The 55,461-nt window shown below is 47.4% G+C and carries 38 protein-coding genes and 1 pseudogene; 16 read left to right on the top strand and 23 right to left on the bottom strand.

Annotation, left to right across the window (positions count from 1 at the left end):
* Positions 1-529: 529 nt before the first annotated feature.
* Genes OXH00_15010 through OXH00_15000 form a run of 3 tightly spaced genes read right to left on the bottom strand, consistent with a single transcriptional unit; the run spans position 530 to position 4,641 of the window.
* Complete coding sequence (locus tag OXH00_15010) at positions 530-1,519, bottom strand: endonuclease NucS (protein MCY3742322.1); 990 nt, start codon at positions 1,517-1,519, stop codon at positions 530-532.
* 10 nt (positions 1,520-1,529) lie between these two features.
* Positions 1,530-3,221 carry a glycerol-3-phosphate dehydrogenase/oxidase gene (locus OXH00_15005; protein ID MCY3742321.1) on the bottom strand — a complete coding sequence of 564 codons (1,692 nt, stop codon included), beginning with the start codon at positions 3,219-3,221 and terminating at the stop codon, positions 1,530-1,532.
* A gap of 10 nt (positions 3,222-3,231) precedes the next feature.
* Positions 3,232-4,641 carry a DegT/DnrJ/EryC1/StrS family aminotransferase gene (locus OXH00_15000; GenBank protein ID MCY3742320.1) on the bottom strand — a complete coding sequence of 470 codons (1,410 nt, stop codon included), beginning with the start codon at positions 4,639-4,641 and terminating at the stop codon, positions 3,232-3,234.
* A gap of 150 nt (positions 4,642-4,791) precedes the next feature.
* Between OXH00_15000 and OXH00_14995 the strand changes: the two genes are divergently transcribed.
* Both OXH00_14995 and OXH00_14990 read left to right on the top strand, forming a co-directional pair.
* Positions 4,792-5,883: an ABC transporter permease gene (locus tag OXH00_14995; GenBank protein MCY3742319.1), complete on the top strand. Its 1,092-nt coding sequence runs from the start codon at positions 4,792-4,794 to the stop codon at positions 5,881-5,883.
* Positions 5,873-6,715 (top strand): ABC transporter permease, encoded by an 843-nt coding sequence (locus OXH00_14990; protein ID MCY3742318.1) that lies wholly within the window; start codon positions 5,873-5,875, stop codon positions 6,713-6,715. Before OXH00_14995 ends, OXH00_14990 begins: the two co-directional genes overlap by 11 nt.
* A gap of 385 nt (positions 6,716-7,100) precedes the next feature.
* Here OXH00_14990 and OXH00_14985 read toward each other — a convergent pair whose 3' ends face one another.
* On the bottom strand, positions 7,101-7,991 hold the full coding sequence (locus OXH00_14985; GenBank protein MCY3742317.1) for a GNAT family N-acetyltransferase: 891 nt from the start codon (positions 7,989-7,991) through the stop codon (positions 7,101-7,103).
* Positions 7,992-8,257: 266 nt separating this feature from the next.
* Here OXH00_14985 and OXH00_14980 point away from each other — a divergent pair, with 266 nt between their 5' ends.
* On the top strand, positions 8,258-8,431 hold the full coding sequence (locus OXH00_14980) for a hypothetical protein (protein ID MCY3742316.1): 174 nt from the start codon (positions 8,258-8,260) through the stop codon (positions 8,429-8,431).
* Positions 8,432-8,714: 283 nt separating this feature from the next.
* On the opposite strand, the gene OXH00_14975 is transcribed toward OXH00_14980, so the two are convergent.
* From OXH00_14975 to OXH00_14965, 3 genes are all read right to left on the bottom strand, one after another.
* On the bottom strand, positions 8,715-11,096 hold the full coding sequence (locus OXH00_14975; GenBank protein ID MCY3742315.1) for an AAA family ATPase: 2,382 nt from the start codon (positions 11,094-11,096) through the stop codon (positions 8,715-8,717).
* A gap of 63 nt (positions 11,097-11,159) precedes the next feature.
* Positions 11,160-12,404 (bottom strand): polysaccharide biosynthesis/export family protein, encoded by a 1,245-nt coding sequence (locus OXH00_14970; protein ID MCY3742314.1) that lies wholly within the window; start codon positions 12,402-12,404, stop codon positions 11,160-11,162.
* 202 nt (positions 12,405-12,606) lie between these two features.
* A complete protein-coding gene (locus tag OXH00_14965) occupies positions 12,607-13,434 on the bottom strand; it encodes a hypothetical protein (GenBank protein ID MCY3742313.1) in 828 nt (275 codons plus the stop codon).
* A 274-nt stretch (positions 13,435-13,708) separates the two neighbouring features.
* On the opposite strand from OXH00_14965, the gene OXH00_14960 reads away from it, so the two are divergent.
* From OXH00_14960 to OXH00_14935, 6 genes are all read left to right on the top strand, one after another.
* The gene (locus tag OXH00_14960; GenBank protein MCY3742312.1) at positions 13,709-14,719 is read left to right on the top strand and encodes a PfkB family carbohydrate kinase; all 1,011 of its coding nucleotides are present in this window, start codon (positions 13,709-13,711) and stop codon (positions 14,717-14,719) included.
* On the top strand, positions 14,716-15,297 hold the full coding sequence (gene gmhB, locus OXH00_14955; GenBank protein ID MCY3742311.1) for a D-glycero-beta-D-manno-heptose 1,7-bisphosphate 7-phosphatase: 582 nt from the start codon (positions 14,716-14,718) through the stop codon (positions 15,295-15,297). Before OXH00_14960 ends, gmhB begins: the two co-directional genes overlap by 4 nt.
* Complete coding sequence (locus OXH00_14950; protein MCY3742310.1) at positions 15,287-16,612, top strand: nucleotide sugar dehydrogenase; 1,326 nt, start codon at positions 15,287-15,289, stop codon at positions 16,610-16,612. The genes gmhB and OXH00_14950 overlap by 11 nt, the downstream gene beginning before the upstream one ends.
* A 28-nt stretch (positions 16,613-16,640) precedes the next feature.
* Positions 16,641-18,269 carry an NYN domain-containing protein gene (locus OXH00_14945; protein MCY3742309.1) on the top strand — a complete coding sequence of 543 codons (1,629 nt, stop codon included), beginning with the start codon at positions 16,641-16,643 and terminating at the stop codon, positions 18,267-18,269.
* Positions 18,270-18,300: 31 nt separating this feature from the next.
* On the top strand, positions 18,301-19,827 hold the full coding sequence (locus tag OXH00_14940) for a hypothetical protein (GenBank protein MCY3742308.1): 1,527 nt from the start codon (positions 18,301-18,303) through the stop codon (positions 19,825-19,827).
* Positions 19,828-19,926: 99 nt separating this feature from the next.
* Complete coding sequence (locus tag OXH00_14935) at positions 19,927-21,888, top strand: alkaline phosphatase family protein (GenBank protein MCY3742307.1); 1,962 nt, start codon at positions 19,927-19,929, stop codon at positions 21,886-21,888.
* A gap of 99 nt (positions 21,889-21,987) precedes the next feature.
* Here the strand turns inward: OXH00_14935 and OXH00_14930 are convergent.
* From OXH00_14930 to OXH00_14875, 12 genes and pseudogenes are all read right to left on the bottom strand, one after another.
* Positions 21,988-22,647, bottom strand: a pseudogene (locus tag OXH00_14930) (glycosyltransferase family 2 protein).
* A 4-nt stretch (positions 22,648-22,651) separates the two neighbouring features.
* On the bottom strand, positions 22,652-24,334 hold the full coding sequence (locus OXH00_14925) for a hypothetical protein (GenBank protein ID MCY3742306.1): 1,683 nt from the start codon (positions 24,332-24,334) through the stop codon (positions 22,652-22,654).
* Complete coding sequence (locus OXH00_14920) at positions 24,331-24,711, bottom strand: hypothetical protein (protein ID MCY3742305.1); 381 nt, start codon at positions 24,709-24,711, stop codon at positions 24,331-24,333. Before OXH00_14920 ends, OXH00_14925 begins: the two co-directional genes overlap by 4 nt.
* Positions 24,712-24,722: 11 nt before the next feature.
* Positions 24,723-25,511, bottom strand: a complete 789-nt coding sequence (locus OXH00_14915; GenBank protein MCY3742304.1) for a hypothetical protein — start codon at positions 25,509-25,511, stop codon at positions 24,723-24,725.
* 1,512 nt (positions 25,512-27,023) lie between these two features.
* Positions 27,024-27,242 (bottom strand): hypothetical protein, encoded by a 219-nt coding sequence (locus OXH00_14910; protein MCY3742303.1) that lies wholly within the window; start codon positions 27,240-27,242, stop codon positions 27,024-27,026.
* 56 nt (positions 27,243-27,298) lie between these two features.
* Entirely contained in the window at positions 27,299-27,898 is a 600-nt protein-coding gene (locus OXH00_14905) for a sigma-54 factor interaction domain-containing protein (protein MCY3742302.1), read from the bottom strand.
* Between the two features lie 928 nt (positions 27,899-28,826).
* Positions 28,827-30,680, bottom strand: coding sequence for a PHP domain-containing protein (locus OXH00_14900; protein MCY3742301.1), 1,854 nt, complete (start codon positions 30,678-30,680; stop codon positions 28,827-28,829).
* 49 nt (positions 30,681-30,729) lie between these two features.
* Positions 30,730-31,590 carry a permease-like cell division protein FtsX gene (locus tag OXH00_14895; protein ID MCY3742300.1) on the bottom strand — a complete coding sequence of 287 codons (861 nt, stop codon included), beginning with the start codon at positions 31,588-31,590 and terminating at the stop codon, positions 30,730-30,732.
* Between the two features lie 168 nt (positions 31,591-31,758).
* On the bottom strand, positions 31,759-32,406 hold the full coding sequence (locus OXH00_14890; GenBank protein ID MCY3742299.1) for an ATP-binding cassette domain-containing protein: 648 nt from the start codon (positions 32,404-32,406) through the stop codon (positions 31,759-31,761).
* Positions 32,403-34,691 carry a type I DNA topoisomerase gene (topA, locus tag OXH00_14885; GenBank protein MCY3742298.1) on the bottom strand — a complete coding sequence of 763 codons (2,289 nt, stop codon included), beginning with the start codon at positions 34,689-34,691 and terminating at the stop codon, positions 32,403-32,405. Before topA ends, OXH00_14890 begins: the two co-directional genes overlap by 4 nt.
* 268 nt (positions 34,692-34,959) lie before the next feature.
* Positions 34,960-35,733 (bottom strand): acetyl-CoA carboxylase carboxyltransferase subunit beta, encoded by a 774-nt coding sequence (locus OXH00_14880; protein MCY3742297.1) that lies wholly within the window; start codon positions 35,731-35,733, stop codon positions 34,960-34,962.
* A 367-nt stretch (positions 35,734-36,100) separates the two neighbouring features.
* Positions 36,101-37,921 carry an ATP-binding protein gene (locus tag OXH00_14875; GenBank protein MCY3742296.1) on the bottom strand — a complete coding sequence of 607 codons (1,821 nt, stop codon included), beginning with the start codon at positions 37,919-37,921 and terminating at the stop codon, positions 36,101-36,103.
* Positions 37,922-38,217: 296 nt separating this feature from the next.
* Between OXH00_14875 and OXH00_14870 the strand changes: the two genes are divergently transcribed.
* Both OXH00_14870 and OXH00_14865 read left to right on the top strand, forming a co-directional pair.
* Entirely contained in the window at positions 38,218-39,591 is a 1,374-nt protein-coding gene (locus tag OXH00_14870; GenBank protein MCY3742295.1) for an MATE family efflux transporter, read from the top strand.
* Between the two features lie 132 nt (positions 39,592-39,723).
* The gene (locus OXH00_14865; GenBank protein MCY3742294.1) at positions 39,724-40,425 is read left to right on the top strand and encodes a rhodanese-like domain-containing protein; all 702 of its coding nucleotides are present in this window, start codon (positions 39,724-39,726) and stop codon (positions 40,423-40,425) included.
* 149 nt (positions 40,426-40,574) lie between these two features.
* Here the strand turns inward: OXH00_14865 and OXH00_14860 are convergent, their stop codons facing one another.
* The 4 genes from OXH00_14860 to OXH00_14845 form a co-directional block, all read right to left on the bottom strand.
* The gene (locus OXH00_14860) at positions 40,575-41,414 is read right to left on the bottom strand and encodes an alpha/beta hydrolase (GenBank protein MCY3742293.1); all 840 of its coding nucleotides are present in this window, start codon (positions 41,412-41,414) and stop codon (positions 40,575-40,577) included.
* A complete protein-coding gene (locus tag OXH00_14855; GenBank protein ID MCY3742292.1) occupies positions 41,377-42,222 on the bottom strand; it encodes an amidohydrolase family protein in 846 nt (281 codons plus the stop codon). The genes OXH00_14860 and OXH00_14855 overlap by 38 nt, the downstream gene beginning before the upstream one ends.
* Before the next feature lie 22 nt (positions 42,223-42,244).
* Positions 42,245-43,447: a molybdopterin molybdotransferase MoeA gene (locus OXH00_14850; protein MCY3742291.1), complete on the bottom strand. Its 1,203-nt coding sequence runs from the start codon at positions 43,445-43,447 to the stop codon at positions 42,245-42,247.
* Positions 43,448-43,905: 458 nt separating this feature from the next.
* Positions 43,906-46,107: a cadherin domain-containing protein gene (locus OXH00_14845; protein MCY3742290.1), complete on the bottom strand. Its 2,202-nt coding sequence runs from the start codon at positions 46,105-46,107 to the stop codon at positions 43,906-43,908.
* A gap of 855 nt (positions 46,108-46,962) precedes the next feature.
* Between OXH00_14845 and OXH00_14840 the strand changes: the two genes are divergently transcribed.
* The 5 genes from OXH00_14840 (at position 46,963) to OXH00_14820 (ending at position 55,334) form a co-directional block, all read left to right on the top strand.
* Complete coding sequence (locus OXH00_14840; protein ID MCY3742289.1) at positions 46,963-49,914, top strand: hypothetical protein; 2,952 nt, start codon at positions 46,963-46,965, stop codon at positions 49,912-49,914.
* Between the two features lie 1,035 nt (positions 49,915-50,949).
* A complete protein-coding gene (locus OXH00_14835) occupies positions 50,950-51,603 on the top strand; it encodes a hypothetical protein (GenBank protein MCY3742288.1) in 654 nt (217 codons plus the stop codon).
* A 10-nt stretch (positions 51,604-51,613) separates the two neighbouring features.
* Positions 51,614-53,881: a TonB-dependent receptor gene (locus OXH00_14830; GenBank protein ID MCY3742287.1), complete on the top strand. Its 2,268-nt coding sequence runs from the start codon at positions 51,614-51,616 to the stop codon at positions 53,879-53,881.
* Positions 53,882-53,950: 69 nt separating this feature from the next.
* Complete coding sequence (locus OXH00_14825; protein ID MCY3742286.1) at positions 53,951-54,373, top strand: MerC domain-containing protein; 423 nt, start codon at positions 53,951-53,953, stop codon at positions 54,371-54,373.
* Positions 54,374-54,392: 19 nt separating this feature from the next.
* Positions 54,393-55,334 carry a zinc ABC transporter substrate-binding protein gene (locus OXH00_14820; GenBank protein MCY3742285.1) on the top strand — a complete coding sequence of 314 codons (942 nt, stop codon included), beginning with the start codon at positions 54,393-54,395 and terminating at the stop codon, positions 55,332-55,334.
* The last annotated feature ends 127 nt before the right edge of the window (positions 55,335-55,461 follow it).

Here is a 55,461-nt window from a genome sequence, read left to right as displayed (position 1 = left end):
CCATAGAAGATGGAGATATTCGGGATTGCCAAAACGGAGCCAGTCCATATTTTTAATTTTTAGGTTTTCGTTTTTTAATTATTCGGTTTTCGCGCCGTTTTTTCCGAGGTCAAAAACGGGTTTCCGACGAAAATAACGCTGTTAGATATTATAATGGTTTATAGTAGAATCCGAAAATATGTTTACACTTCGCCGTAGTACCCTACATTACACCTTCGTAGGGACTGGGAATGTAATACAAGGAATGGAAATGTAATACAAGGAACGGATTTAGTCTAACCCCAGACTAAATCCAGTCTATTCCCAGACTAAATTCCCCAGTCCCTACGATCCCGCCCGCGTGTGCAAATAATTATGGGATTTACTATAATTGTGTGTTCTTGTTCGTCAACTTTTTGGTAAAGTCGAGACAAATTCATAAGGAAGGCTGCTACAAGACCTGAGTTTGATAGAACGTTTCACTTGTAGGGTAAACTGTTAGTTTGCACCGTATGTGCCACTTGTGCTACAACTCAGGGGTCAATGCCCATTAGAAAAGGATAGCGTTACGAACACGTTCAAAAATCTCAATCGCATAGTCCAGATGTGCTTTGGTTGAGATGTTGAAAGAGATACCGAAATTCTTGACTGTCACGTTCGGCAAGTTGGCTCTGCACTCAACGATGTGCAGCGGCGTAAAGTCGCCGTGGACATCTACTCTGAAATGGGTGGCTCTTCTTGAAGGGTACGTATCAAGCCACCAACATCCACCGATGGTCATCCGGAGTTTCGCGATACGCGGTCGCAGTGTTGCCCCGCATGTGTCAACATACGCTAAAAATTCGTTGGCGATTTGTAGGAGTTCCTCGTTCACCTGTAGCGTCTCAATAAACGACGCGAGCGTCATAAATTGCTGTGTGGTGCTGCCATAACTCCGTTCTTCTTCCTTGACGACTGTTCCACCTAAGACTGTCTCGGTAGCGACCAAAATTTCATCAGGCGCGTGATAAGAAAAATAGGATATATAAGTGAGATCGAGTCCCAATGCCCGCAGATATTCAGCAACCTCTAAAACACGCGTGTCCACGCCCTCCGAAATAAGCACTAATCGCTGCCGTTGGTTGAACGCCGATTTGCGGATATCACCGGGTTCATATCCAAAAAATTCGCTGTGCAGTGCAGTGAGTGTAGAGAACTCTTTTCCGTGCTGTAGGCACCATCGGTAAGCGAGCTGTTCTAATTCTATGAAAGAAAGTTGTGAAACCCCAGCAGCATACTCCAAAATTTGCGTGATCGCTGTCCTCGAAGGTTTTCCACGCTTAAGTTCAATAATCACGGAATTGCCCTGCCGGTCAAGTGCGAGTAGGTCAATTTTTTGCTTTGATGTACTCAGGGGGGGTTGCCTACTGATAACACAGAGAGGTTCACCAAGGATGAGTGTCGCATCCTTTTCAAGGAGGTCCTCAAAGTCGCGCTCTGCGCCAAAGCGCAGCGGTTCAAGTTTGCCAAATTTCCGGTCTTCCCAGCGGTAAACTTCCATAGTTTATACCTTAAAGATAAAAGTTCAGCCATCGGATGTGTTCACGATACACCTCAACCTCTGCCGTGATTCTCGCTTGATCCCAATTGTTTTTTTTACTTAAGAATTGTGCGATTTGGGGCGCAAGGTCAAGCCCTTGGCCCGGTGTCCAACCGATACGCGTACGTCGCCAGAGAAGGTCGGTCAGCGTGATCGCCATCTCGCCCCAATAGGCGTAAAGCAGTTCAGCTTTCGTGAAGGACAGAGACGGGGTTATCGGCTCAGCAAGTGTTGCATCGTCATTGATAAACTTAAGAATTGTCTGATATCCGTCTCCATAGCGTTTAATGAGGCGTTCCGTATCAATATTCGACTGCGAAGCATGATTCGCGTTTCCATTCGGTGTCTCCGCTGACACATTGGACAACGGAACGGTATCCGTTTTACAGCGGCGCGGGACATTCAGAAAAGTTGCCAGGTGGTCCACTGTCTCCTCTGCCATCTGGCGGTGTGTGGTAAGTTTGCCACCATAAAGATACATTACACCGCTCGGACTCTCTGTGATTAAGTGATCCCTTGACACAAAACCCGTCTTTGTGAATTCGCTTGAGGACCAGTTCGCCGCTATGAGTGGTCGGGTCCCGGCATAGGCAGCAATGATAGTATCATTATTGAGCGTCTTTTCTGGAAAGATTTGCTGCGTTTCTGAAAGTAGATACGCCGCTTCATCAGCTGATGGCCGCACCGATGATAAATCTTCCGCTGGAGTTGTTTCAGTGGTCCCCACGATAGAGGTATTGTGAGGACCGGGTAAAATAAAAATGCCGCGGGATTTGCCACCCTGTTGTCTTTCTGACTGTGTAGAGATTACTAAACCGTACGCTTCCGATGCATGTTCTCTTCCACACCGTGGTAAAACGATATGAGTGCCTTGCGCATTTTTCATTATCAGGCGCGGCATTCCGTCGTAACTTGGGTCCTTGCACCACACAGAGTCGCTCCAAGGCCCCGTCGCTGATACAATTTTTCGCGCGGAGATTTCAAAACGTTGTCGAGAGATAATATCTTCAGCAGTTATTCTGTATATCCGGTTTCCACTATCAGTCGTATCTGGTTGATTGACAAAATCGAGAAATCGGACATAGTTGGTTACAACAGCACCATGTCGATGGGCATCTTTGAGTGTTGCGAGGGTTAATCTCGCGTCGTCAGTAGTGCTGTCCCATATAACAACACAACCTTTTAGGGTATCCGTGGCAATGGGGCCGAGTAAGTGTTGAATCTTTTGAGGATCGCGAATCGTTTTCGATTTCTCTGTCTTGTCTATTTTAGAAAGGTAATTGTAGTAGTACGCAGCGGCTTGTATGCCTGCTAATGGGTACGGATCGCCTTTGTAGAAGAGAATAGCTAAAGGAAGCGGTTTGACAAGATTCGGGGCAATGCGCTGAAGGATCTCGCGTTCTTTACGCGACATTTTAACGAGTGCTCTATCGTGTTTAAGGTAGCGAAATCCACCGTGAACAAGCTGCGAGGTAGCACTGCTCGTTCCACTTGCAAAATCGCCCTGTTCAATTAATCCTGCTTTGATACCTCCATTAAGGGCAAGATCGCGGATTAAACCCGCGCCGACAATACCACCGCCAATAACCAAGACATCCAAAGGTTCAGTCTTGAGTATTTTAATATTATTTCCCCGAGTTCGGGCTGAAAATTCTGTTGACATTTTTGTTTACTTATCCAGCAGCTATCAAACGACTCTGTAAAGCGGCTTTACGAATAGCAGCCAAGATTCCCGAGGCAGCACCTGCTACCGGCTTCGTTAATAGCGGCAAAAATATAAGCTGCGAACAAGCTTTCTCAGTCACGGGAAAATCTGATGGGGTATATCCTTTAAACGTTCCACCCGCATCAACCGGGCAGAGAGAACCACGACCGTTCATGTAGATATCAAGTCCTTGCATAAAGAGCGGCAAAGTATGTAGGAGCGGATACGGATTGCTATTAGTGGGTAGACTCCCTGAAAAAAGCGGCACACCATCCCCAACAAGGAGTGGATAAGGATTATTATTTGCCAGAACACCCTCTTTTCGGAGTGCTTCCGCAAACAGTGGTGCAGGCAGTCCATTCATATCTTCTTTATAATAGTGAATAGGAAAACCGTAAAACCCTGCTGACTCAGTCCCTTCATGAGTCTCAATAGGAGAAACGCCCGGAATATCCTGTAATCCATCAGAGATTTCTTGTATATAAGCGCGACGGTTTGCATTGAGTTCATCAAGTTTTTTCAGTTGTACCGAAGCGATACCAATCGAGAGTGGATGGGCACGAAATTTAACGCCGAGTCCCATCGGTGGAAGATGGGTGTATTGGAGTGATTCGGCTGCTTCGCCTTTGACGTTAGGAGAACGATTAACTTGACCGAGCAGACATGCCCGCTCAAAAACTGATACATCGTTGGTCGCAAGCATACCGCCTTCGCCGCCGCTAATCGGTTTGTTGCCTTGCAAACTCCAAGCCCCTACCTGTCCGATGCTTCCGCACGGCAGACCTTTATAAGAGGCACCGTGTGCGTGCGAGCAATCCTCTATGACGGGTATACCTGTTTCATCACTAAGAGCCATGAGCGCATCCATATCGCAGACATTACCCCACAGATGCACTGCCACGATTGCCTTGGTTTGCGGCGTAATACGCTGCCGAACATCCTCTACGTCAATAAGTAATGTCCTCGGATCCACCTCGCAGAAAACGGGTGTTGCCATCAAGGTGAGTGCTGGCGTGATTGACCCCATCCATGTATAAGTCGGACAGATAACCTCATCACCAGGACCAACACCGAGTCCAAACATTGCGCTATGTAAAGCTGCCGTACCGTTGGTCAGACTCAAAGCAAATTCGGTTTGATGGCGTTCACACCAGATACTCTCAAATTCTTGAACAGTCGTAGAAGTACCGGAGAGTTCATTCCGAAGCGTCATCTCATAAACGACCTGTGCTTCTTCTTCAGTGATTTGCTGCCACTGGTCAAGTTTTGGATAGGGCGCGTCAGGTGTTATTTCAAAGACTGGCGTTCCACCCAAAATAGCAGGCAGATCTGTTGAGGGATTCTCATGATGAGATGATTCGCTTCTGTTTCTCTCCATAGTGCTCTCCTCGCTACCCTCTGAATAATCAGCGGTTTGTTTTAATCCGATGTCTGTGCTATACTAACAAGTATGTCGCAGATAATAACACCATACATAATAACATGTTCTAAAAACTTTTGTCAAGTTTAGCAGAGAGACTGAGAACTCTTGAACATCCGAAAATTGTTTGTCTCGCTGGTTGGAGATAGAACCTCCCAATCCAGAAAGTTTTTCCTAAGTTGTATACCGCCGCTGCTCGCTATCCTTGTTTTTTTTCTCTCGTGTGGGATCGTGGTCCATATCCGAGGGCAAGACGCATTGGAGTTCTATAAGATTATTTTTTTCAGCGGGTTCGCGAATTTTGATGAAGTCGGATATGTCCTATTCAACGCGACCCCTTTAGTTTTTACAGGACTCGCTGTTGCTATCGGCTATAGGAGTGGTCTGTTTAATATCGGTTGTGAGGGGCAACTCTACGTCGCCGCGTTCGCTGCGGCGTGGATAGGTATGCACTTAAACCTACCTGCTTTCCTACTGATTCCGCTCTGTATCGCGGCAGCGATGATTGCTGGTGCCGGGTGGGGGGCTGTCCCCGGTTTTTTAAAGGCGAGATATGGTGCCCATGAAGTTATCAATACAATTATGATGAACTTCATCGCTTTCGCCCTCATGAACTACCTCGTCACCTCAGTCTACCAAGAACCCGGACAGATGATTCCACAGACGCCACAAATTCATGAAACAGCGCGAATCCCACGATTGGCATTTTTAGTCCCATTCCTCCCGCAGAGTAACCCATTAAACGCGAGTTTCCTAATTGCCTGTGGGTCTGTTCTGCTCTGTTATATCTTCTTAACGTATACGCGTTGGGGATACGAACTCCGTTTGGTAGGAAACGCTCGCGATGTCGCCTCTTATGGCGGGATCAACCCGCGCACTGTGACTGTATGGGTAATGGCACTCAGTGGTGCAGTTGCCGGATTAGCCGGTGTTGCTGAGGTGATGGGATACCGTTATCGATATTTGGATAACTTTTCTTCGGGTTGGGGGTTCACTGGCATAGCGGTCGCGCTCTTAGGGAGAAATAATCCTTTTGGTATCTTGGCTGCAGCTGTCCTATTCGGATTATTGAACAAAGTTGCTTTGGACATCGACATTTTGCTGGGGATCCCGCGCGGTCTATTTCTCGCGGGCCAAGGTATGCTGATTATTTGGTTAGTTTGCATAGAAGGTATATCCAGGAAAAAGAATGATTCTTGAATTGATTCCAAGTACATTGCGAATGGCGACACCGTTGGGATTTGCTGCACTCGGCGGTATTTATTCCGAACGCTCTGGGGTCATTAACCTCGCCTTAGAAGGGATGATGCTGATTGGAGCTTTTGGTTACGTTGTTGGAACGCAGGGTTTTGGATCGACGTGGGTTGGATTGCTTATCGGTATAGGTTTTGGCGTGGCACTCTCTTTGGTACATGCTATCGCAACGGTTACATTTCACGCGGAGCAGGTTGTCACCGGAATAGGTATTAACATTTTGGCGTTAGGGATTACAGAATATCTTTTACCTGCTTCTAAACAGGTAGGTGGACTTCCGCACTGGCAGCTGCCACTTATTGGTTCATATAGTTTCATAGTCTATTTACTACCAGTATTGATGGTGGCAAGCCATATTCTTCTGTTTAAAACACCGTGGGGTTTGCGATTGCGGGCGGCAGGCGAATCGACGGAAGCACTTGCGGCACTGAGTCTAAGCCGCGCAAAATGGCAATATCTTGGGATACTGTTAAGTGGACTCTTAGCAGGAACGGGTGGATGTTTTCTGGCATCCGAAGTCCATTACTTCACAAAAGGGATGACGGCCGGACGGGGTTACCTTGCGCTTGCAGCCGTTATCTTCGGGAACTGGCGACCGTTAAGCGGTGTCTCGGCATGCTTCCTTTTTGGATTCGCCACTGCCTTAGAACTCGCAAACCGATGGAACATTCCGGGCCAACTGCTGCATAGTCTGCCCTATATTTTAACAATGGTCGTGCTCATCGGGTTTGTAGGGACATCGCGTCCGCCTGCAAGTTTGGGGAAGATGAAGTCGTAGGTTTTAAACTCCCTAAATTCCCTTTATCAGGAGACTTTAAGAGGAAATACCTAAGTCCTGATTATTCTATACGGGCAGTAGGTGAGCTTGAAGGACGTTTTACAGCGGATCCCACAATGCTTATTGTTCTTGGAGCTTTGCCCTGGTCGAACAGGTCTGTGATATATTCAGCGAGCAGCCTGTCTGTGATCTGTCGCCCCTGGAGCCATTCGTCAAACTTCTGCAACGCCCGCCTACGATTACGGATAATGTTCTCGACAAACGACTTCTCGACCAGCTTTGCCGTCGGCTCTGGTCTTAATTCCTATGTTGCCTGTGTTGAACGGATGATATTGGTTCGTCTTTCATGCCAATCCCCTCTGTTTTAGAGATTCAATGTATTTAACTACCAAAAAGGTCGTGTTCGCGCAAGTCTGGACCAATCTATTTGGAGGTCAAAGGACAATATCATCTCTACCCATCCTGTCGGTTTGAGCGTGTAACCGAGGGAACGGAGCGGATTTTCATATCTGCTTCCCACGGCTGTTTGCCATGGACGCGGTGCAGGAAAAGCCACCTGTAAAGATGTAATTACCTCCACCGGGTCTTCATCTGGAACCACCGGGTCCCGAATTAATCCGTGTGGAAGATGCTTTGAAGGCTCATCCCATTTCGCATAGCCAACGATGTTATATTCGCGACGCACAACACGGTACTGCTTCATATTAGACAGATGCACTTCTGGATGCTGGGGATTCCAAAAAACAGGAAAATTCTGACTTGCCCATTTGTTTTTGATCTGATGTAGAATATCGAAATCTTCAGCGGTCACCTTTGTCCATATAAGTCGAGAGGGATTTTGACGTGGTGAGGTTTGCGTTTCTAACTCTCTGGTAACCTCTTGATAGCCGATTTTCCGATATAATTGATAGGCTGCTTCTGTATCTGTATCAAGCAGAACCCCGCGATAATTTCTACTCTTATAGTACGCATTCAGTTCTTGCATCAGACGGGTTGCAATACCTTGACGACGCATGTCTGGATCAACGTATACAAGTGTCACGTATCCAAAATCTTGAGCCTTGTCCTCTAAAAAAAGTAAAGTCCATGTGCCAAATACATGTCCAACAACTCTGTCATTTGCAAAAGCCAACTGTACGCCTTCAGGTTCACACCATGAACTTTCAAACTTCTTTCGATAATAGTCTTCACTACATTGTTCAGTGGGTAACAACAGTTCCAAAACTGCGTCATCGTCGCCGGGTTGCCAATGTCTGTATGTAATTGTATTACGCATGTATTTTCCCTTATTTTTTGTAGGTGCACTTATGGAAAATTATCTATCAAATTTTACTATCATTGACATACTCACACAGTTGAATCAGTGGGTTCTTTATTTCTCGTAGGAACATTCCCGTGGTTTAAACATGGTCAACAGAGGTCTCTGTATACAAACCTAAAGGCAGCGCGAGACCCCTACTACACGGACACAGAGATGCTCGAGATACTTTACCTACACCGTTACGGTGGTATTGAAAACTACACTCGCAGGTATAGTTGTGTTTGTCGGTTCTTTCGGTGGTTCCATACTTCGGCGAATACGTCACAACATGGAGCATCAGCAATGGTGGAGGCTTCCCGCAAGAAGTCGTTTATGAAGATAAAAGCCTGTTCAAAGCCGCGGGGCCCCGTCTGGCATCAGACGTTATCAATGAAATCAAGGACGCGTTTGCGTAAATCTGTTGAATGTGTCATAATCGTAAACGGTAACATAAATCTCAGGAAATGTAAACTTATTTTCGGGACCTACTATAAAACCTGTTTTCGATGAAAAATAACCATTTATGAAACACCCTCATTTACATAACGCCAATTTGAAAAAAGTATTAGAAGCCAAAGCGGACGCAAAATTACACAAAGAAGCAGTATAGTCACCCAAAAAGAGGTAATTTTTAGTGAGCTAACCCCCTAAATCCGCCTTATCAGGGAACTTTAAGAGGAAATGCGTAAGTCCTATATATTATTCTGTTTCGCTGTCTTCATCCACAAGCCCATAGTAACTACCGTGGCGACTGTAGTAGCCGTAAGATTTGGCGTGTTTCGGATTGATCATATTACAAAGCACACCGATCCCCTTAGTAGGAAAGGCTTCTGTCAAATGCCGTATCCCTGTGAGAATGTCAAACCGTCGGGTTTTCGTGATGTCAAAGACGTAAACAATCGCATCAACAATGTTTGCCAAAATCATCGGATCGGCGACAGCACGGACAGGGGGTGAGTCAATTACAATAACATCATACTCGGTTTTTGCGAGTTCCAACCATTCCGTCATCATCTCTGAGTTGAGAAGTTCAATCGGATTCGGCGGTACAGTTCCGCTTGGGACTAAGAATAAATCAGGAATGCCGGTCTGCTTGACTGTCGCACGCAGGACATCATACCCGTTTTCTGAGTTTAGATGGATGAGGGCTTCACTTAATCCGGGTTTGCGTGGGTCAGTGTGAGGTACAGGCAATTCAGACGCAGTTGTATCAGACGCGCCCTCTACTTGAAGGAGTTGTTCTCTCGGAAAGGTATTGTGTTGCGAAGGTCTCCGCATATCGGCATCTATTAGCAAAACCCTATTGCCTCTCTGTGCAAGTGTAACGGCAAGATTCGATGAGATCGTACTTTTGCCCTCGCCGCGAGTCGCGCTTGTGACGAGAATCGTTTTCACAGAGGCACCCGGGTTCAGGAACGGCAGTTTAGTTTGTAGCACACGAAACGCCTCAGCAGTCCTTGAAGTGGGCGCGTCGTGAACCATCAGCGGAAGCCGATAGGAGCTCCGCCTTTTGATAGACGGGAGTACACCAAGGAAACTCGGAGATTCAGGGAGTGCATCCAATTGTCGGACAGCTTCCTCTAAGCGGAGATAGGTATCTTTAAAATAATTTTTGGCGACAGCGAACGTCACGCCGAGGAGCATGCCGACAAAAGCTCCCAAAACGAGATTCAATTTTAGCCGTGGTTTCAAGGGCTCTTCAGGGGCGCGTGCTTTGTCCATCACCTTGATACTCTCCGAGCGCGCTTGGGCAAAAATCTCTGCCTCTCGCATTTTCGTTTCTAAAGCAATGACCTGCGCGTTGTAAATCTCAACGTCTCGCTTGAGGCGATAGAATTCTAATTGGTCAGGAGACCATTCACGGAGTTCAGCAAAGTGTGCGTTAATTTGGGCAGTAACTTCATCCTTTTGCTTCTTAAAACTAATAGCGGCTGCCTCTGCCTCATTGACTTTTTCTGTGAGTACTTGGTGGAGCGGATTATAGGAAGATGTCGTACTTTTTATCTCTTTCTCCTCTTTAGCAAGACGTGCCTCCGTTTCTGCAATCTTCTTATCAATAGCAGTCACTTCAGGATGCGTTTCATCATACTTGCCAAGAAGCTCCGCCTTATCGATTTCGTATTGGTTTAAATTATCTTGGAGTTTGGAGTGTGACGGATTTCGTGCAATAGTTTCCGATATGAGTTCTTCTGATAGACCTTCCAATTCTTCACGATAGGTAGCGCGTCTCAATTCAGCACCCACCAATTGGTTGATCAATTCATTTTCCCTGACTTGGAGTGCGAGAATGATCTGTGCTTGCGTTCCACCTTCTGCATTTAAGGTAAGTTTCGGGTGCTTTTCCTGAAAGGCAAAGAGTTCTTTTTCGGCATTTGCGAGATTTTTTTGTGTTTGATTCAGCATCTCTTGGGGAAGAGGTTTCTGCCACCACTCCATTCTCTCAACCGTTTCGGCTTCAACGACGGTCTGAAATACAGCAGCGATCCTATTGGCCAGATGCTGTGCCCGTTCCGATACGCGCTGCTGCACAGCCCGTGCACCCCGCTGCTGCACAGTAATCGTAATCACTTTTCCATCCGGTGATTCTTCAACCTTTAACTGCTCGTCAATAAGGGTTTTGATGAAGAAATCTTCCCACTCGGTATCTGTGAGTTCTCCCTGCTCTGTAGCATCTTGATTGAGGGCAATATTTAACACATCTGCAAGCCAGACGGCAATCCGCCCGCGATGAACGGGCAGTGGGTCAAGAAGTCCCTCATCTCTGAGTTGACGTACTGCCGGTGTAATCACAAGGTCCCGGGACTGTAGCTGCGCGGCGAAAGCACTTACGGATGTCCCCCCAATTAACCCGGATATCGGTAACTGTGAGAGTAGAGAGGAAGCGGATTGACCATCTAAAACACGAATCGTGGTTTCGGATTGAAAAACCGGTGGCGTCAGATCCGTTATGAGAAACGCCACGAAAACGGAAAGTAAAAAAATGAGAAGGACACTCCACTTATTCCGAAAGAGTATCCAAAAATAGTCTAACAATCGAATTTCTCTAACTTCTTCAAGGTGCCTATCAACTGTCTCTGGCATCTGTAACCTCGTTCTATTTCCTTACTGCCTTAATAGGTGTATCTCCCAGGTGTATATCCGCAATTAGTTGTATCTGATGAGGACGGTGACAAGTAGGTTCACAAACGATGTTGCGAAGGTAATCACCCGCCAATCTAAACGCGTCCGTTCACGGACACGGAGTTGATCTTTCGGGTTCAAATAAACTTCTGAGTGGACCTGATCGAAATCCAATTCTGTCTCTGTTCCATCAGCACGCGTCAGGAGACATTTTTTCGGATTTGCCCTTTCCTCGTTGAAACCGCCTGCCATCGCAATGGCTTGTCCCAAAAGAACAGGTTCGGTAATCACGTATTGTCCCGGCTTTTCGACTGCACCTGTAACGCTTATTTTTGCTTCCGCCAACGGCACATACAATGTATCGCCTGGTCCTAACATAGCATCAACCTCTTCCGCAGCGAGATTGACTACAGTCCGTTCTTCGCTCGTGATAATTTCCGATTTGTGCAAATCCGCGAAATCTGTTCTCGACCCACCGGCAAGTTTCAACGCTTGTGTCGCTGGCACTTGCGGTTCGGTTATCGGATAAGCACCGGGGGCAACAACCGCGCCTATAACACGCACGGGTCGCTGTTGAAAAACAGAAGGAACGAATATAGTATCATAATTTTTCAAGAGAACATCGGGGCCCCCCGTGTTGATGAGATCAATATAATCAATTCTTTTGAACAATTGTCCATCGCGCCAGATAGAAATATCCGTGAGATCCGCACGTTCATAGTTGATGGAGGCGGAGGCAAGTGCTTGAAGAAGATAAACCTGTCCAATTTCAAAAACGTGTAAATTGCCACGCGCTCGCGGTTCAATCGCACCGAATACAAGAATCGTTCGTTTCGGTTGCATGAGCGTTACAAACACACGGGCTGTCGGGAGGTGTTTTGAAAAAGCGGACTGCATCTTTGACTGCAGTTCAGAAACCGTGAGACCGGTGACCTTGATGAGTCCGATAAGCGGATAAGAGACATAGCCATCTTGTTGAACCGGCACTGGAATGCGATCTTTGCTATATTCAGGATATCCATCAACAGTGACAACAAAACTATCGCCCACTTCCAACTTATATGTAGACAATTCCGGTGCCTTTGCGACTTTCAAGGGAACTTCCGCACCAACCGGCGGATTTTCGGCAGCAGTGTCTGCGGCGAAAGTGAGGACAGAAAAACTGAGGTATACCAAAGTGAGTAGAGATATTAGAGATATTTTAATGGGAAGTTTTGGATTACAGCGTATGCCTTTAAAGAATTGTCGGCGTGGAGAAAATATGTTCATGAAAAATCACTATTAACCTTTTCAGAAGATTTGGTTTCTTTGTTGATTTCCAACCTTGAGTTCTTCGGCATTTCTTCAGATTGCTGAAATATTTTAACAGATATTTGCCAATAACGCAAGTGAAAACCACTTTCATCTGTCGGGTACCGTTCGGGACTCGACCGAGTATCTGCTTGTAAACCGATTGCAGCCGTAGCGGATTTTACGGATCCGGCGTTGCATAGTCATACCATTCAAGAATGCGCCATTCCCCATTTTCACGAAGTTCCAAAATAAAAACCATACGTCCTGAAGGATTGGATTGACCCTCATGTGCTAAGCCAAGTCTGAGATCGTAATCGTAGTCAGCCATAGCAAGGGTGTCGCTCAAGAATTCGATATCTCCATTCTTATAGAGGTTCAGTTCGATATTCTGAGTTACATCGAACATTTTCAACGTCCCTTCGCGCTCCTGTTGCCCACCGCGAAATATCATATCATCATCTGGATTATCGGGGGTGCCCATGTCACTGGCATAAAAGAAGTTGTCTTCCCATATCGCGGACATATATCCTTGAATATCGTAAGCTTCGAGACTATTCCTCCACTGATCATGGATAACGGATTTGATTGCAGATATCTCTAAATCGTAATCAATTTCATCATCTTCAGCATTGAGATCCAGTTGTTCTGTTTCCGCAACAGGATCCTCAGCTTCCTGCTCAAGGACTGAAGAAAGCCATGCTTGAAATTCCCTAATTTCAGCATCGCCGCTCTGAGCCGTAGGCACCTTTTCTGGTACAGGTAGCGTTCCTATCTCAGGAGGTTTGATGTTTGCATCGTCTTGGTGTGTTTTCGTTCCTGTTTCAGAAGTGTGCGCAACAAACGGAGGCATAGTGATTTGTCTGTCCTCTGGTTTAACGACTTTGATTACCAGTCGCGCCTCTTCTATATCAGGCGATTGGGGCTTTAGCACTTGAAATCCAATGAATCCGACCGCAAGGACACCAACGATACCGATGATTATTTTAACGTTCGTTTTCACTGCCATAACACCTCCTTAGAGGACACGTTGGACTTCACTCGTGTTTTGACGATTTCAAGTTCCTGGAGGTTTGAAAGTCGTCTGCTCTGTGCAATTCTCAGTAAATTTCGGTTCAACCGAATCTACATGCTTAAGCCGGACCCACGTTATATTAGGTTCGTTGTAAATCGTTTTGTTTCCCTTCAAAAAATAATGGTTGTTGCTTTAACCTATGGATTTATGCTAATATAGTGTTGTGAACTTAAAAACTATTTTTGCACAACTCCAAGGCAAACGGGTAATGATTATCGGTGATATCATCGTGGACGCGTATATCTGGGGGGATGTAAACCGAATTTCGCCTGAAGCCCCTGTACCCGTATTTGAAATCGAGGCAGAAAAGACCGGATGCGGAGGCGCGGCAAATGTCGCACAGAATGTCGTCAGCTTGGGTGGCGACGCGATCCTGGTCGGGGTCATCGGGAAGGATACGGAAGGCGAAAAGTTAGTCCAGATGCTAACCGAAATGAATCTTGCCACCACTGGGATCAGTATAGATTCCGGGCGACCCACAAGCACCAAAACACGTGTGATTGCACGTGCTGATACCACCACTTTTGCCGGACACGAGCGTGATTCAGGACATCATCTACTCCGCATTGATAGAGAATCCAAACAGGAAGTCTCTATAGGTATGCAGGAGCATCTATTGAACAGTGTGGTTTCTCAGCTGCCAGCGAGTGATGCGATCATCTTTGCTGATTACGACAAAGGCGTGATCAACGCGCAACTCATTAGGGATGTCATGAAACATGCCCGGCCTTACGATATACCGATTATTGTCGATCCGAAACGAGATAACTTCTGGCATTATAAAGGCGTAACCGCTGTTACGCCAAATCACAAAGAGGCTGGATCCGCAGTGAACGCTGCGGTCACGGATATCGAGCAGCTTCTCAGGGTCGGTGAAGAAATTATAAACCAGTTATCACTCAAAGCATTGTTAATCACACGCGAGGCGAAAGGCATGTCGCTGTTTGAACGTAAGTCTGATGGCAGCCTGCGAGTAGAACACCTACCATCGCGCTCAAGCATTGTAACAGATGTGACAGGTGCGGGTGACACTGCCGTTGCAGTTTTCACACTTGCCCTGGCTGCAAACGCCGATTTTCACAGTGCCGCGGTATTGTCGAGCCTCGCTGGTGGGATTGCCGTTGAAAAAATGGGGTGTGCGACCGTTACGCCAAAGGAGCTGCTGAACGCTATAGGAACAGAACGTCTATCTCAGGAATGCACGGAGGCTTCGCAATGAAAACAGTCTTCCTGGATCGAGATGGCGTTATCAACCGAAATCCACCGAACATGGGCTATGTCCGAAGATGGTCAGAATTCTCTTTCATTCCAAACTCACGGAAAGCGATTCGAGAACTGACGCAAAGTGGTTATCGTATCATTGTCGTAACCAATCAAGCAGGGATTGGGAGAGGACTGTTCTCGGAAGAGGATTTGAAGGATATCCACTCCCGAATGGTTTCCAAAATTGCGGAAACAGGGGGTAGAATTGATGCGGTTTATTACTGTCCACACCATCCCAAGGCAGGATGCGAGTGTCGAAAGCCAAAACCCGGTATGTTAATACGCGCAGTACGTGAGCATAATATTGAACTATCAAGTGCATATCTAATTGGCGATTCAACAACAGATATTCAGGCGGGACGGTGTGTTGGAACCAAAACATTGCTCGTTTTAACGGGACTTGGACAGGAGAGTTATTACCACTACATTAATACCAAACCTTGTAGGTGGGTTGATAAAAACCGACACCGCCCCGGAAAAATTTTCGCTGACCTCTATACAGCGACGCGCTGGCTACTAAAAAATGATACTTGAAAAAATAGAAACCCGGACTGCTCACGCGGGTGTCATCGGGCTTGGCTATGTTGGGCTACCCCTTATGGTTGCGATTGCGAGTGCGGGCTTCCGAGTTACAGGTATTGATATTTGTACGGAAAAAATTGAACGGTTGAAGCAGGGTATATCAGATGTACCCGATGTCGCCAATACAGCCCTCGCGCCCTTGATTACGTCTCGACAGATTCAGGTAACGACAGACTTCAGTGCGCTTCAGGAATTGGACACAGTCAACATCTGCGTACCGACGCCTCTACGTGAAAACCGGACACCTGATATGCAGTTTATTCTTGCTGCAGTGGAACAGGTCGCTCAGTATCTCCATTCTGAACAGTTGATTGTCCTTGAGAGTACCACCTACCCCGGCACAACCGAAGAATTTGTGCTACCAATGCTCACCACCCATTTCAACAAGAACGCATCCACTCAAACCCCAGAAGTAGGGCGCGATTTCTATCTCGCTTTCTCCCCAGAACGCATTGAGCCTGGAAACAGTACCTACTACATGACAAATACCCCTAAGATTATCGGAGGGGTTACACAGTGCTGTACGCAAGTTGCCCAAACTTTTTATTCCCAATTTATCAATAAAACACATACGGTCTCTTCATCTCGGACAGCTGAGATGGTGAAGTTGCTGGAAAACACGTTTCGGAGCGTCAATATCGGGTTAATCAACGAGGTCGCCCTGATTTGCGACCGGATGGATTTGGATGTATGGGAGATCGTTGATGCCGCTGCTACGAAACCGTTCGGATTTATGCCTTTCTATCCAGGTCCCGGACTCGGGGGGCACTGTATCCCCGTCGATCCGCATTACCTTTCTTGGAAGGCACAGAAGTATCAATATCATGCTCGGTTCATTGAACTTGCCAGCGAAATCAACAGCGAAATGCCGAAATACGTGGTAGAGAAAATAAGCCACGCCTTGAATCTCCAGCGTAAACCGCTTAATGGATCAAAACTATTAATTTTAGGGGTTGCCTATAAAAAGGACATCGGCGATACACGTGAATCGCCTGCGCTTGAGGTAATTCGTTTAATTCTTGACAAAAAAGCAGAATTTGTATATCATGACCCGTATGTAGAAAATCTGTCTCTCAATAGCAGAGAAACCTATCATTCAGAACCCCTGACAGCCAATTTGGTTCAAAGTGCCGATTGCGTTGTAATTCTGACAGATCACGGTGCTATAGACTACAATTGGCTCGTTGAACATGCCCAATTAATTGTTGATACGCGCAACGCGACACACGGCGTGCAGAAGGGACAGGAGAAAATTATTAAAATTTAATTCTTATCATATTCTTCGGAGCATAATAATGTCATACCGAAATTTAAAATTGCAGATACATCGGGACCAGCTCACTTGGTTTCTGGACTTGCTTTTAGACGAAAGAGAGATTTTCCAGCTGAGTGCCTCTACTGGCATCGTTCCTGATGTGGATAAGCTCTATGCCTTATCAAGGCGAGAATTATTGGTAAATCTAACCGATGCGTTTTTGGGTGTAGTTGGCAGCCCGGAACCTACTGTTGAAAATAGTGACGCTCACACCCCGAAACCTGGAATAAACAACGGGGATGTCTCAATCGAAGCATTAGCCAGCCAGTTCCTCAGCGAGAAGGCGCAAGCCGCAATTTCACGAATTGGCTATATGGAAGTATCCGAAATCGAAACGTTTTTCAAAACGTCTGATGTTCTCATTGAAGCAGGCGACTTCGGCGAAGTCGTCTGGGCACTCCTCACTGATCAGCGTACTGCAGTCGTCGAACACGGTTATAAACTTCTTAATACAACCTACGAATCTATAAACGTAGCATACACAAACGGGTACGAACCGCCCATAAGTAACGAGCAGCTGGAAGAAATTAGGGTTGAGGCTGCCGACAATTTAGAAGCCGAAGATCAACAATCGGGACGTCCGGTCCAAGAAATTGAGCAACTTGAACAACAATTAGCAGGCGCAAAAGCGGACTACCTCTCGCTTGAAAAGAAACACAGCCGGTTGGACCAACAGCGTGCTTTTCTCTTAGAGGAAAATAAAGGGCTGAAAACCAAAACGGAAACCCAACACGAAAATGAGAAACGCTTGAAAGAACTTGAACAAGAAAATAGTGTCCTCCGTGAACGGGTCACGCGATATACGGAAGACACTGCGGCGTTACAACAACTCGCTAATGAACGCGAAGTCCTTCTCGCAGAAAAAGAACGGTTGGCAGACCAGTTGAGAGAATATGAACAGATTAAGTCAGCCAAAGAAACCTTCACCACTGACCTCAAATTAGTTGAGGAGGCGATTTACAGAGGGCACCAAGGGCTTGAAGATTTTCAGACGAGTTTAGACAGCCATTTCGATACCTTGGAAAGTTGCCATCAAGCCGCGCGTGGTGCCCTAAACCAGATTCGCCAAACGCTAACTTATCTGGACACCCAACAGATCAACGATGGAGACGCTCACTACGGTATAACACCAGAACAACCGCGCGTCGGCGTTTTTGTGGACGTCCAAAATATGTTTTACGCTGCCAAAGACCGATTTGGAAGGAGAGTCGATTACATCAAACTTCTCGATCTGATCGTCGGACCGCGGTACTTGATGGTAGCGTACGCTTATGTCGTCCAGATCCCAGAAATCAATCAATCCAGTTTCCTGTCACTCCTTGAACACAACGGCTACACGATTAAGAGTAAGGATTTACGCTTGCGCGGAGACGGGTCTGCAAAGGGGGACTGGGATGTCGGAATTGCTGTGGATGTCGTCTCAATGCTCGGTTCATTGGATGTCGTCATTTTGGCAAGTGGAGACGGTGATTTCTGTCCGCTCGCCGAACTCATCAAACAACAAAATAAACGGGTGGAGGTCGTCGCTTTTGAACACAATACCTCCATGGATTTACAACAAATCGCAGACCAGTTCTTCCCCATAGGGGACGAACTACTTATTTCCTAAAGCATTGCAGCGAGCATAAGCTCGCGCCTACATGATGAACTACCTTCTTCAGCGTATACGGGATGCTGGTGGTAAAGTTGGAATGCGCGTGCGGCGTTCCAATGTCATTTTAACCGACGGTCCTTCTCTGCAATCCCGGATATGCCTCGCGCTCACAATCCTTTCTGTGCTTATTGTAATAGACGTATCAAGGGCAGAATGGTCATCTTCAGCGACACAAAACCTTCCATTATGCACAGCAGAAAATGAACAACGCTTTCCTGTTCTCATTGCTGATGGGCAAGGCGGTGCTATCGTCGCGTGGAGCGATGCAAGACACGCGAATCGCGATATCTTCGCACAGCGCGTCAGTGCAACAGGCGATATGCACTGGAACGAGAACGGGATCCCGATCTGCGATCTACCTTCATCGCAAAGCTGGCCCCTGATTGCCAGCGACACGATGGGCGGCGCGATCCTCGTTTGGGGAGATACGCGGCACGGTAATCAAGATAGTTATGCCCAACGCATCGATGCAAACGGTAATAAACTATGGCACGCCGAGGGTGTTCCTGTTTGTACACATCCAACGTTGCAAGACGATTTGAACGCTATTGCAGATGAAAAAGGCGGCGTTATTGTCGTATGGGAGGATTGGCGAAACGGAAACCAAGATATCTATGCCCAGAGGATTGATAGTACGGGGAAACCCTTATGGGAAGCGAATGGTGTGCCAGTCTATAGTGGCGATGGCGACCAGTATGATCCGGTTCTGATCGCAGATGGAGAGGGCGGTGCTATCTTCGCATGGTGGGACATCAGCACGCCCGATTGGAATATTTTCGCGCAACGCCTGTCTGCTGAAGGGAAACCTCTTTGGAATCCGGTTGATAGTGCAGAAGGCACTCCCATTCCAGTCTGTGTCGCGACAGGTAACCAAGGCGCGCCGGTTGCGGTGAGCGATGAAAAAGGCGGTGTATTCTTCGTTTGGTCAGATTACCGGAACGATCCGAACTTTTATACGAGTGCGCAGTTATATGCTCAGCACATAACTGCCAAAGGAGATGCTTTGTGGGAAAAGGACGGCATCCCTGTCTGCGAACTGCGGGTCAATCAGCAACAACCTGACTGTATCCCCGATGGCAGCGGTGGTTTTATCGTGGCGTGGTGGGATGAACGAGACGTTTTCGCGGATATCTATGCACAACGTATTAACGCAAACGGTAATGCGTTGTGGCACGACGAAAATTCACAGTTCCAAAAGGATGGCACCCCTGTTTGTACCGAGGCAGGCGTTCAACGTCTGCCACAACTCGTTCCTACGGACGAAGCCGGAGCGATTGTCTATTGGCTCGATTATCGAGAAGATTTCGGGGATTCAACCGAGGATGCGATCTACGCACAACGGCTTGATGCTGATGGGAAGCCTCTGTGGGAAATTAACGGTATTCCTGTCTGTAGTGCACCGAAAGCACAAATTACGCCGAAAGCCATCGCTGCAAGTCTTAATGCTGCAATTGTCGTCTGGGGTGATGCCCGCGGTTCAGATGAAGACATCTACATCGAACGCATTCCATAAAAAGAGCAGTCAGTAGCAGAGAAATCTAATGGACTCAGAACCCTCATATTGAAAGTTGACCGTTTCAATGGCTGATAGCCAATACCAAGAGGAAACTTTATGCAAACTAAGCGCACACAACGTGCCCCCGCAAAACGGGCAATCATCGTCGGCATGGATGGGGCAAGTATGGAACTGGTTAAGAATATGATTGACTGGGGACATGCCCCGAACATGGCGAAGCTGCTCCAGACAGGAGTTTACCGTCCCATGATCGGCGTATTCCCGACATTGACACCCCCCGGATGGACAGCACTCTCGACAGGTTCATGGCCCGGTACACATCAGGTGATGGACTTTAATATTCGGGCCGTCGGGAAACAACTTGACGAAACAGTGTGGGGTATCAACACTGGGTTGTGCCAATCCGAATACTTATGGAATCTCGTAGAACGTGCGGGCGGAAAACCGATTTTAGTGAAATGGGAAATGTCTTGGCCCCCTACTGTTAAAACTGGTATCCAAGTGGAAGGAACAGGCCCTGGCGTCTCCAACCATCATCAGATTGCAGGGTATCATCTCTTTGTGGCAGGAAAATGGGCACCGCGTCCTATTGGCGGACAGCGCGACCCAGAGACACTCGATCCGAGTGCATTACAGAAAGTTCGACATATTGATCCTGTTACTATTGACCCCGTTGATAATGAAGAATGGAGTGCCTTGCCGGATTCTGCTGAACCGGTGCAAGCAGTCGAACTCACTATCCGACCTTTGGCGCGCGGTAGAGAAGATGTGATGCCATCGGTCTATTCCCAAGGCGAAGCATCTGACGAAACACGGGTTCCAAAACCGTTTTATGGGCTGATTTACGCTTCTGGTAATGACGGTTATGATCGGATACGAATCTGCCGAAGTCGTTCTGGGGACGATGCTGTTGCCGATCTCGGTGTCGGCGAATGGAGCGACTGGTGGTTAGATAGTTTTGAAATTGACGGTAACAAGGCAGAGGGTTACGTCCGAATGAAACTTGTGACGCTCACATCGACAGCTGATGCTTTTGAACTCTTTGTGCCACAAATCTGGCCGAGAGTCGGATATACCGTCCCCGATACAGTCGCCACCACGATTGATACGGAAATCGGTTCGTTCCTGCAAAACCCGGCTCGCGACGCACTCGGCCAAATGGACGACGACACCTATTTTGAAGTCTTGGATTACCACCACCAACGTCTTGCGGATGTCGCGACGCATCTCGCAGCAAACAACGATTGGGATGTCCTGATGGTGGAGAGCCACGCGCCGGACTACGCCAGCCATTTCTTCCTCAGTCAAGCGGATGAAATTAGCGGCGCACCACCGGAAACAATCCATCGGTGCCGTGAGGGGTTACGACGCACTTATGAATCTGTTGATCGGATGATTGGACGTGTCGTAGAATGTGCCGATGACGATACAGTTGTCCTCGTCTGTGCCGACCACGGCGGGACCCCGAACCAATTCCGTGCCGTGGATATTGAATCGGTCTTGGAAGAGACAGGGTTTATTGTCAAAGATACAAACGGTGAGATAGATTGGACAAAAACACGGGCTGTCAACGTCGGTTTGGTGCATATCTTCATCAACTTAGCCGGACGTGAACCCGGTGGCATCGTCGCTCCCGAGGCCTATGAAGCAACACAACGCGAACTTATCGCAGCATTGCATACTTACAAAGATGAGAAAACCGGACGGCATCCGTTCACTTTAGCCGTCACGCGTGCAGATGCTGAGATGTTTAACCTACAGGGAGAATTAGTCGGTGATGTGGTCTATGCGCTGCGTCCTGAATTTGATGGCGCGCACGGTAAGCAGTTGCCTTCAGTGAGTTTCGGTATCGGCGGACAGCACTCTACATTTATTTTATCGGGGGCTGGGGTTCGGCAAGGCATTGCATTGGAGCGGCAGGTTCGCGTCGTAGATGTCGCACCGACGCTCTGCTATCTGCTTGGAATTCCGATGCCTGATAAGGTAGAGGGTGGTGTCGTTTACGAGGCGTTAGAAGATCCGAATTGGCATCTGACAGCACTCACAGATTTAGAGTAGTCTTGACTTACGCATTCTACCTTAAAGTCCCCATGATAAGGGGATTTAGGGGTTTATTTGCGTAAATGCTGATTAAATCTTGTCGGATATTTTATACTTCAGCATAAAACGGAGGTGGCGCACTGCATCCCTTACAGCGTTGAGTTTTGACTCACCAGCACGTGGATAGTAGGTGATAGGAATTTCAAGGATGTTCAGATTCACGGCTAATGCCTTAACAACCATTTCAGACGCGAATTCCATACCTGTTGTTTTCAATACCATGCGTTTGTATGCCTCCGCAGTGAATGACCGCATCCCGCAGTGCGAATCGGAGATGGCGGTGCCGAAAAGCCAACGCAGAATGCCGGATAGGATAGGGTTACCGATATAACGACGCGCCCAAGGCATTGCTCCCGGCATGATATCGCCTTTGAACCGATTTCCTATGACCAAATCATACCCTTCGCGTAAAGGCGTAATGAACCGTTTCAGGTCTGTGAAGTCGTAAGTATCGTCGGAGTCCCCCATGACGATAAACTGACCCCGTGCCGCAGCAAAGCCGGCCTGATAGGCGGCACCATAGCCGCGGATGGGTTGATGCACGACGTGGGCCCCGAGGTGTTCCGCAATTCCAATAGAATCGTCAGTGGAACCGTTATCCGCAACAACTACCTCACCTGAAACTCCGAGAGCCTCCAAGGTTCGTTGTGCTTTTCTAATGCACGCACCGAGTGTTTCCTGTTCGTTGAGACACGGCATGACAACGGAGACTTCTATTGGTTCATTTTTCATCGCTCGCCTCCGGTTCGGTTGCGAGATATTTGTCATCTGTCTTGATATCGGGTGGATAGTGGATCGCCCAGACTTTGACGTTTGCGGCAGCAAAGTTTTTTTCGGGAAAGAGTGGTACGAACGCACTGCTCAGGTCCCCGTTTAGAAACGTCTTTTTTGGGTCTTTTCGGCTCAGCAAGAGATGTGTGACGTTGTGGGTTCTTAGGAAGGTTAAGACCTCACGTTCAGATTTGGCAAAGTGGACATGCTGGTTATAGAGATGAATCCAGTGTGGTAGATAATGATCTTGATCGGTAATAGTTTTGACCCCTGCGATGACATTGAGTTGACTACCATAATCCCAGTGAGAAGCAACGACGACGTTGTATGGATCCTCAACTTGTTTGAGGAGGAATATCTTCATCCATAGAAATGCAGCGTTGACCTGGCTGTACCCAGGGATTGCGTTGCGCATCTTTGTGGCAGCATGAAGTGAGCGGTGTGCGTGTCCACCAATAGGCGACCAGAACAAAAGGAGAACAAGCATAACGGAGGCAAAGCCTGTTTTTAGGTGGGCATGTTGAAAAACCTTCCGAAATTTATCCGTTGTGTAACCAGAATTCCTTAGTTTGTGACTCAATATGTTTGATAGGAAATGCAGGAACGATGCCGTAAAGAACACAAGAGGCACGCCAATAAAGAAGTCATGGCGTTTACCGCCGCGTGAAAGCCCCACCCACAAGAGAAACCATGCAAGCAGAACGAGCGTTACAAACTCATTTCTCACAGCCTCTTTTCGCAAACACCCGATACCGAGAGATAAGACTGTTAAGCCCAATAAAATAAAAAAGAGCATGTTGCATCTGTCTTCGCCTATCCATCCGTTTATCTGAGTGCGAAAGAAAGTTGTGAGAGTGAAGAAAAAAAGTGAGAGAGCGAGAGGAAGTCCTTTCCATTTCCAGAGGCGGATACTGATAGTTATCAATCCAATGCTTCCGAAAACAAACACTGATCCGTATTGATCCTTCCAATATCCAAAATCCGGATCAGCTAACTCCCCAATAGACTGCATTAACGCGCTTTCGTGAAACGTGAAGGCAGTTGTCTGAAAGGTGTCGGCTTGAAGAAAAATGTAGCAGAGTCCGCTTGCAATAGCAAGCAGCGTTAAACCCCATGCTAGTTTTCGGGCATGGGGTCTTAGGTGTCGCGAGAAACGAAAGAGCAGATATCTCAGCCCACGTATCGCGAAAATCACAAGGGGTGGGAGAAGCATCAATGCTGTTATATGCGTTGAAAACCCGTACCCGCTCCGATAGGCCGGACTTATTAGATAAAGCCACGGGGCGAACATGAGTATCCAGAGAAGGTACTCTTTTAGGTGTTGTTCTTTGTCTGTAGTACAGAACCTCCAGAGTTCTGCTGTGAGTATTATTAGGGGGAAGAAACCAAAACCTTCCCAACTCATGCCTCCGAGGAAAACAATGAATCCTGCCAATGTAGTTGCGAGGTACCTATGCCATCCGGGTTCCATCTGTTCTTTCCACAAGTAACTTGTGACAGCAAGCGTCCCTATCATCCAACACCATGCATCCCTATCGCCAAATCCAGCAGCACTACGCTCTATGCTGCCGGGTAGCGTTGCCAGAAGTATGCCGACAACGGATGCGAAGAGGGTTCCATAGACCCTTTTCAAGAAGATAAACAGGAACCCAAGCCCCAGTGTAAAGCTGACAGGGGGCGCGTAGATTTGGATGTAGTAAGGCGTGAGTTTGGGAACCCCCCCCCGACCAATCTGTGTATGTAAGCAATAGCGTAGGAATAAAGGGAGAGAAGTTGTTGGTTGTCTCTGCCGAAGGGTAGCCAGCGATGCATATCCTTTGGCGGGAGTACCCTTCGCTTGAGGATTTCTGAAACCTGCGATGCATAGAGAAAGGCATCGTTTTCGGTGAACTGTCCTGGCGGAATGTTTTCTACGCCTTGGATGCGGATCCAGAAGGTGAGGAACAAAATACAGCCTAAAACCAGGTACGTGCCGATGGATTTCCAAAGTCTTTTAAATTGCAGAGCCATCTCACAATCCCCTATTCAACGATGACCTCAGCACCTGTCATCTCTCGCAAGATATCTGCTGCTTCTTCTGGTGTCATGTTTCCACTGCGTATTTCCTCTTCAATTATCGGCTTTACGGCATGGATAATCGAAATTAGGCTAAAATCCGATCTGAGTTTGTCTAGCGATTCACGGATGTGAGCTGTCTGCTCGGCATTTTGATTAAACAAATCAATTCCGAGTTCCGCGAATTCGGTAATATTCTTTTCGGGTGACAAATCAAGGAATGCTTGTGCATCTCCCTTACCGTTTAAATCATTTAATGCTTCAGAGATAGCATAAGCTTTTTCCCATAGGGTAAGGAACCGCGGGATTCTTTCGTCATCTTTGAAGTGCGCGATAAGAGCTTCTTCAAGTTGGGTGTACATCTCGTCTAAATCCGTAAACTCAAAAGAAAACGCTTGCTCGATAATCTGGTGAATCTCCTCCAGAGACAGAGACCTTTCTTCTATAGTTTCGTATTGGATTTTGGCTTCAGATTCTGGTGTAGATCCGTTGATTCCCACATTTGGAGGGACTGCCTGCTCCGTTTCATTGCTGTTGGGAATACCAGTGTCTGTGGCTTGCGATGTTTCTTTTGAAGGTAAAGGCATTGGCGTTTTATTTTTTTCAGCGACATTTTCTTTACCGACGTGCTGCGTTGAAATCTCCGGCAAATTTTCAATAAATTTCCGCGTGTCATATTGAAGGTAGAAAAACCAACTCGCGCAGCAGAGCACACAGAAAATGCCTACAATTATCAAAGTGCGCATAGTGAACATGTGTTGTGTTACTCCTTCTGTTTGTACCTCAGAGTGATGTCTGGGATACAGGGGGATATAACATCGTTTTTGGAGGGTACTGCTCAAATAACAATATTGCCAAAAAATGATGCGGATAAACCTACTACAGGCATAGGTTCTCAACCCCAAAGGTTAGACTCCATCATTAGCTAGGCGATACCCTCCTTAAGTTTATCCTTATGCCATCTGAGGACGTGGCACCGGCGGCTTAGGCGGCAACAAATCCCTGGGATCCGTCGGCAGGTTCGGGTCTATTGGACGTGGCTCAAGATGAGGGGGTGTCGGAGGAATAAATAGATCCTCGCCCGGGGGCTTCGGTGCTGGCTTTGGTACCGGCTCCGGTGGATCAGGGTCCTCTGGCGGAGTACTATTACAACCGCTACTATTGTTACCACTAGAATTGCCAGGAATAGGTAGATGAGGAACAACCTCTGCAACATGTTCCGGCGGAATTTCATATATGACTGTACCATCTGGCTTAACTATTATCCTAACTGGTTCCCCCTCGTGAGCATAGCCGAGTAAGAAAAATGCAAAAAACAAAAGAAGTGGACAGATAATGGTCATAGAACGTTTGGTGGGTTTGAAACAGCAAGTTAATGTGTGTCTCAATTTATTTCTCCTTTCCGATTTCCTCGAAAGAAAAATCGGAGTGAATAGAAGAGAAAACACACTTTCGCGTCTTCTCTTTGATTATTCATAGGAGACACGGTTTATGATAACGCGTCTCCTGTATTCTTGTCAACTATAATCACACTCGCGGCAGAACCATTTAGTTTTAAATATTCACTTTATCTGTGTGAATATAATTCCCCTGTAGGAGCGAGCTGTGCTCGCGATATTGCGAAAAAACGTTAGCATCTATAAACGAAAATCGAAATCGGGACCGAAAACTAAATAGTCCTGCACTCGCGGTATGTAAAGTTTTCGTCCGATAGCGACGATTTCCGAGCGTGAGGAAAACCACCTTTAACAAAATATTTACACACCCTTAACTAACTCATCTTTGGTTGCACCATTGGTGCATTCAAGTGCTTCAGTCGAGCTCACGTTTTTTATAATAGCAAGTATCATGCCAATATGAGAAACCGCACTGTGACAGGATCTCACCACTTTTCCACTGGAAAGAATCTGTCCAGTTGATACACCAAGCGCGTCATTCTAGATGGAATACTGAGCATCATAAGACCCAGTTTCCTGAGAAAAATGAAGGGATGTCATGGGTCAAGCAAACATTTCCGCTGTAGGCGCGCTTACACAAAAGTTTCTAATGTCCTATGCCTCTTGCTCATAGGTGTGTAACTTGGCGCGCAAAGTGGTTCGGCTAATCCCCAAAACTGCTGCCGTTTTTGACCTATTTCCATTCTCTCGTGCCAAAGTCGTCAAAATCGCTGATTTCTCTATCTCCTTAAGGGTTGTACTGATCGGAAAGGGCAGCACGAGAAATTCTGGAGCGTTAGGGTTTGTTGAGACTGGGGTATCCGCCAACGACTATGGGTGGATTTGAGGCATCCGTAAATCTGGCGGTAGGTGGTGCGGTAAGATGTCACCGCCTTCCGCTAAAACTACCGCGCGACCGATGATGCCTTCCAATTCCCGGATATTGCCGGGCCAACTGTAGGCATCAAATAACGAGAGGACTTCTGGATTTATGTCGACTACTTTTTGATCGGAAAGGTCGGTTTCCTTTGTCAAAAAATGTTTTGCCAACAGGGGAATGTCTTCCCGCCGCTCCCGTAACGCCGGCAGCTCGATATGAAGGGATTTTAATCGCTCATAGAGATCTCGGCGAAACCTATCTGCTTCAACCGCTTGTATAAGGTCGATATTCGTCGCTGCAAGAACGCGTACTGCCACTGGAATCTGTTTTGCCCTCCCACGCGACGAATCTCGTTTTCCTGAAGGACCCGCAACAGTTTCGATTGTAGGGACATCGGAAGTTCCCCGATTTCGTCGAGAAACAGAGTGCCCCCCGATGCGGTTTCAAACAGTCCAATGTGTTGATTATCTGCACCGGTAAACGCGCCCTTCTCATGTCCAAAGAGTTCGCTTTCTATCAGGTTCTTCGCAATTCCCGCACAGTTCACGATGACTATGGGGTGCATTGCATAAAGGCTCTCTGCGTGCAAAGCACGCGCGACCAGTTCTTTACCTATTCCAGTCTTGCCAGAAATAAGCACGACTTTAGAAGATTTTGCAAACATGTCAATACTTTTCAGCACTTCAAGATGCCTTGGACTCTCACCGATAAGGTCCTTGTAATTCCCATGCAACTTTTCTCTTGATAACAGCATTTCGGACGGTGCCACCTCTTCTGCCCATGGGGCGGTTGCGTAAGTCTTGAAGGTATCCCATTTATCTAACATTTCTTTTAAATCCGTAACTCAAAACTGAATGACGCTATTATCTAATACCTTCTCTATAATAGACATTGTAATCATCTTTACAATGCGGCTAATCTCCAATAAATTGTCTTAGGACTTACGCATTTCCTCTTAAAGTCCCTCTACCCCGCTGATAAAGGGATAAAAGTCAAAATCTATTATCTTGTACTAAGTTTGCGTAAGCCCTATTGTCTTTCATGTAATGCAAAACAAAAATAGAGGCTTCATATTACTGTAACGCGTATGTCAGGACGAAAGGTTGCATAAAATAGATATTAGACATGATAATAGGTAAATTGTGTGTTTTTGTTGACTGATTTTTGGTCATCCAACAAACACATTTTTTTTATAGTAGAGCCCGTAATTATTTGCACACATGGGAACCGTAGAGGTTGGGTTACCCAATCCCTACGAGCGACAAGTGTAAACTTATTTTCGGATTTTACTATAAAGGGTAAAAATGCGGACAACTCGCAAATGACATCGTTAAAGCGATTTGGCACGGCATTGAGTGTGAAAATAGTACCAGGGTGTTGCTGTGTGCATGGTAGAATGGAAAGCGAAACAGTTTCTAATCGCCTGCCAAATGTCATTTGAGTGTTGCTGTGGGCACGGTAGGATTGAAAGGCAGTAAAATAGAAACACCCTCTGAGCAACCATGCGGTGTAGGGTGCTGAGAGAGTTTATTGATTTGCATGGAACGGGAAATATTTGTGTAAATTGCCCGGTATTTCATAGAAAGACGCACCGGAAACGGCATGAAGATATTTAACGTTTGTTGAAGGAGGGGGAATACTTGGTCATTTCATAAGAGACAACGATCTGCCACCATGCAAGCAGCATGACATAACCATCACTTGGCTTGATATTCATTAAAAGGACACTATTCAAGTTCTCAGAAAGCCGCGATTCACTCTAAACGCTCGCCGATGCCACATTTCTCGCGTAACGCTTCAAGCGTATAGGTATTGATGACTTCGGCTTTTGTGAGCCATCCGCGACGGGCGACATTCAAGCCGGATCGTCGGTGTGTTAGTTGTCGAATAGCATGTGCATCGGTATTGACTGCTAACAAAACGCCCGCGTCTTTTGCCATCCGTACAAACCGAGGGTCCAAATCCAATCGACTCGGTGATCCGTTAATCTCCAAAACCGTGTTATTTTCTGCAGCGGCTGCAATGACTTCCTCAAGATTCAGCGGATAGCCAGGTCTGTACCCGAGCATCCGGCCTGTGGGATGTCCGATGATATTGACAAACGGGTGCTCAATTGCGCGGACGATGCGTTTTGTCATTTCTGCTTCGGTGAGGTTGAAATGACTATGGACGCTTGCGACAACAATATCAAGTTGCGCTAAAATCTCATCCGGAAAATCCAGAGTGCCGGACCGCCGAATATCTACTTCAGAACCCGCAAGGACTGTGATACCCTCGACCTCCGCATCTAATTCACGGACTTGCTTCACTTGTTCAAGGAGTCGTTTCTGATCCAAACCGTTTGCGACAGTGGAAGAGACCGAATGGTCGGTAATCGCAAAGTATTCAAGACCTTCCGCTTTCGCTGCCGCCACTATCTCCTGAAGTGTATTCCGTCCGTCACTTGAGTCAGTATGTGCATGTAAGTCGCCTCGCAAGTCGGCAAATTCAACGAGATCCGGTAAGGTATTGTCTTTAGCCGCTGCGACTGAGGTGCTATCTTGTCGAAGCTCAGGTGGAATATAGGAGAGTCCGAGTTCTTCGTAAATTTCTGATTCTGTGATACCGTGTTTAGCCGTTTGTGGGGCAGGACAATCAGGGAGTGCGTCAAAGTGGGCATCTGCTGATGTCGTTAAAAATAGGGTTAGTTCGTACGTGGCAGCGGTGCAGAGATAGATAGAGACTGGAAAATCTTGGTCAATGTAGAATTGAATTACGGGGAGTGTATCGCGGACATCATCTGTCGGTTCGTTTTGACTTTTTTCCGTGAGAGATGCCCTGTTGCTGTCATACACGTGCTGGGTTTGATCATCTGTTTTGAAAATGATTTGCGTTTGCGAGAAGGGTTCAAGAAAGGCTTGCAGCGGCGCGGGGACAACACCATTTTCAAATCGAAATGCCGTTTCGTCTTGACACTCAACAATTAATTCTATACCTCGACAGATCTCTTCGGACCGCCGTAGATGTCCTGTGAATTCGGGTTTCCGTTTTGTCCATCCATCGCTTGTTAATTGTGCTAAGTTCTCGGAGATCCGCTGTGCGATTGGCAAAACATCCCGCAATGGACGTGCTTTTTGTAGCTGCGTGCGAAACTCCAAACTCTCGGATATCATCTGAAGGGTCTTCTTCCCGATCCCCTTCATACCTCTCATCTTTCCGCTCTCCAGCAACACTCGGAGGTCCTCAAGGTTCCGTACACCGAGTTCCTGATAGAATCTACCGACAGTCTTGACACCGACACCTCGGAGTTCAAGCACTTCAAGTATCCCCGTCCCCATTTCCGCTGTGAGGTCGTCATAGTATTTGCAACGTCCGGTTTCCAGCATCTCAACCGTTTTGTCTTGGATAGCTTTCCCGATGCCGGGTGTTGCTCGGAGTTGTTCAACTGCTTTCTTATTGTAATCGGATGCATCTGGCTCGGAGGATTCGGAGGTTTCCAGTTCAGAGGGAAAGTCTGCAATTATATCAGCTGCGCGCGCATAAATTCTCGCGCGAAATGCATCGTCCCCTCGGATTTGGAGGAGGGATCCGATAGCGCGGAACACATCACTAATCTCACGATTTGTCATATTTAACGATCTCCATTCGCAGTAATGATCGGGGCCCGTCAGGTAGGACCTACGACGCGAATTTCCGATATGTAGCAAAACCGACGATGAGTCCGATTAGCATCTCAGCCACAATAACCGAAATAATTTGATAAATAGTAAGGAAGTGAAGACCTCCTAATTGAGATCTGAAGATATGCAGCACGCCGTAGAAGCAGCCAAGTCCAGACAAAGCACCAAGTCCACCGAGGAAGAGCCCATGAACAATGAAAGGCGCGAGAAGATAGCGTCGAAACATACCGAGAAGTTTCATGAGGTGAAACTCATCGGTGCGGGCAATTGCTGTTTTCTTGATAACCGAACCGATAATGAACCAGACGACAACGAGTGTCACACCGATGGCGACGAGAGTTGTCCGTTCTGAGTCGCGCAGCCGATCTCTCAGTTGTCCGTGTCCGGTTAGCAAGATGTCCTCAATTTCGTCGTGTGCTTTAATCTCTAACGCAATGTGCTCTAACGTTTTACGGGTTATTAATTCTTCGTCCACATAGACGTTGAGGGATGCTGGGAATGGGTTTACACCGCGAGTTTCTGAAAACGCCTCCTTAATCAGGACACCCAAATCCTGGAACTCGGTCTCGCCGTTTGCGAGTTTCTCAGCCTTTGAAGCATAATTTACCGCGAGGATCTGTCCATTCTTTTCTAAGCGACTAACCAATGTGCGTCCCATTGACTCGTCCACGGTGTCTTTTAGGAACGCGACGAGGGTAGGGGCATGCATTTTAAATTCAGACTGTCGCAAAATGAAAAAGTGGTTTAATAGCAAGGTGGCGAGTAAGGTCGTGATGAATCCGATGCCCACAATACCTATCAGACTGGAAGTGCCAGCACGTGCAATATGAGATATGGCATTTTTAAGATGATAGCGCATTTTCAGTTTTCAGTTTCAGTTTTCAGTTTTCAGTTTTGGCTTTTGAGGCACAAACATGCTCTTTCAAACCTTTACTTTTTCAAGCGTCAACGGTTAAAAAAATATTGAACAAGCAGAATCCTCTTGTAACTGATGACCTATAACTGGTAACTGATAACTCCTCCTATCTCAATGGATACCGCCATCTCGCAATTCAATAATACGCTTATTACATTTCTCAGCGAGTTTTCGGTCTGAGGTTGCTACAAAGATAGTCATACCTTGAAAATTAAGGGCATCGAGAAGTGCCATAATCTCAAGCGAAAGTCGCGCATCTAAGCCTTCTGTAGGCGCATCAGCAAGCAGCAATACTGGATTGTTGATAACCGCTCTGGCTATAGCTAATCGTCGCCGTTCGTTGCTGGATATCTCAGTGGGTAGGGCATGTCGGTGATGGCTCAAACCTATTTGATGCAGAAGTTTGTTGACGTTCTCTTTCGCTACCCGTGGTGCCATGCCTACCAGTCTCTGTGGCAGGGCAAGATTCTCCTGGATCGTCTTATCCACCAAGAATTTGAAATCTTGAAAGACAAGTCCTATTTTCTGTCGAAAGTAAGGAAGACTCACCTTGTCCAAGGTAGCAAGTTTTTGTCCAATCACACTCAGGTCCCCTGCCACGGGTATCAAATCGGCGTATAGTAACCGTAAGAGCGTTGTCTTCCCAGAACCGCTGGGGCCTACAAGAAATACGAACTCGCCGCGCTCCACGCGAAAGCTGACTTTTTCAAGCACGCTAAGTTCATCATAACTGAAGCTGACTTGGTGGACCTGTATCATTTATTTTTTGTATAATCACAATCCGGTTTGCGACAACTCAGTGACACGGTTACAGTCTCACTGCCTCTCGGCTTTCTGGTTTTTTCAACGAGAAATGGGGCATTACATTTTGGACAAGTTTCAGGCACAGGTTTATCCCATGTAGAAAATTCACACTTCGGATAGTTGCTGCATCCGTAAAAGACTTTCCCACGTCGGCTGCGACGCTCACCGAGGTAGCCGCCACAATCCAGTTCAGGACAGTCAATACCCATTGGAATCGGCTTGGCATTTTTGCATTTCGGATATGCACTACACGACAAAAACTTACTTCCGGCACGGCTTACCCTGATAATCATCAGTTCACCGCACTTGTCACAGGGTATCTCTGTCGGTTCTGGTTCTGGAGCAGGCGTATCGTCTGTACTTAAGGGTTTAATACTCTTACAGTCTGGATAGTTCGCGCATCCGAGAAATCGTCCATATCTCCCCCATTTGACGATCATGTTTCCGCCACATTTTTCACACTTCTCGTCGGACACCTGTTCCATCGCTTTTCGGGCTGCATACATCTTATCGGGGGCTTCTTTGAGAGCAATTTGGAACGGTGGATAGAACTGTCCTAAGGTCTGCACCCACGCAACTTTACCATCAGCGATGCTATCAAGCTGCTCCTCCATCTTTGCTGTGAATTCAACATCAACGATATTGGGAAATCCATGAATTAGGAGATGGTTGACGAGTCTACCCACATCAGTAGGTGAGAGCCGCCCGCGCTCTTTGTTCACATACCCACGATCCTGAATTGTGGAAAGAATAGAGGCATAGGTACTGGGCCGCCCAATCTCTTGCGCCTCCAGCATTTTGACGAGGGTCGCTTCGTTGTAGCGTGGTGGTGGCTGCGTAAAATGCTGCTTCGGTTGTAATTTGCGAAGATTAAGCGTGTCTCCCTCTTTAAGAACGGGCAAATTGACATTCTCTTCACTTGAGTCGTTTTCATTAATAGCGGTATCATCTTTACCTTCCATGTAGATACGCCGGAATCCATCAAATTTGATAACTGAACCGGTGGCTCGGAAAAGATAGGTACCCGCTTTTACATCAATCGTTGTCGCATCAAAGATCGCGGGATTCATTTGGCTCGCGATGAACCGCATCCAGATAAGCTCATAGAGGCGATATTGATCACTGTTCAAATGCGGCTTCAATTCTGCTGGGAGGCGTAAGGGGACAGTCGGACGGATTGCTTCATGCGCGTCTTGTGCTCCCTTTTTGCCACGATAATTAACGGCTCGCCCCGGCAGGTATTCTGCGCCATACGTCGTCTTGATGTAGTCTCGCGCTGCGTGAAGTGCCTCTTGGGCAACACGGGTTGAATCGGTTCGCATGTAAGTGATAAGCCCGATTGAACCTTCGTTGCCGATATCCAACCCTTCATAGAGTTGTTGTGCAACAAGCATCGTCTTTTTGGCAGTAAACCGGAGTTTTCGAGACGCTTCCTGTTGTAAGGTGCTTGTGATAAACGGAGGGACAGGTCGCTGCTTTCGCTCCCGTTTTTGGACCTTTTCGACGATATATTCGTGCGTCTTTGCGTCTGCAGCGAGTTCTTTTGCCCGCGCCTCGTCTATACGGAATCCATAATTATTAATCTCACCTTTCTTGCTGCCAATTTTATGTAACTTGGCGAGGAACGGGTGTTCAAGTGCAACGGGTGTAAGGGTAGCGGTGAGTGTCCAGTATTCTTCGGGTTTAAACGCCTCAATCTCTTCTTCCCGTTCACAGATAAGCCGGACTGCAACGGACTGGACTCGCCCCGCGCTTAGCTCAGGTTTGACGCTACTCCACAAAATAGGACTAATTTTATATCCGATGAGTCGGTCCAAAACGCGTCGCGCCTGTTGTGCATCTACAAGTGCCATATTGATTTCACCCGGTGCTTCGATGGCATCTAAAATAGCACTTTTGGTGACTTCATTGTAGGTGATCCGATAGATAGGTTTCTTTGCCTTCTTGAGTTCTTCAGCAAGGTGCCAACAGATAGCTTCACCTTCTCGGTCGGGATCCGCAGCAAGATAGATGTTGTCAACTTTACGGGCTTCGGTCTGCAGAGATTTTACAACCTTGCCTTTCCCGCGAATCAGGACATATTTCGGCGTAAAAGCGTTTTCAATATCAACCCCGAGTTCTCCCTTCGGCAGATCTCGGATATGCCCGACGGAGGATTCGACAATGTAATCCTTACCTAAAATCTTTTTGATAGTTTTCGCTTTCGCCGGCGATTCAACAACGACGAGTGACTTCGGCATGTTTTATTCCTATATTTGGATTGATAATTGCCCCGATGAAATGGATATCGGTTTTCGATTTAGTATCAGCAGTTTTGCGAAGGAAGATAAAAAATGTGGAACTGGCTACACTGATGCGAATCCTTTTAACAGTGCGCAATTATGCAATAACTACACATTTTTATTAACGACTAATGTTGATAAAGGTTTCATACCTAACTTGTGACCCTGTCTATGTTGGGTAAACCCGAATTTAATTTTGGAGACTCGGAAAAGATAATTTCACTCATCAAACCGCAAAAGCGATTAAGTCGGTAAGCATTTGTCTCATATCAGTGCGGTGAACAATAGCGTCAATGAACCCATTTTCTAATAACGATTCTGCTTTTTGAAAGTTTTCAGGCAATTCTTCGCGGAGGCTCGCAACGGCTAACGGACCCGCGAAGCCGATTCTCGCACCGGGTTCAGCGATAATTACATCTCCAAGCGATGTATAACTCGCAGTGGCACCACCAAATGTTGGATCGGTGACAACAGAGATATAAAAGACCCCCGCTTTAGCATATTCAGCACAAGCGGCAGCGGTTTTTGCCATCTGCATTAAGGCGAGCGTGCCTTCCTGCATCCGCATACCACCACTCACAGAAACAATGACTAATGGCAACTTGTTTTCAAGGGAGCGTTCAATACATCGGGTGACTTTCTCGCCAATCACAGAACCGCACGTTCCACCTATAAATCCGACATCACCAATCGCGATGGCAGTCGGATAACCGCCAATTTCAGCGATACCAGAAAGCATTTCAGATTTGAGTCCTGTTTTTGCGACATCCCTTTCGAGTTTCTCTGGATATTCGGGGAATTCCAGCGAATCAATAGAGTAGAGGTGTGCATCGTATTCCTCAAAACTGTCCGCATCGACAATAAGATTGAGTCGCTCATAAGCACTCATATAGTGGTGGTAGTCACAGTGCGGACACACCTTCAGATTATCGGCGAATGTCTCTGCGGGTATCTGTGTGCCGCAATTCCTACATGAAATTGTTTTTGAAGTCTCGGACATTTTTTCCTAATGGGTAGGGTGTGATCGAAAAGCACCCTCTGAAAATAGGCGAGGTTAGAAACCTCGCCAACAAAAGATTATGTTCAATTATGGGTGCTACTGTAAATTTGCTTTAAGGCGGCCCCAAATCGTCGAAATTTTTCCAGTTGTCTCAACAGCGAGTGCCTCCACTCTTTATTCCATGAACGTATTGATCTCATCCGCATCCAGGGCGTGATTCCAGAAACAAACCGCGTCAATAATCCCGCAAAATAGTTAAGACAAGACTTACAACTCAGATACTCTAACAAAGGCGCAAACACCTGTCAAGAAAAAAGTTTGTTTAATAGGTCCCGTTAGGTCTTATTAACGATTTTACCTCAATACATCAATCGTCCAAACCGAGTTGATTACTCAACTCCATCAAACGCCTATTAATTCCTGTCTTGTCAATCCGATTGCCTTCAACAAATTCTTGGTATTCCGGCAGCAAACCGTCTGGAACCATTATACGAGAATTTGCTTCTCGCAACGCCAATAATCCCATGAATGTTTGCATCTCCCGTGAATAATCCGGAATGAAGTCGTTGAGTGTTTGACGGAGCTCGGTTTCCGTGAAGGTATCACGCCCCTCACGTTTTGCGACGTTATTCGCACGTTGGACGATCAGAAACAGATCTCGCCAAGTCAACCCGTCCGTTTCTGAACCGCCGACGAGTGCTTGGAAGTTGATGTTACCTGATGTCTGCCCGCGACAAAATATTTTTAAGATTTCCACTCTGCCGCCACTGGTGGGCGGTAGCATGATTAACTTGGTGTCGAAAACGCCGTAACGCCGGAAGATTGGCGGCATTAGGTCTGGGCGTTGCGATGTCCCCACCCATATTACGCTGCCATGCAATGACGTATCATTTATAGCATTCACGAGGGCTCGCGGGAAGGTCTGATCGTGCTCCTCCGGATTCATCGTCGTATGCGGGGATGCCTGCTCAATTTCATCCATAAAGACAACCGTCGGTGCGATGCCACGGATAAAATTGAGACCTGCATTTAGGTTCCGTTCATAAGTGTTCCCATTTTCATTGATGTTTATTGTGACTTCACCTACCTGATTAGCATAGCGGAGTTGGACCAGCGTCATATTCGCTTCACCGGCGAGTACTCTTGCGGCGTAAGCCTTGCTGGTTCCAGGAGGCCCAAGCAGAAGCATCCCGCGTGGGACACGGCGCAGATCTCGATTTTTCATACCATCTGCGATATCCCGAATCGTCCGCGTTACATACCAACCATCATCAGAAGTGTTTCTGTGAGTTTCACCAAGTTCAAGCACTCCGTGGCTGAAGGTCTTGATACTCTCGCGCCTGTATCTAAGTAACGGTTCACCGCCTGCTTTCTGTTGCGCAGATTCTGCTTGTTGCACAACATCGTGGATACCGAATAAATTCAACCCTACCGTTTCCCGTGCCAATGCCTCTCTCTCTTGATTATTTCCGACGGTTTTACGCATCTGCGAAGAATCATCTGAAATGTCGTGTAGATGTTCAATAAACTTCAGGCGTTCGGCATAGTCTGGAAATGGGATTTCTATCATAGGAATCTCTGGATTCACAGTGAAATTCGGGTGTATGTCAAACGTGTTATGCGTCATGAGCAGGACAACGTGTTTATGCCTTCGGATATTAAGATCGGATGCCCAATTTTGGATCCGATTAAACAAGAGTTGTGATTCATCTCTGGCAACACTATTCAACGAAGGATCGTTCGGCGTGAGCTGCTCGAGAAAATTGATAACCAATCCAATTTTTGTTCTGCCTTGTCCGAGGAGATTATTTAACTTGTCGCGTAACTCTTTGGAGGGCGAAGGGTCTATTTTCAGGAACGGATCTTTATGAACTTCATCGAATGCCACGCTGGAATTAATTCCGCGACGCTCATTCTGCTTCTCTGCCTCTTTTTCTTCTCGCGGAAGAAGTTGTAGCATTCTCTGTGTGTTTCGCCACCGTCCAACACGCGGCAGATTAATGCCTTGTGATGGGTTATAGCCAAGGACAAGATCGCAGCCCAATATATTCAGCTGCTCCATGAGATAATCGGCAACAGGCAAATAACCGTAAACATCGTCATATAGCAAGTCATTGACATTAAAATGGAGCAGAAATTGGTGGGCAGAACCTGCATCGTAGTGTTTTTTTATTTCATCCCAAAACATTTTTTTCACCGATATGCAGCAGATGTAAACCAAATTAGTTAAAAAATATAAGATATTATAACAGGTTTCGGGTAGCACTGTCAAAAAAATCGGTATAAATACCTGCTTCTGGTTTTTATACTTTAAACGCAAGTCCCAGATTTTTATCTTGACACCCAGATAAAATACTGCTAATATGTCCAAGACTTGCGTCAATACCCAAGCACCATCAACCCCTTGGCAAACTCACAATTCGATAGAGAGAGCCGTCTAAAAAGGAAATAAACGACAAAACATAAAAGCAACAACACGAAAATATGAAAAAAGCACGGGGCGACCTAACCCGAGGGAGTCTTCTGGGGCATTTACTACGGCTTGCAGGACCCATAATACTCAGTTACATTCTCCAAGAAGCGTTTAACATCGTTGATATGATCTTTGTTGGAAGACTTGGAGCAGGTGCGATAGCGGCTGTTGGCGTAAGTGGGAACTTAATCCGGTTAATCGGGGTCTTCTCGCTCGGAATTTCAACAGGTGCAGGGATTATGGTCGCACAGTATTTAGGTGCAAGAAACCTCGCCCAAGCCGAGCATATCACGATGCAGTCAATCCTGTTAGCGGTTCTCTTTTCCATCGGTGTCACGCTCGTCGGTTATCCGTTGGCGGAACAAGGATTGCTTGCTGTGAGAATGACAGATCCAGAGGTATTAAGGCTCGGCACCACTTACATGCATATCATTCTCGTCGGTATTAGTACAATGTTCGTGTCAATGACCCTCGGCTCTATCTTCCGGGCTGGTGGTGATACCATCACCCCGATGGTTGTTCTCATCTTCTCAACACTGATTAACATCACACTCGACCCGTTGTTAATTTTCGGCTTATGGGGATTCCCAAAATTGGGGGTAGCAGGTTCGGCGTATGCAACACTTATCGGACGCGGCGCGGGTGTAGTGATCCTACTCTATCTCTGTTGGAGTGGACGGGCCCCTGTTTCGCTCCGGCGCGTTCAGTATCAGGTAGACCTCGTAGAAATGCTTGACATTTTACGGCTCGGCGTTTATAGTTCTATGCAAGGGTTTTGGCGACACATTTCGCGACTCGGTTTCCTATGGGTCATCGGACCTTATGGCAAAACTGTCGTTGCCGCATATACGATTTGTATGCGACTTCGGATTCTGGTAATGAACCCCGGCTTCGGCATTGCGAACGCAGTCGTTCCCTTAGTCGGACAAAATTTAGGGGCGAACCAGATAGAACGCGCTGAAAAATCGACACGTGTTGCGAACCTGTTAGGTGCCGTAATTATGGCGGTGATCGGGGCCGTTTTTCTCGCTTTCCCGCAAATTTTCATTCGGATTTTCACAGCCGAGACAGATGTGATTGAAACCGGTATCGTCTATCTGCGGTTCCTGTCTCCGACATTCGGATTTATCGCATTTTCACTCATTTTAGGGCGAGCACTCAATGGGGCTGGGGATACCTTCTCCCCGATGGTAATTACGCTTGCCGCACAGGTCGGTGTCGGTCTCGGACTTGTAATTCTACTTTCGCACTTCATCGGACTGAACGGCGTTTGGTTAGGGATCGCTCTCTCAAATGTCGTCCAAGGGATCGCTATGTGGTTTTGGTATCGTATTGGAAAGTGGAAGACAATCAAGTTAATTAAAAAGAAGCCGAAAACAGTGTAAGAAAGCAGTCCTTGATAACAAATAGGAATTACGCAATCTTCCCGTGAACGCCTACGTACTACGGGTTTCAAGCCGCTCCCCAGCAAAAGCATTTGTGTGAGTCCTGACAAATTTAGAAGGAGTTGACAGACAATGGAAGCCTATAAAGGCTACGAAAACCCACACCTGGTGATCTCTGCTGATGAATTGAAACGGACACTCAATGATGGAAAATTCTGCATCGTCGATACGCGGCCGACTTATGAATATATTCGCGGACATATTCCCGGTGCACTTCATTTAGATCTGTTCGGTTTGAGCCTCATCGATACTCGCAAAGAGACCTTTGATGCCTTTATGTGGATGATGGCGTACCTGTTTCAGCAACGCGGGCTTGACCCGACAAAGCCGATTGTATGGTATGAAGACATTTCTGGGACAAGGGCATCACGTGGACTTTGGTTCTGTGAGTACCTCGGACATTCCGATACCCGTTTACTCGATGGCGGTTTCAGAGCATGGCTCGCCGCAGAAGGACCGATTAGTACGGAGGGGGCTGAACCACCAGAGGTGCTGCCTTTCGAGATAAATGCACAGCGCGACACGCACATGGATGCCGATGTGATTCATGTCCTCTTAAACCGAGAAGATTTTGTGCCGCTTGACACTCGAACGGACGATGAACATTACGGCAGGGTGGCTCGCGCAGAACGAGCAGGTGCGATTCCGGGTTCTATTCACATCGAGTGGCTGAATAATCTTGATGAAGCCGGGGCTTTCAAAACTGCTGATGAACTCCGAGAGATGTATGCGGCAGTGGGTATTACCCCCGAAAAGCAAGTCATGTGCTACTGACAGGGCGGATACCGCTCTTCGCAAACCTATTTGGCGTTGCGACTTTTGGGATACCCGAAAGTCAGTAACTACATAGGTTCGTGGAAAGAGTGGGGTGACCGGCTGGATCTGCCGGTCGAGATTCCTGAAGGTTAAGGGTTACGGCACACTTAAAGTCCCCCTGATAAGGGGGATTTAGGGGGTTTAAAATGCCGACGGAGTGCGCCTATTACTTTGGCAACTTCAATTGGACATTCATGCGGGAGGTAATGTCCAGCGTTCGGGACCCATACCCATTGAATATTCGGATTGGGCGGAATGTGCAGCTGCTGTTCAGTTAAATCATTCCGTCCCATACCGCCAAAAACCTCCAAGATAGCGATGCCTGCACGCTGTAGGTAGGTGTAAGCATCAAAATCTTTGACAGACTCCCAGAAATCGTGCCAGATTTCAGCTTGGAAGCGGCTTCGTGTTGCTTCAGCCTTCCGCTGAATTTGCGTAATCGTTGTCTGTGATAGCGAACCATAAAACCGTCCAGCGTCAAACGCACTTCCCGCTGAGGAAAGACTGCTCCAGCCCTCCAGCAAAACAAGCCCGACAACAGAAGATGAACGCCGCGCAACTTCCATTGCAACCATACCACCCAGGCTATGCCCAACAATCACTAATTCGTGGAACCCCAAATGATTTGCAAGGTGCCCGACATCTTCAGCAAGGCTACCTAATGTAAGGGGTTGTGTCGGCACGCTGCTCTGTCCATGCCCACGAAAATCGAGTGCGATGCAACGCTGGTTACGCGCTAAGTTTTTAGTCACCGGTATCCAATCTGACGCGTCACACCCGGTGCCGTGTAAGAAAAGTAACGGAGGCATCCGACTTCCAGAATCATGATAAGCCATCTCTCCCCACGGCATAGTCATTGTTACCATGGTTGTGTGAGTCCAATAGGAAATAGCACCAAGGAAAACGACTTTATGGTGCCAGATTCCATATTCTCTCGGCTGTTCCACCGAGAATCTGTTCCTTGTCCTTATCTGTTAGGAACGGAAGTCCTTCCTCAATGAGCCTGAGCTCCTGTTCTAAAGAGGGCCAATCGTGTTTTTGTCTGTGATGCCCGGGGTAACCTGTTCCCCATACTGTCCGTCCTGCACCGAAAGCTGAGAGCAATTTTTGGATGAACGGGTGCACGTCTGTATATGGAAACTCTTGATGTGAACGTCCAGCCACATCCGATAACTTGAAATGGACATTGTCGTATTGCGCGAGGTCCACGATGGGTTGAAACGCTGCAGCGTCGGCATCTATCTGTGGGTACCCCATGTGATCAAGGATAAGCGTCAGATGTGGATACTGTTGCGCAATAACAGCGACTTGATCTGCGAACGCAGCGCGAAGGTGAAATTGGAGGATCGCGTCCAGAACCGCAATCTCTTCCCACATTGGACCGTTCTGTTCGGTTAGCAATATCTTTTCATCAGGATAGTACATCGGATGGAAGCGAAAACCTACCAAACCCCGGTCCTTTATCCAATAGCGGACCTGCTCGGCGTTGTTCGGATCCTGTGGATCGATTAATCCGTGTCCGATGAATCGGTCTGGAAACCGTTCTACCGAATCTGCGATGTAACCGTTATCCCAAGTCGACCAACTCGTTTGCACCAACACCGTCCAGTCTACACCGTGTGTATTCATCTCTGCCAAGAGTTCATCAGCGGTACCGGGTTCATCAGGATACGAATTCCAACTCGGTGCTGTGGGACCGACAGGGTATCTCGGAGGATCGATTTCCCAGACATGTACATGGGTGTCTACAATCATGGCAAGCTCCTTAGTGCCGTGTTTAGAACAGAAATTGGGCATCCACTTTTTCGCCAGCTTGTAGCGTTGTCGCCGTTGGAATCGTAATTAAACCGTTTGCCAGCACAAGCGAATGCAGAATACCTGACCCCTGGGGCCCCGTTGTTTGTGCAGTGATTTCTCCGTCAGACACTTTGAGGATTGCACGCATATAATTAACACGACCATCTCTATTCGTGACAGATTCCGCTAAGACGGCTTTGAAGGTTGGACGCAATAGATGTGTATGTCCCGCCATTTTCAGGAGTGCAGGTCGGACAAAGAGTTCAAACACAACAAGCGAAGAGACGGGGTTCCCGGGCAATCCGAAAATAGGTCTTCCGTCAGCGATCCCGTAAGCCTGCGGTTTTCCGGGTTTCATTGCGACGCGCCAGAAGTTAATCTCACCTAACTTTGCCAACACAGTTTTCACCACGTCGTGCTCACCGACAGAGACCCCACCACTTGTAATAAGCGCATCCGCCTTCGCGAGCGCAGCCCGAAAGATTCGCTCCGTCTCTGCTGCATCATCAGGTGCGATGCCCATATCAATGGGTATACCGCCTGCTTCTTCAACTTGCGCATAAAGCCCATAACGGTTGCTGTCCCGAATTTTTCCCGGTTCAAGTGGTTCACCAAGCCGTGTGAGTTCATCACCTGTCGAAACAATCGCAACGGTAGGTTTCCGATGGACTGTAGCTTCCGCGCAATTGAGAGAGGCAAGCATTGAGACCTCTGGCGGACGCAGATGCTTCCCCTTTCCCATCACTTGCTGCCCTTCTGCGACACTCTCGCCGGTAAAACGGACATTTCCAGCTGTGTCAATACTTTCAAAGATCTTGACTTCATTGGCTTCTTGCTGCGTCACCTCTTGCATAACGACGGCATCGGCACCGTCAGGCATCATCGCGCCCGTCATGATTCGCGACGCTTGCCCGGCTGCAACCTGTTTTGTTGGGGCATACCCCGCTGCGATCATCTCTACAACTGAAAGCACGGCAGGATTCTTCTCGGAAGCGTTTCGGACATCGGCTGCGCGAACGGCATATCCATCCATCGCTGAATTGTCAAATGGCGGGATATTTTCTGTAGCACGCAGTGCCTCGGCAAGGACATAGCCCGTACACGCAAGAATTCCGCGCTTTTCCGAGGATAAAACCGGAATGGTATCTAACATCCGTTGGCGGGCTTCATCAACACTTAGCATCTAAATTTCTCTCCTTTGGATATTCTCATATCCTATATCATAAAGTATCACGATGATAAGTGCAAGGGCATTAATTTTCGTGGGCGTGTAAATATTTCGCCTGACAACGAATCAGTTCCCCGGGAACGCCACCGCTGTAGAAACTTCAACACCACAATCAGAACCTTATTTTTTATCAGAAATCTTATCAGAAAAATCAGAAAAATCACAGCAATCACAGTTCAGACTTAAGAGGACGAGAATGGCACGAAAAATCGCTAAATTGACACCTATGGTTCGGTTGGGGGGGGCTGGGAATAGACTGGATTTAGTCTGGGGTTAGACTAAATCCGTTCCTTGTATTACATTTCCAGTCCTTGTATTACATTCCGAACCGACCGGCCTGGGGGTCGAGACGGTCGGTTTCCTAACCGCACCGGACATCGGAGAAAATCACCCGATTTCTATCTCAAAACGCCTTATTCTGTCCCTTTCTTTACGATCGCCCAACGTGTGAGAGTTCTGTTCTTCGCCGTAAAGATACCTTTCAAACGTTGCGTCGTAAGCACTTCACTGATACCATCAAAAGACATATCTTCTATACGGTAGTAATACTCAACATTCGGTTTCGCCGTTGTATCTATCCACGTGTATGCGTTACGGTCGCTCGTTGTCCCCGCACCTTGAATCAGACTCGCGTTGATTTTGACAAACGCACCTTGTTCAGCTTCACTCCGAAAGATATTAAAGCCAGCATTCTCAATCTCCGATGCCGTCGTCCAATTCAGAACGACCTCACCACTCTCCGCTATCTGAGGGATAAACGAAGATAACGTAACCGGTAACGGGTCTGCGCCTTCGGTCCTATAGCCAGGAGTCCCGATGTCCGTAGGATGACCGTAATAATACAGACTCCGCTTACCTTCCGTGAGGGTCTCAACGTCATTCGCAGGAAACCAACCGAAGGCTGTCATGCCGAATCGGAGATTATACTGACGAGATTCCACTGACTTCAACCGTCTAATCAGCGATATCCGTCTCTCTTTATTGACGCTATCCCGCGTTCTGTAAGGAATATACCAAGTGACCTCATCTTGCGCGTTGAGGTTACCGATGCGGTCTATCGGAGTCCCTTCACTGTCCTGCAACTCTAACACAATCGCTTTTCCGATCCACAGCCGTTTAAAAACTTCTAATAAATACACTTCACCCTGTATATTATTAGAAGAAGAGCCGCTATAATGCGTTGCCGAGTAAGCCGCGATCACACGCGCCTTTTTTGCTTTTACGACTTGAGAGGTTAGGGTGTGTGGCTCCAATATACGAATATTCCCATTGCCGTCCTTGAACCTACCGACAATCTTCCAGCCTTGAAGGTTGATGTTTTTATCGGTGGTATTATACACTTCTATCCACTGCGGCATATCATTGAGTTTTGATAACATCCATTCACTAAAGACCACTTTACCGACACCTTCCGCATCATAGTCAAATGGCTTTATAGTATGATTTACAAGGTCAGCAGGCTTTGGTGTAGATATAACTCTACCACCGCCCCCTGAACCTTGGTTGTTCGTTGGCGGTTGCCCAGTTGGCTGTGTGTCTTCCTCAACAGAGGCATCAGGCTGTTGTTGAGACGGTGGTTGCACGGGCGGCGTGCTTGGCTGTTGCGTGCCTTCGCCGCCGGGAGGTGGCGTAGGGGGCTGCGAACCGCCTTCAACAACATCTGTAATATTAATGCTGACGGTAATGCTATCACTGCCACCATTGCCGTCGGAAACGGAAACCGTGACCGAATAAGAGGTCTTGGTTTCATAATCTAACGCCGCGCTGGTTCGCAGTTGTCCAGTAGTGCTGTCGATACTAAACGATCCTGCATCCGTCCCACCGAGGGTATAGGTGAGCGTGTCATTATCCGCATCCGTTGCAGAGACAGTAGCACCTATACTCACACCTGAAGCCGTATTCTCTGCAATAGAACGTGTCGTTGCTGTGCCATCGGAGAATACAGGGGCGTTATTCTGCTGAACTGGCGGTGGCGTTGGCGTGCCACCGCCGGAAGGTGGCGTAGGCTGTGGCTGTGGATTCCGAGGCGGCTGGACATACTGTGGTGTTGTTTTTGGTGGTAGCGTGTCAACAATCCAAAAATTCCAACTAGAACTAGTAGAAACACTCCCGGTGTTGACGGTTTCACCGTTTGTCGCTGTAGGAACAATGGTAGCCGTCAGTGTGTATTTATTAGGGCCAGCAACAACAGTCCCCTCACGCGTGCACCGGTCGTTTTCATCCGGTTCCGGGGTTAGGTCATTCTCATGGCACTCGCCATTATAGGTCACGTATGTATGCCGGGCATTGAATTCAGTCGCTGCCGTCACTTCGTATGTAGCTGTAGGAATATCAGCAGTGCCCACATCTAGCGTTGCAGCGGTGCTACCTGCTCCAGCCAATTCAAACTTGACTTTTACTAAATTAAGATGTGTGCCAGTAAGTGTAACTCCAAAGGTCACATTTCCGGCATCATCCAATTCAATCTCTTTATAGGTTTCTGGGTCTGAATAAGCAGTCGACTGTGTCCAACCGGTCACCGATGGTGCTTGGCTATTTGCTACATTAGACATCAAGATTAATCCAGAAATGAAAATAAAAAATGTTATTTTCAATGCCGTTCTATCAAACTTCATCAGAATTCTCCTTTTGATATAGAATATCTAAACATTTTGTCTAACCCCTCCGCACTTGCGCACTCTATCGAAAATCGTAAGAAATAGAAATATGCACTGCAAGCACTCCAATGCCGTAACATAAAATAGCCCGCGGCGAGACACGCCGTAGAAAACGACGAGGCGCGCGCGGGCACGACAAAGATAGAACGCCCATGAAGTCTATATATACTATCTTGTGAAACATAGCACTTATTATTTATTAAGAAGATGGAGGGGGTAATCGTATAGTTCGCATAGTTTAACGCTGCGTTAATGATACGCGGAAGCAACAAACATATAGAGCAGCGGTGCACAGCAGCAACGCACACACCATAGACCTGGCGTATCGGTAAAATCCGTTGAGTGCAGTTAATATTGATGTGTCCGTTTCGCATAGGTGTCACCTTATTTGTCCAAAGCGCTATGGGTTATAATATGACATATTTCATTATTTCTCAACTTAAAAAATGATAATGCCTATATGTAACTAAAATTATACGATATTTTTAGGCAAAAAGCAACGTTTTCACCACAAAACACAGCGTCATTCAGTTCTAAGAAATTAAATAGCTCCGATTTCTCAGGAAAAGGGTTGCTTTTTTCTGAGAAGTTCTGATATAATAATCGGATAAGTATGAAAACCCCTTATTTGCAGAGGTTCATTGCACTCTTTATAACAACTTTTTGAAAGTCCAAACCGACGAATCCTGATATATTTCTACGCTTTTAAGTAAGAAGATATGAAGTTTGCGAACACCTCATAAAGGGTATTTTCCAGCGTGAGTTTGCCACAGAATTTTTTGGAACCTGCCCGCACTATAGGAAAATGTGTCAATGACAACCAATGTCTTGCAAGATATTATTTCACGCTGCCACCAACGGCACGAGAATCCACTTAAGCAACGGAAGACGATCTCAACCCCTCGGCTTTACAAAGGGCTGCCTTACCATTTCACAGTCTATTGTGCTCACGGATACCCTGTGATGCTTCAAGACTTGGAGGCAGCTGGCATCTCTTTTATGCCAATCGGGCAGGCACCTGGAACCGACCGGCCGCCGCGGCATTTTGGAGGCGAACGGTTCTTGAACCCTCAAAAGGCGGGAGCCTGGGATATCACCCAATGGCACGAGTCGTTCGGGATTCACGTGTATACGGGTATGCCCTCGGCACGCGATGACGCCCCCTGGCATGATATCGACTTTACATATCAAGCCATCTGTGCTGCACCTGAGGCTATTCTTGCGTGTGTTCAAGCACTTGTTGATGCCGTTGCGAACCCGTTGTTGACGCTGTCAGAGTCGGGTGGGCTGCGTTTTTCTTGCCGGATACCGGGGTACCTGCACCCGAACACTGAGCAGCTCTTGTTGTCCGTCAATAAACAGACATCGACGGCAGAGCATCCGCACCAACACAAAGCATATATTGAAATTCTGGGCGAGAAGGGACACAACTGCTGGGATGCGCGCTATGAAATCCTGCTCGGAAACCTGTTAGACCCGCCTCTGATTCCTAAAGAGGTTTTTTTCGCGGCTATTGATGCGCTTCGCGCTGCACTGCCCGAACCTGTTTCGCAAAATGTACAACACAAGGAGAATATCCCTGACGTGCCATACTCCCTCGGATCCAACAAACTTGACCTCGCCAAAGAGGCGTTTTTTAGGCGCGGGTTTTCTTATGCCAGACAAGCAGATGGATTTCATTATTGGAACCGGCAAGAGGGTGAGATTGACAACGCAGAGATAGCATTGTCGGAGGATGAAGCGGGGGTGTGGTTACGGGCATCTACAGCCGATACCGGGCTACCTACAGCGGCAACGCTTATAACAGATGTTTGGAACGATACCGGCATCTTGCCGCCGACCCCCGCAACAGGCCTGCCTATAGGCGATAAGGTGGTCGCCATACGCGAAGCGAAACTGAGTCCACTCTCAATAAAGCGTCCTAAACCTATATTACACAAGTCCGAACCAACCGAAAATACTGATGAAACACACGAAGAGATGAGTGTTCAGGTGCAGCGTGCTTTCGATACGAATGTGCGGGTCCTTGGATTTACTGCCGAGATAGACGCAGAGAAAGACCCTGAAGTAGAATCCGTCCTGCGTACGCGTAAGGCAATCTGTTTAAAGGTACCGAGTGGTGAGCTTGCGGCAGTAGCATCGCAATTTCTTCAAAGCCGAGATGTCAACTCGGTGGCACAGTGGCGGGATCGGATACATCTCTGGGATCAGGTGAAAGATATTTCCAGTACGCGACTGTTTTCGGACCCAGAATACGCAAAAATAGCGGAACAACTTCTCGAAACGCCCGAGGGAACACAACCCCTCTGTATCATCAATACCGACTGTGAGGAGCGACTGTTTCTTAGATGCAAACTCCCCAGAACCACTCTCAAGGCGTGGGTTGCCAATTGGCAAGGCAAAGCATTAGCCAACTTTGCACTGGCGCTACTGAATGTGGTTGACATCAGAGATAAATCCCATGGAAACGCCGTTAGACGATTCCGAACAGTCGTCCAGACGTTTCAATGGCTCGAAGAAGAGATCATCCAACAGATGTGCCACGTCGATGCGGTGCCGGTTGAAAACATTCAGACGTTCCCAGCGATTTATGCCGACCCAAGTTGGACGTTTTGGCATCAACTCAAACGTTTCTTTGCACATTACACACGGGACGCTGATGCACCGATGGAATGGTGGAACGAAACCCTACAGTTCCGGGTGCCGCCCCTGCTGCATCCGAGCATCCAATACCTTTTTGTCAATATACAGGCTCTCGACGCTGAACATTTACGGCGGACATTCTTGGATGTAGAAACCGAGATTCTTCGCACGCAACCGACGGTGTGGGTTCCCGGAAACCGCGTTTTTCAGGTTCGCACCGGTATCTATCCACGGGAGACAATTTTAGACCTCAGCAACACTTGGGACATTATGGCGATGTCTGAAGCGGGGCAGCACATTTTTTCCAGAATCCAAGCGGAAATAGAAAGGGATCGAAACATTAAGCATGGGATTATAACCCATGTTCCGGCAATTGAACACCTGAAGGATATCGCGAAAAATGAGAATGTCTGTTTCTTGACGAGTTTTCGAGAAGTGGAAGGATTGGAAACCGCTTTTCAAGAGACGCAAGTCATCTGGATAGTTGGCTTGCCGCAAATGGGAGCACGCGCCCTTTTGAGCCGCACGCAGATCTTGTTTGGAAACGACGAGGAACCCCTCTCTTATGAAATGGAACCGGGGGCCTACCGTTACAAAGACGAACGCGTCCAGAGCGTCTATGAAAAAGAGATCACCTGTATATTAACACGGATTATAAAGTTGGCGCAGCTGAACCGTTTCGCAAATAAGAAGGTTATGTTGATTACGGGGATGCGAATCCCTGAGATTACTGATAGACCCGAAACACTCCTTTTTGACTGGGAAGATTTCGATGTCGCTGGTGGGTTAGATACACTCGCGGAGGTGATAGCGACACGCGAACGATTTGAGGAGGAACGCAACAATCTGACGGTTGAATCCAGCAGAAAAGAGGTTGAGCGAGTTCTCGGATGTTCACTAAGGCAGGCGAACCGGTTGTTGCAAAGACTAAGAGGTAGGGCGCGTGTCACTTTCCGCGAGCAAATCCTCGCCCTGCTCGCCGATGGCGAAAAAAAGACACCGGAATTCGCGGCGGCGATTCAAGGACATCCAAAAGCCATAAATACAGAACTCACGCGTCTCGTGGCACTCGGTGAAATTGTAAAAGTGCGACGCGGTGTTTACAGACTGCCAAAGCCTTAGAACAAATAGACCTGGCTTCTTTTTAAGTTTTATTTGACATTGCCATAACCGTATGATATAATTTATCGCAAACTTATTGGCACTTATTCATTTCATTATATCATAGGTTCTGGTTTATGAGAAACGGCACGACTTTAACATTTGGGCGTGGTTTGAAAATTTGCATTGCAATAAGTCTATGCTGTTATATCGCGCTGCTCGGGGTCATCGAACTCACACACGATCATACTGAACATTCACGTGCTGAAAACACCTGTATAGCCTGTGTCTACAACTGCTTGCACGCTGGCGTTGAAATTGAGCCTTTTATATTCGTCTTTCCGCTGCTTTTGACGACCACACTCCCGCTTTATGAAACTGTTTTTCTTCCTTTAAGACTTCCCGCGAACACGCGCAGTCGCGCCCCACCCGTATTCTCCAAAAAACTTACAAATTTTGCCTTTTAAAGGCAGCCTTTGTTTTTCCTTTATACCTGTTATTGTACAAAGACCGCGGGGTTATCTGCACGCGCCCCGCGCTTTGTACATCTCTACTTTGCAATATATAGGAACACCAGTTTAATAATAAATGATGTGTGTTCGATAATAGGTGCTTTCTCCGAAGGTCCACCTTACAACCCTGTAGCACAAACTTCACAATTTGTGTGCTTGCTTATCAAACTCACGTTAGTAGTGTTGCTGTGATAGACACTACCTGATTGTGTGTACCCAACGGTTCCTCGTTCAGGCGTTTTATAGGTGTATCTATTATCCTAACAAAGCATGAGATACTCGCGGCATGTCAACAAGTGCTCCATATCTTTCGCGTGGCATGTTCGTTGTTAAGTGTAATTCCATTTTAGAGGGACTTACGCATACTGCTCTTTTGTAGCATAGGAAACTGTTGGTCTCCTGTGCCAAGAGACCGTCCGCGTTTTTTCCAAGCACTCTATTTAACAGTGTGTGCTAAAATCAAAATTGCGTGAGTCCTATGAAAAATAATGGGCACACACTGTGTGCCATCAGATCAAAAAAATTAAAAAATTGGAGAATACAAATGTTTAGTTACTTTTTTGGACGCGACTTTTCTGTCGCTATTTCACGATTAATGTTAATAAGTTTGGTAGCACTGCTACCGTTTATGGGCGGTTGTGGCGAAGAGGACAACCCTATTGTTGATGATGATCACGACCACGAACACGACCATGATGCCCCCCTTCACGCCGATGTTGATGGCTTTGTTTTGGAAGTCAATGAGGTGGAGGTCTATCGTCAGTTTCAAGGCACCCATACCGGCGGCCTCACCGTCAACGTTGGTGAAGAGATTGAGGTACATGCCGTATTTCTTGATGCAGACGGTCACGAAGCCCACCTCGATGAAGTAGAAGCCGTGGATGAACATGGACATGAGGAAGAATTCGCCTTGGGCTTGTCGGGGTACGATTCCGCTATTATCGAGATCCATCTGGACCACGATGAACACGACCACGATGATGACGACCATGATGACGACCATGACGACGACCATGATGACGACCATGATGACGACCACGATGACGACCACGATGACGACCACGATGAACACGGTGAAGAGTTACCGTTTGGACTTGAGGGATTGAAGGCAGGCAAAACGGAAATCAAACTTCAACTCCTTCACGGGGATCATCCAGATTTCACGGGAGCACTTCTGATACCGGTAACTGTTCAATAAGGGGAATCCCATGTTAAGCACTTGTGCTTGTTCACATAGGTCTCCCACGGTAGGGATGCTTAAAAAGCGTCCCTACCTATTCGTGTTGGTGTCTGGGATAATAGTATGTCTATTGTGCTATCTCAAGGATTCCGAAAGTGCCTCGAACACAACGTGGTCTCTGGAAGGAGAGGTTGTTGAAACACAGAGCAGCACTCGACTCAACGGGGTGACGGTCCGGATTAAGGGACTTGAGAGGCGCGTCCGAACCGATGCGAATGGTCGGTTTAAGTTTGACGCAGTGCCAGAAGGACAGCAGACGCTGCAGATCCTGAAAGTCGGTTATCAGCGGTTTGAACAAATAATTGATGTCAATGCCTCCACGCCTTATCTCAAGATTGAACTGGAGGCATTGTCTTTTCAAATGCAAACCATCAGGGTACACAGTTCAAATCGCGCGCTTTCACAGTTTGAGGAAACAACCGACTTAGTATTGGATGAAGCGGAACTCCAAAGACGGTTAGGGATGACCTTGGCGAACACGTTGGCAGATGAGACGGGCATTTCACAACGGATGATGGGACGGGCAATTGCGCGCCCGGTTATTCGTGGATTGGGCGGCGACAGGCTGCTCATCCTTGAAAACGGCGAACGTACAGGTGATAAATCCGCCTCCAGTGCCGACCATGCCGTATCCATTGATCCGACGACTGCCGAGGGCGTTGAAATTACGCGCGGTCCCGCAGCGCTCATTTACGGTTCAAGCACGTTGGGCGGTGTTATTAATGTCAAAAGCAATCACATACCGCAAATTCTACCGAGACGGCTTGATATGCATCTAACGTTCCAAGGTGAATCTGTAAACTCAGGTTTGACCGGGACAACAGGTTTTACGTTCCCAATTGGTGATTTTGCGGGCAATGTAGAATGGAATCGGCGCCTTGCATCTGACATACAAACGCCGGTAGGGGTCCTCGAAAACACAGCCCTTTCAAATGTTAACTTTTCAGGTGGTGCTTCGCTGATTAAACCGTGGGGTTTCATCGGTGCATCTGGAAGCAGTTATCGCTCAGATTACGGCGTTCCCGGCTCACCAGAGGGACATATTAACGGGGTCAACATCGAACTTGACAAGCAACGTTATGAAGGACAGATGGAGTACCGCTTCAATACAACAATACTTGAAAAGGTAAAACTCCAGACTGCCTATACGCGATATCAGCATCAAGAATGGGAGTCCAACGGGAGACTTGGTGTCGAATTCGGTCTGTTAACCTACAACGTCTCAGCGATGGCGCATCTATTAGACAACGCGATTGCAGGTGTTTGGTGGGAATACCGAGACCATGCCACAGACGGATTTTACTGGACCCCGCACACCCGTGAGCTCGCGTTGGCAGGTTTTTATCTAAACCAGCGTAATTTCGACAAACTCACCTTACAGGGGGCTATCCGCTACGACCTTAGGCGTTCGGAACCGTTTAGACCGGGGGCAGTTGTCCGAGCCGGAGCCGTCCAACGCCGCGATTTCAACGGTTTCTCTGGGGCTGCCTCTGGAATTTACCATTGGACGGATCGGCTGAGTACCGGGGCTACCCTCATGAAAACGTTTCGCGCACCAGGGATCGAGGAACTTTTCAGCGATGGTCCCCACTTGGCTGTCTATTCCTACGAAATTGGCAATGCAGAATTGGGACCCGAAAACGGATATGGCACTGAACTCTTCGTCAAATACACAGACGACAGGTTCAGATTCAATCTTGCCCTTTTCAGGAATCATATCCAGAACTATCTCGTTCCGACGAATAGCGGTGAAAAAGAGTGGGGCAGCGGCGCAGCAGGTTGGTTGTGGATTTATCAATACATGGGACACGACGTTGTGATGGATGGTGCTGAAATCCAAATAGGGGGTGAGATCCTCTCACAGGTCCATCTTCAGCTCAATATGAGTTATGTCAACGGAACGATTCAAACCAGTGGATACCCCATGGAGCGTGTCCCACCCTTCAACGGTAAATTCGTCATCAGCTACACGCCTACCCCGTTGCATCTGTATGTCGCATCCCGTTTTTCAGGCAGCCAGACCCGGCTCGGTGAATTTGAGGAACCGACAGACGGCTATCTCGTCTATGATATCGGCAGCTATCTCAATTTTTCGTGGTGGCAGATTGAGAACATGGTCGTTTTTGAGATTGAAAACCTCTTTAATACAACGTATCGCGAACATCTGTCTCGCATCAAGGCGGCAATGCCGGAACCCGGACGGAATGTGAAACTCTTGTATAAACTTAATTTTTAAAACTGTAGGACGGGGCGATAATTTGATTATACCGCCCCGTCCTCAATTTTCTAAGGAGATAAAAGCCAAATGAAAAGAAATTTTAACCCCGAACTCGTGAATACGACTGGCGCGTGTCTCTCTGTCGCGTGCGCGGCGTGTCTCCCTTTCGCATGCGCGATCCATTGCCTCGCGATGCCGCTTTTAGGAACAGTTTTACCTTTGATTGGGTTGAGTTTCCTTGCGAATGAGCGTGTTGAGTTTATCCTTATTGCTAGTGCAATTGGACTGGCAATCGGGAGTTTAGCGTGGGGGGTTCGACGCCACCGAAACTGGCGAGCGTTTTTGGTACTGATAGCGGCGTTAGCATTCATCGCTACCGCTCAGACAGCCGTTGAAGGCACTTTTGAAGTCGTTTTCTACAGTATCGGCGGCGTTTTACTCGCATCGGCGCATCTCGTGAATCGGCACCTCTGTAAGACCTGTCTAACATGCGAGCCGGAAAATGTATAAAATTATACGGAGAAAAATTATGCAGAATATATATATTTCATTGTGTTTAATAGGTATACTGGTATGGTCTGGCTGTGATCCGAAGGGACAACCGGATACTGCTACAAGCGATAAACTTCGCATTGTTGCGACGATCGGTATGATTACTGATATTGTTAAAAATGTCGGCGGTACGCGCGTTGAGGTGACCGGGATGGTGGAACCTGGCGTAGACCCACACTTTTACAACCCAACGCCTAAAGATGTTCAAAGGCTCGGTTCAGCTGACATTATCTTCTATAACGGGCTGCACCTTGAAGCAAAAATGGTGGACATCCTTGCGAAGATGTCGCAGGACACGCCGACGGTCGCTGTAACAGACGCTGTAGATCGGAGGCTACTGCTAACACCCGCAGAATACGACGGACTCTACGATCCGCACTTATGGTTTGACGTGAAACTTTGGATGCAAGCGGCCGGAAAGGTTCGCGATGCTCTGAGTGAATTCGATGCCGATAATACTCTCCTGTACCAAAGCAATGCCGAACGCTACCTCATGGAACTCACAGAACTCGACGCATACGTAAAGTCGCAAGTGGAACGCGTGCCATCTCAGCAACGCGTCCTTGTGACGGCGCACGACTGTTTTAACTACTTCGGAAGGGCGTACGGGTTTGAGGTAGGCGGATTGCAAGGTATTAGCACCGCGACAGAAGTCGGTATCGCTGATGTACAGGAATTAGCGACGTTTATCGCGGAGCGGCGTATCTCTGCTATGTTTGTAGAGTCATCCGTCTCTTCACGGAGTCTCGAAGCCGTGAAAGCCGCTGTGAAGTCAAAAGGATTTGATGTGAAGATTGGCGGTGTGCTCTTCACAGATGCTATGGGAAACGAGGGGACACCTGAAGGCACCTACACCGGGATGATCCGACATAATATTGATACGATTGTACATGCTTTGATTGGGAAATCGGAGTTATAACCCGTTTTATTCAGTTTGTCCGGTTGCCGCAAGCCGGCGTACTATAACTTTGGCTCATATTAAGAAATAGCCCAAAGAAACCGACAATTCTTGACACCGCTTTTGAATTGCTTCGTGACCTTGAGAA

The organism is Candidatus Poribacteria bacterium, assembly GCA_026706025.1.
Taxonomy (GTDB): domain Bacteria; phylum Poribacteria; class WGA-4E; order WGA-4E; family WGA-3G; genus WGA-3G.
Note: the sequence above shows the minus strand (reverse complement) of the source record. Positions and strands in the feature narration are given on the sequence as shown.

Excerpts from the sequence above, each read along its gene's own strand:
- OXH00_14855 (MCY3742292.1), bottom strand. The coding sequence starts at position 42,222 with ATGATTGTAGACACCCATGTACATGTCTGGGAAATCGATCCTCCGAGA.
- OXH00_14960 (MCY3742312.1), top strand. The coding sequence starts at position 13,709 with ATGATTATCGGTGATATCATCGTGGACGCGTATATCTGGGGGGATGTA.
- OXH00_14940 (MCY3742308.1), top strand. The coding sequence starts at position 18,301 with ATGATGAACTACCTTCTTCAGCGTATACGGGATGCTGGTGGTAAAGTT.
- OXH00_14965 (MCY3742313.1), bottom strand. The coding sequence starts at position 13,434 with ATGGCAGTGAAAACGAACGTTAAAATAATCATCGGTATCGTTGGTGTC.
- OXH00_14830 (MCY3742287.1), top strand. The coding sequence starts at position 51,614 with ATGTTAAGCACTTGTGCTTGTTCACATAGGTCTCCCACGGTAGGGATG.
- OXH00_15005 (MCY3742321.1), bottom strand. The coding sequence starts at position 3,221 with ATGTCAACAGAATTTTCAGCCCGAACTCGGGGAAATAATATTAAAATA.
- OXH00_14875 (MCY3742296.1), bottom strand. The coding sequence starts at position 37,921 with ATGTTTTGGGATGAAATAAAAAAACACTACGATGCAGGTTCTGCCCAC.
- gmhB (MCY3742311.1), top strand. The coding sequence starts at position 14,716 with ATGAAAACAGTCTTCCTGGATCGAGATGGCGTTATCAACCGAAATCCA.
- OXH00_14950 (MCY3742310.1), top strand. The coding sequence starts at position 15,287 with ATGATACTTGAAAAAATAGAAACCCGGACTGCTCACGCGGGTGTCATC.
- OXH00_14820 (MCY3742285.1), top strand. The coding sequence starts at position 54,393 with ATGCAGAATATATATATTTCATTGTGTTTAATAGGTATACTGGTATGG.
- OXH00_14920 (MCY3742305.1), bottom strand. The coding sequence starts at position 24,711 with ATGGCTCTGCAATTTAAAAGACTTTGGAAATCCATCGGCACGTACCTG.
- OXH00_14845 (MCY3742290.1), bottom strand. The coding sequence starts at position 46,107 with ATGAAGTTTGATAGAACGGCATTGAAAATAACATTTTTTATTTTCATT.
- OXH00_14880 (MCY3742297.1), bottom strand. The coding sequence starts at position 35,733 with ATGTCCGAGACTTCAAAAACAATTTCATGTAGGAATTGCGGCACACAG.
- OXH00_14970 (MCY3742314.1), bottom strand. The coding sequence starts at position 12,404 with ATGAACATATTTTCTCCACGCCGACAATTCTTTAAAGGCATACGCTGT.
- OXH00_14900 (MCY3742301.1), bottom strand. The coding sequence starts at position 30,680 with ATGACAAATCGTGAGATTAGTGATGTGTTCCGCGCTATCGGATCCCTC.
- OXH00_14945 (MCY3742309.1), top strand. The coding sequence starts at position 16,641 with ATGTCATACCGAAATTTAAAATTGCAGATACATCGGGACCAGCTCACT.
- OXH00_14850 (MCY3742291.1), bottom strand. The coding sequence starts at position 43,447 with ATGCTAAGTGTTGATGAAGCCCGCCAACGGATGTTAGATACCATTCCG.
- OXH00_14825 (MCY3742286.1), top strand. The coding sequence starts at position 53,951 with ATGAAAAGAAATTTTAACCCCGAACTCGTGAATACGACTGGCGCGTGT.
- OXH00_15010 (MCY3742322.1), bottom strand. The coding sequence starts at position 1,519 with ATGGAAGTTTACCGCTGGGAAGACCGGAAATTTGGCAAACTTGAACCG.
- topA (MCY3742298.1), bottom strand. The coding sequence starts at position 34,691 with ATGCCGAAGTCACTCGTCGTTGTTGAATCGCCGGCGAAAGCGAAAACT.
- OXH00_14890 (MCY3742299.1), bottom strand. The coding sequence starts at position 32,406 with ATGATACAGGTCCACCAAGTCAGCTTCAGTTATGATGAACTTAGCGTG.
- OXH00_14905 (MCY3742302.1), bottom strand. The coding sequence starts at position 27,898 with ATGTTAGATAAATGGGATACCTTCAAGACTTACGCAACCGCCCCATGG.
- OXH00_14840 (MCY3742289.1), top strand. The coding sequence starts at position 46,963 with ATGACAACCAATGTCTTGCAAGATATTATTTCACGCTGCCACCAACGG.
- OXH00_14975 (MCY3742315.1), bottom strand. The coding sequence starts at position 11,096 with ATGCCAGAGACAGTTGATAGGCACCTTGAAGAAGTTAGAGAAATTCGA.
- OXH00_14985 (MCY3742317.1), bottom strand. The coding sequence starts at position 7,991 with ATGCGTAATACAATTACATACAGACATTGGCAACCCGGCGACGATGAC.
- OXH00_14835 (MCY3742288.1), top strand. The coding sequence starts at position 50,950 with ATGTTTAGTTACTTTTTTGGACGCGACTTTTCTGTCGCTATTTCACGA.
- OXH00_14895 (MCY3742300.1), bottom strand. The coding sequence starts at position 31,590 with ATGCGCTATCATCTTAAAAATGCCATATCTCATATTGCACGTGCTGGC.
- OXH00_14870 (MCY3742295.1), top strand. The coding sequence starts at position 38,218 with ATGAAAAAAGCACGGGGCGACCTAACCCGAGGGAGTCTTCTGGGGCAT.
- OXH00_14915 (MCY3742304.1), bottom strand. The coding sequence starts at position 25,511 with ATGTTCACTATGCGCACTTTGATAATTGTAGGCATTTTCTGTGTGCTC.
- OXH00_14935 (MCY3742307.1), top strand. The coding sequence starts at position 19,927 with ATGCAAACTAAGCGCACACAACGTGCCCCCGCAAAACGGGCAATCATC.
- OXH00_15000 (MCY3742320.1), bottom strand. The coding sequence starts at position 4,641 with ATGGAGAGAAACAGAAGCGAATCATCTCATCATGAGAATCCCTCAACA.
- OXH00_14865 (MCY3742294.1), top strand. The coding sequence starts at position 39,724 with ATGGAAGCCTATAAAGGCTACGAAAACCCACACCTGGTGATCTCTGCT.
- OXH00_14990 (MCY3742318.1), top strand. The coding sequence starts at position 5,873 with ATGATTCTTGAATTGATTCCAAGTACATTGCGAATGGCGACACCGTTG.